61 protein-coding genes (2 of these 61 running past the window's edge) are annotated in these 54,209 nt (G+C 72.6%); 27 read left to right on the forward strand and 34 right to left on the reverse strand.

What is annotated here, in order from left to right:
* From IOD16_RS39500 to IOD16_RS39525, 6 genes are all read right to left on the reverse strand, one after another.
* Window positions 1-23, reverse strand: partial view of a hypothetical protein gene (locus IOD16_RS39500; RefSeq protein ID WP_201438352.1) — the beginning only. The gene continues 352 nt to the left of window position 1, outside the view; only the first 23 of its 375 coding nucleotides appear in the window; it begins with the start codon at window positions 21-23; its stop codon lies off the left edge, out of view.
* 342 nt (window positions 24-365) lie between these two features.
* Complete coding sequence (gene sepH, locus IOD16_RS39505; protein WP_201438353.1) at window positions 366-1,277, reverse strand: septation protein SepH; 912 nt, start codon at window positions 1,275-1,277, stop codon at window positions 366-368.
* A gap of 237 nt (window positions 1,278-1,514) precedes the next feature.
* Window positions 1,515-2,648 (reverse strand): phosphoserine transaminase, encoded by a 1,134-nt coding sequence (serC, locus tag IOD16_RS39510; protein ID WP_123744335.1) that lies wholly within the window; start codon window positions 2,646-2,648, stop codon window positions 1,515-1,517.
* Between the two features lie 121 nt (window positions 2,649-2,769).
* Window positions 2,770-3,942, reverse strand: coding sequence for a hypothetical protein (locus tag IOD16_RS39515; RefSeq protein WP_201438354.1), 1,173 nt, complete (start codon window positions 3,940-3,942; stop codon window positions 2,770-2,772).
* Window position 3,943: 1 nt separating this feature from the next.
* Window positions 3,944-4,342 (reverse strand): polysaccharide biosynthesis C-terminal domain-containing protein, encoded by a 399-nt coding sequence (locus IOD16_RS39520; protein ID WP_201438355.1) that lies wholly within the window; start codon window positions 4,340-4,342, stop codon window positions 3,944-3,946.
* Window positions 4,339-5,451 (reverse strand): citrate synthase 2, encoded by a 1,113-nt coding sequence (locus IOD16_RS39525; RefSeq protein ID WP_201438356.1) that lies wholly within the window; start codon window positions 5,449-5,451, stop codon window positions 4,339-4,341. The genes IOD16_RS39520 and IOD16_RS39525 overlap by 4 nt, the downstream gene beginning before the upstream one ends.
* A 186-nt stretch (window positions 5,452-5,637) precedes the next feature.
* On the opposite strand from IOD16_RS39525, the gene IOD16_RS39530 reads away from it, so the two are divergent.
* Genes IOD16_RS39530 through ureG form a run of 5 tightly spaced genes read left to right on the forward strand, consistent with a single transcriptional unit; the run spans window position 5,638 to window position 9,294 of the window.
* A complete protein-coding gene (locus IOD16_RS39530) occupies window positions 5,638-5,940 on the forward strand; it encodes an urease subunit gamma (RefSeq protein WP_201438357.1) in 303 nt (100 codons plus the stop codon).
* A gap of 10 nt (window positions 5,941-5,950) precedes the next feature.
* On the forward strand, window positions 5,951-6,262 hold the full coding sequence (locus tag IOD16_RS39535; RefSeq protein ID WP_123744331.1) for an urease subunit beta: 312 nt from the start codon (window positions 5,951-5,953) through the stop codon (window positions 6,260-6,262).
* Window positions 6,259-7,959, forward strand: coding sequence for an urease subunit alpha (locus IOD16_RS39540; RefSeq protein ID WP_201438358.1), 1,701 nt, complete (start codon window positions 6,259-6,261; stop codon window positions 7,957-7,959). Before IOD16_RS39535 ends, IOD16_RS39540 begins: the two co-directional genes overlap by 4 nt.
* Window positions 7,959-8,609 carry an urease accessory protein UreF gene (locus IOD16_RS39545; protein WP_201438359.1) on the forward strand — a complete coding sequence of 217 codons (651 nt, stop codon included), beginning with the start codon at window positions 7,959-7,961 and terminating at the stop codon, window positions 8,607-8,609. Before IOD16_RS39540 ends, IOD16_RS39545 begins: the two co-directional genes overlap by 1 nt.
* A gap of 4 nt (window positions 8,610-8,613) precedes the next feature.
* Entirely contained in the window at window positions 8,614-9,294 is a 681-nt protein-coding gene (gene ureG / locus IOD16_RS39550) for an urease accessory protein UreG (protein ID WP_201441774.1), read from the forward strand.
* Here the strand turns inward: ureG and IOD16_RS39555 are convergent.
* Window positions 9,264-9,782 (reverse strand): DUF4232 domain-containing protein, encoded by a 519-nt coding sequence (locus tag IOD16_RS39555; protein ID WP_201438360.1) that lies wholly within the window; start codon window positions 9,780-9,782, stop codon window positions 9,264-9,266. The genes ureG and IOD16_RS39555 overlap by 31 nt on opposite strands.
* 77 nt (window positions 9,783-9,859) lie before the next feature.
* Here IOD16_RS39555 and IOD16_RS39560 point away from each other — a divergent pair, with 77 nt between their 5' ends.
* The 3 genes from IOD16_RS39560 (at window position 9,860) to IOD16_RS39570 (ending at window position 12,883) form a co-directional block, all read left to right on the forward strand.
* On the forward strand, window positions 9,860-10,600 hold the full coding sequence (locus tag IOD16_RS39560; RefSeq protein ID WP_236594649.1) for an urease accessory protein UreD: 741 nt from the start codon (window positions 9,860-9,862) through the stop codon (window positions 10,598-10,600).
* 170 nt (window positions 10,601-10,770) lie between these two features.
* On the forward strand, window positions 10,771-11,427 hold the full coding sequence (gene pdxH / locus IOD16_RS39565) for a pyridoxamine 5'-phosphate oxidase (protein WP_123744326.1): 657 nt from the start codon (window positions 10,771-10,773) through the stop codon (window positions 11,425-11,427).
* Between the two features lie 181 nt (window positions 11,428-11,608).
* A complete protein-coding gene (locus IOD16_RS39570) occupies window positions 11,609-12,883 on the forward strand; it encodes an MFS transporter (protein ID WP_201438361.1) in 1,275 nt (424 codons plus the stop codon).
* Between the two features lie 46 nt (window positions 12,884-12,929).
* Here IOD16_RS39570 and IOD16_RS39575 read toward each other — a convergent pair whose 3' ends face one another.
* On the reverse strand, window positions 12,930-14,231 hold the full coding sequence (locus IOD16_RS39575; protein ID WP_201438362.1) for a cation:proton antiporter: 1,302 nt from the start codon (window positions 14,229-14,231) through the stop codon (window positions 12,930-12,932).
* Between the two features lie 133 nt (window positions 14,232-14,364).
* Here IOD16_RS39575 and IOD16_RS39580 point away from each other — a divergent pair, with 133 nt between their 5' ends.
* Window positions 14,365-14,913: a hypothetical protein gene (locus IOD16_RS39580; protein ID WP_201438363.1), complete on the forward strand. Its 549-nt coding sequence runs from the start codon at window positions 14,365-14,367 to the stop codon at window positions 14,911-14,913.
* On the opposite strand, the gene IOD16_RS39585 is transcribed toward IOD16_RS39580, so the two are convergent.
* Genes IOD16_RS39585 through IOD16_RS39595 form a run of 3 tightly spaced genes read right to left on the reverse strand, consistent with a single transcriptional unit; the run spans window position 14,907 to window position 16,084 of the window.
* A complete protein-coding gene (locus IOD16_RS39585) occupies window positions 14,907-15,065 on the reverse strand; it encodes a DUF397 domain-containing protein (RefSeq protein WP_201438364.1) in 159 nt (52 codons plus the stop codon). The two genes, IOD16_RS39580 and IOD16_RS39585, sit on opposite strands and share 7 nt — an antisense overlap.
* A gap of 6 nt (window positions 15,066-15,071) precedes the next feature.
* Window positions 15,072-15,230, reverse strand: a complete 159-nt coding sequence (locus tag IOD16_RS39590; RefSeq protein ID WP_201438365.1) for a DUF397 domain-containing protein — start codon at window positions 15,228-15,230, stop codon at window positions 15,072-15,074.
* Between the two features lie 11 nt (window positions 15,231-15,241).
* Window positions 15,242-16,084: a helix-turn-helix domain-containing protein gene (locus IOD16_RS39595; RefSeq protein ID WP_201438366.1), complete on the reverse strand. Its 843-nt coding sequence runs from the start codon at window positions 16,082-16,084 to the stop codon at window positions 15,242-15,244.
* 95 nt (window positions 16,085-16,179) lie between these two features.
* Between IOD16_RS39595 and IOD16_RS39600 the strand changes: the two genes are divergently transcribed.
* Together IOD16_RS39600 and IOD16_RS39605 are read left to right on the forward strand one after the other, a co-directional pair.
* The gene (locus IOD16_RS39600) at window positions 16,180-16,413 is read left to right on the forward strand and encodes a hypothetical protein (RefSeq protein ID WP_123744320.1); all 234 of its coding nucleotides are present in this window, start codon (window positions 16,180-16,182) and stop codon (window positions 16,411-16,413) included.
* Between the two features lie 70 nt (window positions 16,414-16,483).
* Window positions 16,484-17,866, forward strand: coding sequence for an APC family permease (locus IOD16_RS39605; RefSeq protein WP_201438367.1), 1,383 nt, complete (start codon window positions 16,484-16,486; stop codon window positions 17,864-17,866).
* On the opposite strand, the gene IOD16_RS39610 is transcribed toward IOD16_RS39605, so the two are convergent.
* The 4 genes from IOD16_RS39610 to IOD16_RS39625 are packed head-to-tail and all read right to left on the reverse strand — an operon-like array spanning window position 17,835 to window position 21,753.
* Window positions 17,835-20,000 carry a hypothetical protein gene (locus IOD16_RS39610; RefSeq protein ID WP_201438368.1) on the reverse strand — a complete coding sequence of 722 codons (2,166 nt, stop codon included), beginning with the start codon at window positions 19,998-20,000 and terminating at the stop codon, window positions 17,835-17,837. The two genes, IOD16_RS39605 and IOD16_RS39610, sit on opposite strands and share 32 nt — an antisense overlap.
* A 34-nt stretch (window positions 20,001-20,034) precedes the next feature.
* The gene (locus IOD16_RS39615) at window positions 20,035-20,325 is read right to left on the reverse strand and encodes a YiaA/YiaB family inner membrane protein (RefSeq protein ID WP_123744317.1); all 291 of its coding nucleotides are present in this window, start codon (window positions 20,323-20,325) and stop codon (window positions 20,035-20,037) included.
* A gap of 52 nt (window positions 20,326-20,377) precedes the next feature.
* The gene (locus IOD16_RS39620; protein ID WP_201438369.1) at window positions 20,378-21,202 is read right to left on the reverse strand and encodes an MBL fold metallo-hydrolase; all 825 of its coding nucleotides are present in this window, start codon (window positions 21,200-21,202) and stop codon (window positions 20,378-20,380) included.
* On the reverse strand, window positions 21,199-21,753 hold the full coding sequence (locus IOD16_RS39625; RefSeq protein WP_201438370.1) for a TetR/AcrR family transcriptional regulator: 555 nt from the start codon (window positions 21,751-21,753) through the stop codon (window positions 21,199-21,201). Before IOD16_RS39625 ends, IOD16_RS39620 begins: the two co-directional genes overlap by 4 nt.
* Before the next feature lie 68 nt (window positions 21,754-21,821).
* Here IOD16_RS39625 and IOD16_RS39630 point away from each other — a divergent pair, with 68 nt between their 5' ends.
* Both IOD16_RS39630 and IOD16_RS39635 read left to right on the forward strand, forming a co-directional pair.
* Window positions 21,822-22,694 carry an aldose 1-epimerase family protein gene (locus IOD16_RS39630; protein WP_201438371.1) on the forward strand — a complete coding sequence of 291 codons (873 nt, stop codon included), beginning with the start codon at window positions 21,822-21,824 and terminating at the stop codon, window positions 22,692-22,694.
* Between the two features lie 19 nt (window positions 22,695-22,713).
* On the forward strand, window positions 22,714-23,907 hold the full coding sequence (locus IOD16_RS39635) for an amidohydrolase (protein WP_201438372.1): 1,194 nt from the start codon (window positions 22,714-22,716) through the stop codon (window positions 23,905-23,907).
* Window positions 23,908-24,076: 169 nt separating this feature from the next.
* Here the strand turns inward: IOD16_RS39635 and IOD16_RS39640 are convergent, their stop codons facing one another.
* Window positions 24,077-25,219, reverse strand: coding sequence for an acyl-CoA dehydrogenase family protein (locus IOD16_RS39640; protein WP_201438373.1), 1,143 nt, complete (start codon window positions 25,217-25,219; stop codon window positions 24,077-24,079).
* A gap of 88 nt (window positions 25,220-25,307) precedes the next feature.
* Between IOD16_RS39640 and IOD16_RS39645 the strand changes: the two genes are divergently transcribed.
* The 3 genes from IOD16_RS39645 (at window position 25,308) to IOD16_RS39655 (ending at window position 28,421) form a co-directional block, all read left to right on the forward strand.
* Window positions 25,308-25,904 (forward strand): TetR/AcrR family transcriptional regulator, encoded by a 597-nt coding sequence (locus IOD16_RS39645; protein WP_123748158.1) that lies wholly within the window; start codon window positions 25,308-25,310, stop codon window positions 25,902-25,904.
* Window positions 25,901-26,839, forward strand: a complete 939-nt coding sequence (locus IOD16_RS39650) for a carbohydrate kinase family protein (protein ID WP_201438374.1) — start codon at window positions 25,901-25,903, stop codon at window positions 26,837-26,839. Before IOD16_RS39645 ends, IOD16_RS39650 begins: the two co-directional genes overlap by 4 nt.
* A 268-nt stretch (window positions 26,840-27,107) precedes the next feature.
* A complete protein-coding gene (locus tag IOD16_RS39655; RefSeq protein ID WP_201438375.1) occupies window positions 27,108-28,421 on the forward strand; it encodes a citrate synthase in 1,314 nt (437 codons plus the stop codon).
* A 76-nt stretch (window positions 28,422-28,497) separates the two neighbouring features.
* Here the strand turns inward: IOD16_RS39655 and IOD16_RS39660 are convergent, their stop codons facing one another.
* Together IOD16_RS39660 and IOD16_RS39665 are read right to left on the reverse strand one after the other, a co-directional pair.
* A complete protein-coding gene (locus IOD16_RS39660) occupies window positions 28,498-29,448 on the reverse strand; it encodes a hypothetical protein (RefSeq protein WP_201438376.1) in 951 nt (316 codons plus the stop codon).
* Between the two features lie 4 nt (window positions 29,449-29,452).
* Window positions 29,453-30,031, reverse strand: a complete 579-nt coding sequence (locus IOD16_RS39665; RefSeq protein ID WP_201438377.1) for a PadR family transcriptional regulator — start codon at window positions 30,029-30,031, stop codon at window positions 29,453-29,455.
* Between the two features lie 81 nt (window positions 30,032-30,112).
* On the opposite strand from IOD16_RS39665, the gene IOD16_RS39670 reads away from it, so the two are divergent.
* Complete coding sequence (locus IOD16_RS39670) at window positions 30,113-31,384, forward strand: cryptochrome/photolyase family protein (protein WP_201438378.1); 1,272 nt, start codon at window positions 30,113-30,115, stop codon at window positions 31,382-31,384.
* 40 nt (window positions 31,385-31,424) lie between these two features.
* Here IOD16_RS39670 and IOD16_RS39675 read toward each other — a convergent pair whose 3' ends face one another.
* From IOD16_RS39675 to IOD16_RS39685, 3 genes are read right to left on the reverse strand one after another with little or no spacing between them, the layout of a single operon-like run.
* Window positions 31,425-32,612, reverse strand: a complete 1,188-nt coding sequence (locus IOD16_RS39675; protein ID WP_201438379.1) for an ABC transporter permease — start codon at window positions 32,610-32,612, stop codon at window positions 31,425-31,427.
* Window positions 32,609-33,520, reverse strand: a complete 912-nt coding sequence (locus IOD16_RS39680; RefSeq protein WP_201438380.1) for an ABC transporter ATP-binding protein — start codon at window positions 33,518-33,520, stop codon at window positions 32,609-32,611. Before IOD16_RS39680 ends, IOD16_RS39675 begins: the two co-directional genes overlap by 4 nt.
* Window positions 33,521-33,550: 30 nt before the next feature.
* Entirely contained in the window at window positions 33,551-33,808 is a 258-nt protein-coding gene (locus IOD16_RS39685; protein WP_201438381.1) for a helix-turn-helix transcriptional regulator, read from the reverse strand.
* 196 nt (window positions 33,809-34,004) lie between these two features.
* On the opposite strand from IOD16_RS39685, the gene IOD16_RS39690 reads away from it, so the two are divergent.
* Genes IOD16_RS39690 through IOD16_RS39700 form a run of 3 tightly spaced genes read left to right on the forward strand, consistent with a single transcriptional unit; the run spans window position 34,005 to window position 36,444 of the window.
* Window positions 34,005-34,448, forward strand: coding sequence for a YbaB/EbfC family nucleoid-associated protein (locus IOD16_RS39690; protein ID WP_123748157.1), 444 nt, complete (start codon window positions 34,005-34,007; stop codon window positions 34,446-34,448).
* 11 nt (window positions 34,449-34,459) lie between these two features.
* Window positions 34,460-34,774, forward strand: a complete 315-nt coding sequence (locus tag IOD16_RS39695) for a type VII secretion target (protein ID WP_123744303.1) — start codon at window positions 34,460-34,462, stop codon at window positions 34,772-34,774.
* On the forward strand, window positions 34,771-36,444 hold the full coding sequence (locus IOD16_RS39700) for a WXG100 family type VII secretion target (protein ID WP_201438382.1): 1,674 nt from the start codon (window positions 34,771-34,773) through the stop codon (window positions 36,442-36,444). The genes IOD16_RS39695 and IOD16_RS39700 overlap by 4 nt, the downstream gene beginning before the upstream one ends.
* Before the next feature lie 122 nt (window positions 36,445-36,566).
* On the opposite strand, the gene IOD16_RS39705 is transcribed toward IOD16_RS39700, so the two are convergent.
* Window positions 36,567-38,009, reverse strand: coding sequence for a glycerol-3-phosphate dehydrogenase/oxidase (locus tag IOD16_RS39705; protein WP_236594650.1), 1,443 nt, complete (start codon window positions 38,007-38,009; stop codon window positions 36,567-36,569).
* Complete coding sequence (locus tag IOD16_RS39710) at window positions 38,006-38,572, reverse strand: TetR/AcrR family transcriptional regulator (RefSeq protein ID WP_123744302.1); 567 nt, start codon at window positions 38,570-38,572, stop codon at window positions 38,006-38,008. Before IOD16_RS39710 ends, IOD16_RS39705 begins: the two co-directional genes overlap by 4 nt.
* 16 nt (window positions 38,573-38,588) lie before the next feature.
* Here IOD16_RS39710 and IOD16_RS39715 point away from each other — a divergent pair, with 16 nt between their 5' ends.
* The 3 genes from IOD16_RS39715 to IOD16_RS39725 are packed head-to-tail and all read left to right on the forward strand — an operon-like array spanning window position 38,589 to window position 42,059.
* Window positions 38,589-40,226, forward strand: coding sequence for an FAD-binding oxidoreductase (locus IOD16_RS39715; protein ID WP_201438383.1), 1,638 nt, complete (start codon window positions 38,589-38,591; stop codon window positions 40,224-40,226).
* Window positions 40,216-41,412: an amidohydrolase gene (locus IOD16_RS39720; protein ID WP_201438384.1), complete on the forward strand. Its 1,197-nt coding sequence runs from the start codon at window positions 40,216-40,218 to the stop codon at window positions 41,410-41,412. Before IOD16_RS39715 ends, IOD16_RS39720 begins: the two co-directional genes overlap by 11 nt.
* A 35-nt stretch (window positions 41,413-41,447) precedes the next feature.
* The gene (locus IOD16_RS39725; protein ID WP_201438385.1) at window positions 41,448-42,059 is read left to right on the forward strand and encodes a hypothetical protein; all 612 of its coding nucleotides are present in this window, start codon (window positions 41,448-41,450) and stop codon (window positions 42,057-42,059) included.
* A gap of 74 nt (window positions 42,060-42,133) precedes the next feature.
* Here the strand turns inward: IOD16_RS39725 and IOD16_RS39730 are convergent, their stop codons facing one another.
* Complete coding sequence (locus tag IOD16_RS39730; RefSeq protein WP_201438386.1) at window positions 42,134-43,141, reverse strand: NADP-dependent oxidoreductase; 1,008 nt, start codon at window positions 43,139-43,141, stop codon at window positions 42,134-42,136.
* Window positions 43,142-43,182: 41 nt separating this feature from the next.
* Window positions 43,183-43,893: a GNAT family N-acetyltransferase gene (locus tag IOD16_RS39735; RefSeq protein ID WP_201438387.1), complete on the reverse strand. Its 711-nt coding sequence runs from the start codon at window positions 43,891-43,893 to the stop codon at window positions 43,183-43,185.
* 35 nt (window positions 43,894-43,928) lie between these two features.
* Between IOD16_RS39735 and IOD16_RS39740 the strand changes: the two genes are divergently transcribed.
* Window positions 43,929-44,336, forward strand: coding sequence for a GNAT family N-acetyltransferase (locus tag IOD16_RS39740; protein WP_201438388.1), 408 nt, complete (start codon window positions 43,929-43,931; stop codon window positions 44,334-44,336).
* On the opposite strand, the gene IOD16_RS39745 is transcribed toward IOD16_RS39740, so the two are convergent.
* From IOD16_RS39745 to IOD16_RS39765, 5 genes are all read right to left on the reverse strand, one after another.
* A complete protein-coding gene (locus IOD16_RS39745) occupies window positions 44,333-44,752 on the reverse strand; it encodes a hypothetical protein (RefSeq protein ID WP_201438389.1) in 420 nt (139 codons plus the stop codon). The genes IOD16_RS39740 and IOD16_RS39745 overlap by 4 nt on opposite strands.
* Window positions 44,749-47,517: an FtsK/SpoIIIE domain-containing protein gene (locus tag IOD16_RS39750; RefSeq protein ID WP_201438390.1), complete on the reverse strand. Its 2,769-nt coding sequence runs from the start codon at window positions 47,515-47,517 to the stop codon at window positions 44,749-44,751. Before IOD16_RS39750 ends, IOD16_RS39745 begins: the two co-directional genes overlap by 4 nt.
* 1 nt (window position 47,518) lies before the next feature.
* Window positions 47,519-47,770 (reverse strand): hypothetical protein, encoded by a 252-nt coding sequence (locus IOD16_RS39755; RefSeq protein ID WP_123744293.1) that lies wholly within the window; start codon window positions 47,768-47,770, stop codon window positions 47,519-47,521.
* A gap of 1 nt (window position 47,771) precedes the next feature.
* Window positions 47,772-48,032, reverse strand: a complete 261-nt coding sequence (locus IOD16_RS39760) for a hypothetical protein (RefSeq protein WP_123744292.1) — start codon at window positions 48,030-48,032, stop codon at window positions 47,772-47,774.
* A 138-nt stretch (window positions 48,033-48,170) separates the two neighbouring features.
* Entirely contained in the window at window positions 48,171-48,992 is an 822-nt protein-coding gene (locus tag IOD16_RS39765) for a hypothetical protein (protein WP_236594651.1), read from the reverse strand.
* Window positions 48,993-49,210: 218 nt separating this feature from the next.
* On the opposite strand from IOD16_RS39765, the gene IOD16_RS39770 reads away from it, so the two are divergent.
* The gene (locus tag IOD16_RS39770; protein ID WP_201438392.1) at window positions 49,211-49,600 is read left to right on the forward strand and encodes a hypothetical protein; all 390 of its coding nucleotides are present in this window, start codon (window positions 49,211-49,213) and stop codon (window positions 49,598-49,600) included.
* A gap of 92 nt (window positions 49,601-49,692) precedes the next feature.
* Window positions 49,693-50,439: an SDR family NAD(P)-dependent oxidoreductase gene (locus IOD16_RS39775; RefSeq protein WP_201438393.1), complete on the forward strand. Its 747-nt coding sequence runs from the start codon at window positions 49,693-49,695 to the stop codon at window positions 50,437-50,439.
* Window positions 50,440-50,452: 13 nt separating this feature from the next.
* Here IOD16_RS39775 and IOD16_RS39780 read toward each other — a convergent pair whose 3' ends face one another.
* The 4 genes from IOD16_RS39780 to IOD16_RS39795 all read right to left on the reverse strand — a co-directional run bounded on the left by IOD16_RS39780 (window position 50,453) and on the right by IOD16_RS39795 (window position 53,591).
* On the reverse strand, window positions 50,453-51,235 hold the full coding sequence (locus IOD16_RS39780; protein WP_123744289.1) for an alpha/beta fold hydrolase: 783 nt from the start codon (window positions 51,233-51,235) through the stop codon (window positions 50,453-50,455).
* A complete protein-coding gene (locus IOD16_RS39785; RefSeq protein WP_201438394.1) occupies window positions 51,236-51,844 on the reverse strand; it encodes a DUF4232 domain-containing protein in 609 nt (202 codons plus the stop codon). It abuts the gene before it with no gap.
* Window positions 51,845-51,955: 111 nt separating this feature from the next.
* The gene (locus IOD16_RS41360) at window positions 51,956-52,978 is read right to left on the reverse strand and encodes a gamma-glutamylcyclotransferase (RefSeq protein ID WP_328809398.1); all 1,023 of its coding nucleotides are present in this window, start codon (window positions 52,976-52,978) and stop codon (window positions 51,956-51,958) included.
* A gap of 223 nt (window positions 52,979-53,201) precedes the next feature.
* A complete protein-coding gene (locus IOD16_RS39795) occupies window positions 53,202-53,591 on the reverse strand; it encodes a winged helix-turn-helix transcriptional regulator (RefSeq protein WP_201438396.1) in 390 nt (129 codons plus the stop codon).
* 95 nt (window positions 53,592-53,686) lie between these two features.
* Between IOD16_RS39795 and IOD16_RS39800 the strand changes: the two genes are divergently transcribed.
* Window positions 53,687-54,209: the 5' portion of an SDR family oxidoreductase gene (locus IOD16_RS39800; RefSeq protein WP_201438397.1), read on the forward strand. It continues 278 nt past the right edge of the window; only the first 523 of its 801 coding nucleotides appear in the window; the start codon lies at window positions 53,687-53,689; the stop codon falls past the right edge of the window.

Genomic DNA, 54,209 nt, shown 5'->3' on the forward strand with positions numbered 1-54,209 from the left:
CCGACGACCAGTCGTCCCAGCATGGCGGGTGGTTACCCGGGTGGGGTGGTGGTCAAGCCCGGTTGACGACGGTTCAGTTCGGGGGTGGGTGGGGTGGTGCGGGGGTGGGGTGGTCGAGTTCGGCTCGATGTGACATGGGGCCCTTACGGGCGCTCCAGGCAGGCCAAAGCCGGGCAGGCCTGGCGGGAAGAGCGTCCGCCAAGCCTGTCCGGCTTCGACCAGCCTAAAGCACCCGAACCCATGTCAAATCGGGCCTGGGTGGGGATGTGCCGGGTGGGTGTGAGGGCAGGTATGGGGGGTGGGGAAAGCGAAAGCCCCCGGCAGTCGGTGGCTGCGGGGGGCCTTCGTGGGGTTGTGCGTGTGGGTCAGCCTCGGGTGGAGCGGACGCCCAGGAGGACGTCTTCCCAAGACGGCACGATCGGGTGGTTCTTCTTGCCGCGCTTGGGTGGTGGGTCCTTGCGGGGCGGTTGCTGCTTGGAGCCCGCTGCCGGTTGTTGCGGGGCCGGGGCCGGGGCTGGGGTCGGCTCCTCGGCGGTCGGGGCGGGGTCCGGGGTCGGTTGGGGTTCCTGGACCGGTGGCGGAGGGGGCGGTGGGGCCGGGTCCTCGCGGGCGAGGATTTCCGGTTCCTGCTGCTTCTCCAGCTCCAAGGCCTGGCGGGCCAGTTGGGTCACCGGGCGGACCGTGCGCAGGGTCCGGTTCGGGTTCGGGTCCATGAGTTCCATGGCGCCGTCGTCCAGCGCGGTCACCGTGCCGCCCTGGGCACCAGGGTGGAACGCCCAGTGCGCCAGGTTGTCCGACCGGCCCGCGGTCCAGTGGAGCTGCACGACCCAGCGGCCGTCCTCGCCCCGCCACGAGTCCCAGCTGACGTCGGCGTACTCCTGGCCCCGGAGGCCGAAGGAGTGCGCGACGACCTCGCCGAGGGTCTGCACGTCCGGGCCGTCCTCGCGGACGGGGTGGGCGCGCTGGGCCAGGTCGGCGGTGCGGGAGCGCTCCAGCAGGACGGGGTAGGCGTAGCGCTCGACGCGGTGGGCGGGCAGGCCCGCCGCCGCCGCCACCTGGGCGACGGACTCACCCGCGCGGATGCGGGCCTGGATCTCGCGGGGCCGCATCTGGCTCTCGACCTCGATCTCGATCTGGCCGAGTCGGGTGAGGTCGCCGCGTGCCGCCGCGCGCAGCCGTTCGTCGGCGGGGAGCACGAAGCGCTCGCCGCGATCCGGGTCCTCGAGGATGACGGACTTGCCGTCGTCTTCGAGCCCGATGACTCGCAACGCACGCATCATGGCCTCCCGGATGGCTCACCTCGCCGAGTACAACGTAATCCGGCGCGCCGCCTTGACGGGGGAGACTCGCCGTGTTCGCCGATATCTTCGTGTGATCTTGCCGTATGTCGGCGGCTCGCGCACCTCCGTTAGCACAAGGTTCACCTCGGTGGCGGTGTCTGCGGGTTCCCGAAGTGCCTGGTCATGACTGTGGGGGCCGTCCCCGGAAGGACGACCCCCACGGTGAGGTCCGGGTCAGAGCTTGGACACGACCCAGTCGACGGCCTTCGTCAGCGTGCTCACGTCGGTCGGCTCGACGGCCGGGAACATGGCGACGCGGAGCTGGTTGCGGCCCAGCTTGCGGTACGGCTCGACGTCCACGATGCCGTTCGCGCGCAGGACCTTGGCCACCACGGAGGCGTCCACCGAGTCGTCGAAGTCGACGGTGCCGACGACCTGCGAGCGGTGAGCCGGGTCGGCCACGTACGGGGTCGTGTAGGAGGTCGCCTCGGCCCACGTGTACAGCCGCGAGGACGAGTCGGCGGTGCGGTCCACGGCCCACGTCAGGCCGCCGTTGCCCAGGAGCCACTCGATCTGGTCGTTGAGCAGGAACAACGTGGCCAGGGACGGCGTGTTGTAGGTCTGGTCCTTGGTGGAGTTGTCCAGGGCCGTGGTGAGGGAGAGGAACTCCGGCACCCAGCGGCCCGACTTGCCGATCTCGGCGACGCGGTCGAGGGCGGCCGGCGACATCAGGGAGATCCACAGGCCGCCGTCGGAGGCGAAGCACTTCTGCGGCGCGAAGTAGTAGACGTCGAAGTCCGACGGGTCGACCGGCAGGCCGCCCGCGCCGGAGGTGGCGTCGATGGCGACCAGGGCGCCGTCCGAGCCCGCGGGGCGGGAGACGGGCACCGCGACGCCGGTCGAGGTCTCGTTGTGGGCCCAGCCGACGAGGTCGGCGCCCTCGGCGTAGGCGATCTCGGGCGCGCTGCCCGGGTCGGCCTTGACCACGATCGAGTCGCCCAGGAACGGCGCGTCGCTGGTGACCTTGGCGAACTTCGAGGAGAACTCGCCGTAGGTGAAGTGCTGGGCGCGCTCGCGCACCAGGCCGAACGCGGCGGCGTCCCAGAAGGCGGTGGTGCCGCCGTTGCCGAGGACGACCTCGTAGCCCTCGGGCAGCGAGAACAGCTCCCGCAGGCCGGCGCGCACCGAGCCGACCAGGGACTTCACCGGCTTCTGCCGGTGGGAGGTGCCCATGAGCGCGGCGCCCTCGGCCGCGAGTGCCGCGAGGGCCTCGGGACGGACCTTGGAGGGCCCGCAACCGAACCGGCCGTCGGACGGCAGCAGGTCGGAGGGCAGGACCAACGAGGTCGGGTCGGCGGTCTGGGTCATCGCGAAGCCTCCGGTTACGGGGAGGGGGTCGGCACGACCGGCGCCGTTGCCGGGAGCCCTCAGTGTTGCAGCCGCGTGGCCGGGCGGTGACAGGCGGGTGTCCCTGGTCACGTGGAATGGGTCAGGCGAGGAGGTCGAGGACCTGTGCCAGGGCCGCCCGGCGCCTGCCCGAGGCCCGCTTGCCGAACGCGTACAGGAAGGGCCACTGGGAGGCGTTCTCGTACGGCGCGGCGACGTGGCCGAGGTGCTGGAGGAGGCCGCGCGCGACGGAGATCGCGCCGGTGGCCATGCCCAGGCCGACGAACACGTCCACCTGCTGGGCCATCGCCTCGGCGGCGACCAGGCCCAGCCCGCCGCCGGTCAGGACGCCGTCGGGGCCGCGGACCAGGTCGCGCCAGTCGTTGCGCAGGCGGCCCGCGTCGAAGTCGGCCTGCAACGTCCGCAGGAGCACGCCCTCGGTGGCCGCGCCGGACCGCACGGTGGCGCACACGCCGCTCAGCCACCGGGCGAGCAGGTCGCGGCCCTCGCCCTCGGCGAAACCGGTCAGCGGGGCGCGGCCCGCCGCCTCCAGGCGCCCGAGCAGGTCGAGGACCTGTTCGGTCAGGTCGGTGAGCAGGGCCTGGTCGGGGAGGTCCGGTGTGGGGCGGGGCGCGTCGCCGTGCAGGGTCGACAGCAGGTCGTGGAAGCGGCTCTCGCGCGGGGACAGGTAGAACGGGGCCTCGCCGCCGGAGAGGGTCAGCGCGTCCAGGTGGTTGTAGGCGTGCCGCAGGACGTCGGTCGCCAGGTCGCGCGGCGAGTCCCGGAACCGGCCGGCGTGCTCGACGACGCCCACCGGGAACGAGCCGGAGGTCGGGCCGGTGAGGGCGGCGTGGAGGGTGTCGACCACCTCGGGGTGGAGCTCGACGTGCTCGGTGGCGCGCACGGAGCCCTGCTCGTCCGGGGCGACCACCACGCGGCGCTCCGCCAGGGGGCGGGAGGCGTCGTCCCGCGCGATGGACCGGATCGCGTCGTCGACCTCGGTGCGCCACCCGGCGCCCGACCACTGGTGGCCGTCGCGGAACGAGCGGTCCAGGAGCCAGGGCTCGCGGCCGACGATCCGGATCCGCCCCTGCTCGACGTGGCGCACGAAGTCCGCGTCGGTGACCCGGCAGCGCGGGCTCTCCAGCAGCCGGCTCGACGGCGACCACAGGACGAGGGGCGCGCTGGTGGCGATCATCCGGTGCAGGTGCTCGTAGCCGGTCTCGCCGTACTCGCTGATGTGGCAGAACGTCCGGAAGACGTCGGTGTCGGCCATGTCAGTCGGTGACCTCGCGGGGGAACGCGTCGGGGTCGGCCGGGTCGTAGGGCCGGTCCGAGGCGACGAAGAGCCACAGGTCGGCCCGGCCGTCGTTGCGGACGGCGTGGGCCCAGTGCGGCGGCGGGGCGACCACGATGCCACCCGAACCGGTGAACGTGCGGTGGTGGCTGGGGGTGTCCGGGCCGGTGTCCCAGTGCAGCGACCAGGCGTCCTCGTACACGACGGCGATCAGCTCGCCCTTGCGCGCGTGGTAGTGCCCGCCGCGGACGTGGCCCGGGCGGACGGACGCCACGTGGACGTCCGCGACCGGGCCGATCGCCGACAGGTCGGCCAGGGCGAAGCTGACCCCGCGGTGGTCGCCGGAGGGCGGCAGGTGCGTGATCGGCAGTTCCGTCACGCGATCTCGTCCCAGCCCTCCACCTCGGACGGCTTGCGGGGTCCGGGGCCCACGTACTTGGCGGACGGGCGGACGAGGCGGCCCGTGCGCTTCTGCTCCAGGATGTGCGCGGACCAGCCGGCGGTGCGGGCGCAGGTGAACATCGCGGGCATCATGTGCGGCGGCACCTGGGCGAAGTCGAGGATCACGGCGGCCCAGAACTCGACGTTGGTCTCGATGGCGCGGTCCGGGCGGCGCTCGCGCAGCTCGGCCAGGGCGGCCTGCTCCAGGGCGTTCGCGGCCTCGTAGCGGGTGGCGCCCAGCTCGCGGCACGTGCGGCGCAGCACGCGGGCGCGCGGGTCCTCCGCCCGGTACACCCGGTGGCCGAAGCCCATCAGGCGCTCGCCCCGGTCGAGGACGCCCTTGACGAAGGCCTGCGCGTCGCCGGTGCGCTCGACCTCCTCGATCATGGGCAGCACGCGGGCGGGCGCGCCGCCGTGCAGGGGGCCGGACATGGCGCCGATCGCGCCGGACATGGACGCCGCGACGTCCGCGCCGGTGGAGGCGATGACGCGGGCGGTGAAGGTGGAGGCGTTCAGGCCGTGCTCGGCGGCCGACACCCAGTAGGCGTCCAGCGCCTTGACGTGCGCCGGGTCGGGCTCGCCGCGCCAGCGGGTGAGGAAGCGCTCGGTGATGGTCCGGCACTCGTCGATGCGGTGCTGCGGCACGGCGGGCCGGCCGATGCCCCGCGCGGACTGCGCCGCGTACGACAGAGCCATCACGGAGGCGCGGGCCAGCTGCTCGCGCGCCTGCTCGTCGGTGATGTCCAGCAGCGGCTGGTAGCCCCAGATGGGCGCGACCATGGCGAGCGCGGCCTGCACGTCCACCCGCACGTCACCGGTGTGCACGGGGATGGGGAACGGCTCCGCCGGCGGCAGTCCCGGCCCGAAGCGGCCGTCGACCAGCAGCGCCCACACGTTGCCGAAGGTCACGTGACCGGCCAGGTCCTCGATGTCCACGCCGCGGTAGCGCAGCGCGCCGCCGTCGCGGTCCGGTTCGGCGATCTCGGTGCGGAAGGCGACCACGCCCTCTAGACCTGGCCGGAATCCGTCGTCCTCGGTCTGCACCACGCTGTGCGCTCCTTCTCGGCGAAAGTAAAGAGTTGGAGAAACCTTGCTCCCCTTCAGACGCGCAGGCAATCGCGGGTGCGCGTGTCGTCGGTCACGATCAAGGAACCGATTCAGAAGTCCCGTAGATCGTTAAGGCCTTGTTTCGGTTCGGGGCCCGGACGTGTTTCCCGTGGTAGACCACCGGTCATGCACCTGACACCGCACGAGCGGGACAAGCTGCTGGTCCACGTGGCGGCCGACGTGGCGCGCCGGCGGCTCGAGCGCGGCGTGGTCCTGAACCACCCGGAAGCGGTCGCGCTCATCACCGACCACGTGCTCGAAGGCGCCCGGGACGGCCGGACGGTCAGCGAGCTGATGGACAGCGGCAGGCACGTGCTGAGCCGCGACCAGGTCCTCGGCGGCGTCCCGGAGATGATCGAGTCCGTGCAGGTCGAGGCGACCTTCCCGGACGGCACCAAGCTCGTGACCGTGCATGACCCGATCGTGTGAGGAGCAGCCCGTGGTCCCTGGCGAGATCGTCACCGGCGACGAGCCGGTCGAGCTGAACCCCGGTCGGCCGCGCACCACGCTCGTCGTGGTCAACGCGGCGGACCGGCCGGTGCAGGTCGGGTCGCACTACCACTTCGCGGCGGTCAACCCCGGCCTGGAGTTCGACCGGGAGGCCGCGTGGGGCAAGCGGCTGGACGTGCCGGCGGGCACGGCGGTGCGGTTCGAGCCGGGCGTCGAGCGCGAGGTGACGCTGGTGCCGCTGGCCGGCGCGCGGCGCGTGCCGGGGCTGCGGCCGGAGTGGGCGGGGGAGCTGGACCGGTGAACGAGATCAGCCGCCGCCGCTACGCGGAACTGCTGGGGCCGACGGTCGGCGACCGGATCCGGCTCGCCGACACCGACATCCTGATCGAGGTGACCGAGGACCGGTCCATCGGACCGGCTGGCTCGGGCGACGAGGTGATCTTCGGCGGCGGGAAGGTGATCCGCGAGTCGATGGGCCAGGGCGTGGCCACCCGCGCGGAGGGCGCGCCGGACCTCGTGATCACCGGCGCGGTCGTGCTCGACCACTGGGGCGTGGTGAAGGCGGACGTCGGCGTGCGCGACGGCCGGATCGTCGGCATCGGCAAGGCGGGCAACCCCGACACCATGGACGGCGTGGACCCGGCGCTGGTCATCGGGCCGTCCACCGAGGTGCTCTCGGGCAACGGGAAGGTGCTCACGGCCGGCGGCATCGACTGCCACGTCCACTTCATCACGCCGGGCATCGTGGACGTGGCGGTGGCGTCGGGGCTGACCACGCTGATCGGCGGCGGCACGGGGCCCGCGGAGGGCACGAAGGCCACGACGGTGACGCCCGGCGCGTGGAACCTGGGGCGGATGCTCGCGTCGATGGACCACATGCCGGTGAACGTGCTGCTGCTCGGCAAGGGCAACACGACGCGGGAGGACGCGCTGCGCGAGCAGCTGGTCGGCGGCGCGGGCGGGTTCAAGCTGCACGAGGACTGGGGCACGACGCCGGCGGCGATCGACGCGTGCCTGCGGGTGGCGGACGAGTCCGGCGTGCAGGTCGCCATCCACACGGACACGTTGAACGAGGCCGGGTTCGTGGAGTCGACGCTGGCCGCCATCGCGGGCCGGTCGATCAACGCCTACCACTCCGAGGGCGCGGGCGGCGGGCACGCGCCGGACATCATCCAGGTGGTGTCCGAGCCGAACGTGCTGCCGTCCTCGACCAACCCCACGCGCCCGCACACGGTGAACACGCTGGAAGAGCACCTGGACATGCTGATGGTGTGCCACCACCTCAACCCGTCCGTGCCCGAGGACCTGGCGTTCGCGGAGAGCCGCATCCGGCCCACCACGATCGCGGCCGAGGACGTGCTGCACGACCTGGGCGCCATCTCCATGATCAGCTCGGACTCGCAGGCGATGGGCCGGGTCGGCGAGGTCATCATCCGGACGTGGCAGACCGCGCACGTGATGCAGCGGCGGCGCGGCGAGCTGCCGGACAACCTGCGCGCCCGCCGGTACGTGGCCAAGTACACGATCAACCCGGCCATCGCGCACGGCATCGACCACGAGGTCGGGTCGGTGGAGGTCGGCAAGCTGGCCGACCTGGTGCTGTGGGAGCCGAAGTTCTTCGGCGTGCGGCCGGCGGTGGTGCTGAAGGGCGGGTTCATCGCGCACGCGGCGATGGGCGACGCGAACGCGTCCATCCCGACGCCGCAACCGGTCTTCGCGCGGCCGATGTTCGGCGCCCACTCGGCGGCGCGCAGCAGCGTGCACTTCGTGTCGCAGCAGGCCGTCGACGCCGACCTGGCGGACATGCTGCGGTTGGCGCGGCCGTTGGTGGCGGTGGGGAACACGCGTGGCGTCACCAAGTCCGGCATGGTGCTCAACGACGCGATGCCGCACGTGAAGGTCGACCCGGACAGCTTCGCGGTGCGCATCGACGGCGAGCTGGTCGAGCCCGCGCCGGTGGCGGAGCTGCCGATGGCCCAGCGCTACTTCCTGTTCTGATGAACCTCGCGGCGCTGATGATCGCGGACTCCCGGTTCCCGGGCGGCGGCCACGTGCACTCGGGCGGGTTGGAGGAGGCCGTCGCGCGGCGGCTGGTGACCGACGAGGCGTCGTTGGCGTCGTTCCTGATCGGGCGGCTGCGCACGGCGGGCGCGCTGGGCGCGGTGTTCGCGGCCGCTGCGTGCCGCGGGCGTCACGAGGAGCTGGACGCCGAGCTCGACGCCCGCACGCCGTCGCCCGCCCAGCGCAACGCGTCACGCGTGCAGGGGCGCGGCATCGCGCGGGCGGCCCTGCGGGCGTGGCCGTCGGCCGCGTTGGCGGAGCTGCTGCGGGTGACGCCGAGACCGCACCACCCGATCATCGTGGGCGTGCTGGTCGGCGAGCCGTTCGAGGCCGCGCAGACGGTGGCCTACCACGCGGTGACGGGCCCGGCGACGGGCGCGATCCGGCTGCTCGGCCTGGACCCGTTCGGCGTGAACGCGGTGCTGGCCCGGTTGGCGCCGGAGATCGACGCGATCGCGGCGACGGCCGCCGGCCACGCCGACACCCCGCCCGAGGACCTGCCCGCGCCGAGCGCGCCCGGCCTGGACCTGCTGGCCGAATCACACGACCGCCACCACACGGAAGAGGTGCGTCTCTTTGTCAGCTGACCACGTGCACCCGGTGAACTTCGACCCCGCCGACGCGGGCCACGACCCGCACCACCCGCACGACCACGCGCACCGGGCGGTGCGCCTGGGCATCGGCGGGCCGGTCGGCAGCGGCAAGACCGCGTTGACCGCGGCGCTGTGCCGGGCGCTGGGCGGGAGCGTGAACCTCGCCGTGGTGACCAACGACATCTACACGACCGAGGACGCCGACTTCCTGCGCGCCGCCGGGGTCCTGGACGTCGAGCGGATCGAGGCCGTGCAGACGGGCGCGTGCCCGCACACGGCGATCCGCGACGACATCACGGCCAACCTGGACGCCGTGGAGCTGCTGGAGCAGCGGGTCCACGGCCTGGAGCTGGTGATCATCGAGAGCGGCGGCGACAACCTGACCGCCGTGTTCAGCCGCGGCCTGGTGGACCGGCAGATCTTCGTGGTGGACGTGGCGGGTGGCGACAAGGTGCCGCGCAAGGGCGGTCCCGGCGTGACCACCGCGGACCTGCTGGTGATCAACAAGACCGACCTCGCGCCGATGGTGGGCGCCGACCTCGGTGTCATGACGGCCGACGCCCACCGGATGCGCGGTGAGCTACCGGTGATCGCACAGTCCCTCGTGGACACACCGGACGCGCCCGCGGTGGCCGACTGGGTGCGCGCTCAGCTCCGCACGCTCGCGGCGGTCAGTTGACTGCCGTACGGGCTGACGTCGCCCGCGCAGCCGAACTGGTCGGTCATCGGCTGGTCCAGGAAGGACAGGTACAGCGGCACGGTCTCGTCCGGCGGGAACACCCGGATGCCCCACACGGGCGTCTTGCGGCACACGTCCGGGTCGAAGTTGTCGACCTGGGCGAAACCGACGTCCGAGCGGGCCGCCGCGCCGTGCGGCAGGGTGAGCAGCGGGCCGCGGTCGCCGACGCGCACGGCGGCGGCGCCGACCTGGTCGCCGTTCGCGTCCACGTAGGACACGCCCGGGAAGCCGCGCAGCACGCACGTGCGCAGGCCCCGGTTGGTGAACACGACCTCCCGGTACACCGTGCCGGCCGCGCCCCCCTCCCGGCCGAAGCCGATGGTCAGGTCCGCCGACCGGCACGGGCCGGCCTCCGGCTGCGCGACCGCTGTTCCCCCGGTGACGAACACCGCCGCGATGACGGCGGCTGTTGCGACGAATCTCCTCATCACGATCTCCCCCGAGATGTGTGGGTGGGAGTTCCACCCGATCAGAGGACGTGTCAGGGGTCACAGGGGTTGCTCCGGTGAGGGCGCGGGCTCACCTGGTCGTGGCCTGCGACCCGAACGGGCGAACCGTCGTGCGCGAGGTGCGGTCGATGGCGCCGCTGCGCCTGGTGCCCCGGCGCGGCCCGCGGGACGTGGCGCTCGTGCACGTGGTCAGCGCGGTCACGGCCCCGTTGGGCGGCGACGACCTGGAATTGCGGGTGACGGTCGAAGCGGGCGCGTCGGTGGAGCTGCGCGGGGTGGCGGCGACGCTGGCGCTGCCCGGCCAGCACGCGGGCGGCAGCCGTGCGCTGGTCGACGTGGAGCTGGCGGACGGCGCTTCCCTGGCGTACCTGCCGGAACCGACCGTCGTCACGGCGCGTGCGTGCCACGAGTCCGTTTTCCGCGCACGGATGGGGGATGGGGCCCGGCTGCGTGCGCGGGAGGTCATCGTGCTGGGTCGGTCGAACGAGCGGCCGGGTTCGCTCGCGACGACGCTCGACGTCCGGCGCGGCGGGCCGGTGATCAAGCAGACGTCTCGATTGGGAACGCACGAAGTGGACGCGAGTCCGGCGGGGCTGGCCGGCCGCCGGGTGTTCGGCGCGGAGCTGCTGTGCTGGGGCGAGGACCCGCCGGGAGCGGTCTCAGCCGACTGGTGGTCACTCGTCCCGCTGGCGCGCGGCGGAAGCCTGAGCACCGCCTTGGCCGACGACGCGGTCACCGTCGACCGCGCGCTCGACGCGGCGCGGTCCCGGCACCCCGGATCGGCCGGTCGTCTCTGACTCGATCCCTTGCTCGATTCCGAGGCGCGGGTCACACCGAAAGTCACGGATCGGGTGGCGGTCATCACCGTGCGGGCGGTTCCGCCCCGGCCGCGAAACCCGTACGGTCGCGGGATCGCTAGGTGCCACAAGTGCCTTGGCCAGGACGAATTACGCTCCGGGAGGTCGGGATGTCGGAGACGACGAACATCGCGTTGCCGTCGATGCGCGTGTCCTACGAACACGGCTCGCTCACAGAGAGCGACCTCGCGGCCAGTTGGCACGAGCAGTTGCAGCTGTGGCTGGACCAGGCGGCGGGCGCGGGCCTGCCGGAGCCGAACGCGATGGTCCTCGCGACCGCCGACACCGAGGGCCGCCCGTCCTCGCGGACCGTGCTGGCGAAGGGCCTCGACGAGCGAGGCCTGGTGTTCTTCACCAACTACACGTCGGCGAAGAGCCACGACCTGATGGCCACCCGCTACGCCTCGGCCACGTTCCCGTGGTTCGCGATGCAGCGGCAGGCGCACGTGCGCGGCATCGTCGAGAAGGTCGGCCCCGCCGAGACCGCGAGCTACTGGGAGAGCCGCCCGCGCGGCTCGCAGCTGGGCGCCTGGGCCTCGCCGCAGTCCCGCGTCGTCAGCGGACGATCCACTTTGGAGAGCGCGCTGAACAAGGTCGAGCGGCAGTTCGCCGACGCCGACCGCGTGCCGGTGCCGCCGCACTGGGGCGGCTGGCGCATCCGCCCCGAAGAGGTCGAGTTCTGGCAGGGCCGCCGCGACCGCATGCACGACCGCCTCCGCTTCCGCCTCGGCCGCGACGGCTGGCAGTTGCAGCGCATCGCGCCGTAGCCCGGCAGCACGACGTGACCGGCCTCCGCCACCACCCACCGCGTGGCGGAGGCCGTTGCGCGTCCGGCTCCCCCGTCGACAGCCGCGCGCTTCGCGAACGCCGGTCGTGCCTCCCGCGACCACGCCGGCCGTGTCCCACGTCTCGGTGATGATGTCGTTAGTTGCCGTACGCTAAACGACCGTGCGGAGAGTCCTGGGGAAGATTGCCATCGACACCCGGCCGTTGAAGGTCGTGGCGTACCGGCGGCTGTGGCTCTCCACCATCGTGACGGCCATCGGCAGCCAGCTCACCGCGGTGGCGGTGCCGAAGCAGGTGTACGACCTCACCGGCTCGTCGGGCTGGGTCGGGGTGGCGGCCGGGGTGGCGTTGGTGCCGTTGCTGGTGTTCGGGCTGTACGGCGGCGCCATCGCGGACGTGGTGGACCGGCGCAAGCTGCTGATCGTCACCAACACCGGCATCGCGGTGACGTCCGTGTTGCTGTGGGGGCAGGCCGCGCTGCACGTGGACTCGGTGTGGCTGGTGATCGCGCTCCTCGGACTGCAACAGGTGTTCTTCGCCGCGAACGCGCCCGCCCGCACCGCCTCCGTCGCCCGGCTGGTGCCCGCCGCCCAGATCCCGGCGGCCACGGCGCTGAGCTCCACGGTGATGATGTTCGGCGGCGTGTTCGGGCCCATGCTGGCGGGCGCGCTGATGCCCGTCGTCGGCCTGTCGACGTTGTACCTGGTGGACGCCGTCGCGCTGACGCTGACGATCTGGGCGGTCTGGAAGCTGCCGCCGCTGCCGCCGTTGAGCGGGACGTCGCGCCGCGCCGGGCTGCGGGACGTGCTCGACGGGTTCAAGTACCTGGCCGTGCAGAAGATCCTGCTGGCGAGCTTCCTGCTGGACATCATCGCGATGGTGTTCGGCATGCCCCGGGCGCTGTTCCCGGAGATGGCCGAGAACACGTTCGGCGACCCGCCCGGCGGCGGGTTGGCGCTGGGCCTGCTGTTCGCCGCCATCCCGTTGGGCGCGATGCTGTGCGGCCTCACGTCCGGCTGGACGTCACGCGTGACCCGGCACGGCGTGGGCGTCGTGCTCGCGGTCGTGGCGTGGGGCGTGGCGATGATCGGGTTCGGCCTGTCGCACGCCCTGTGGCTCGCGGTGGTGTTCCTGGCGATCGGCGGCGCCGCGGACATGATCAGCATGGTGTTCCGCAGCGCGATCCTCCAGGCGGCGGCGACGGACGAGATGCGCGGCCGGATGCAGGGCGTGTTCATCGTGGTGGTGGCGGGCGGTCCCCGCCTGGCGGACCTGCTGCACGGCACCACGGGCGCGCTGATCGGCCCCGGCAGCGCCACCGCCCTGGGCGGCGTCCTCGTCGTGGTCGCGACCGGGCTGGCGGTGCTCGCCATCCCGGCGATCAAGCGCTACCGGTTCTCGCCCGCGGCCGTCGACACGGGGGACGTCCGCGCCTGAGACGCCTGAGGCAACCGAGGCGACTGGGCCGTGGTGGCGTCGGTGCTCAGACCGCGGTCCGGGGCGCCTGCTCCGGGTCGCCGTGCCGGTCCTGCGCCGCGCGCAGCCGCAAGCGGTCCAGCAGCCTGATCGACGGGGTCGCGGTGATGCCGTGCAGGACGATCGAGCCGATCACCACCAGGCCCACCACCCGCCAGATCGCGTCCTGGTCGGCGAAGTCCCCGGACTGCATCGCGTAGGCGACGTAGAAGAGCGAGCCGACGCCGCGCACCCCGAAGAACGCGATGACGGCCCGCTCCCGAGGACCCGTCTTGCCGCGGGCCAGCCCCACCAGGCCGGTCACCGGCCGCACCACGAGCAGGACGACCAGCGCCACCAGCACGTCCCGCCACCCGACGCCCGCCAGCAGACCGGTGACCGCCGCGCCGCCGAGCAGGAAGATGATCAGCACCGTGAGCATGCGCTCCGCCTGCTCGACGTACTGGTGCAGGACCCGGTGGTAGCCGTGGGAGCGCTCGCCCGCCCTGATCGTGCAGGCGCACACGAAGACCGCGACGAAGCCGTAGCCCTCGGCCAGCTCGGTGGCGCCGTAGGCCAGGAACGTGGCGGCGAGCGCGACGAAGCCCTCCGCGTGCTCCGCCAACCGCAGGTCGCGCGACGGCGCGGCGAAGAACAGCTTGCGCAGAGCCCACCCGGTGAGCAGGCCGACGAGCACGCCGCACGCCAACCGCCACAGCACGTCCACGGCGAGCCAGTGCGGCAACCAGGCGTCCGGCGCGGCCCCGACGACGCTGATCGCGACGGCGGCGTAGGTGAACGGGAACGCCAACCCGTCGTTGAGGCCGGCCTCGGAGGTCAGCGCGAACCGCGCCTCGTCCTCGCCCTCACCGGGGTCGTCCGGGTTCTCCGCGGGCTCGGCCACCTGCACCTCGTTGGCGAGCACCGGGTCGGTGGGCGCGAGCACCGCCGCGAGCAGCAGCGAGGAGGCCAAGCCCCAGCCGAGCGCGCCCCAGCCCAGCAGGCCGACGGCGAGCATCGACAGCGGCATCGTGATGCCGAGCAGCCGCCACGTCGTCGACCAGCGGCGCAGGCCCGCCGGCCGGTTGAGCGCCAGGCCCGCGCCCATCAGCGAGATGATCACGCACAGCTCGGTGAGGTGCACGGTGATCCCGCCGTGGCGGGTCGGATCGGGGTCGGGCAGCGCGTCCACGACGGTGAACGCGACCGCGCCCAGTCCCAGGAAGATCATCGGCATCGAGATCGGGGCCCGACCGACGACCCGGGGCAGCACGGCGGCCAGCAGGGTCGCGACACCGATGCAGGTGTAGGCCACGGCGGTCGAGCCCACCGGCAGGTCTCCTCTCGGGCGGCCCGCGGTCGCGGGTGAACCGACCGGAGGTAACCGACCAGGTACCCCGATCGGGTGGGGCCAATCCCTCGGCGGGCGCGCGGCCCACCAGGGCCGGTTCACGGTGGCCGCCGTGCCGGCGACGTCCCGGTCGGCGTGGTGGACTGCACGGGTGATCACCTACGACCGCCGGGCCCTCGTGCAGGCGTTCCTCGACGCCCACCCGGACGCCAAGCGCGGTTACTACTACAGCGAGCCGTACAACACGGCGCTGCGCGAGCACCGGCGACGGGTGCTGGACGGCTTGCAGCGGCTGTTCGGCCTCACCCTCGACTTCGAGGGCGTGGCCGAGTACCGGGCGCTGGTCACGCTGTTCCGCACCACGGCCAAGTCGTACGTGAGGATCACCGCGCCGGGCGAGGGGTTCGGGGAGGCCGGGTCGATCCTCAAGCAGCTCACGCAGGCCGGGGTGGAGCAGCCCGTCCACGACGCGCTGAACCGCATCACCGCGTGCAACGACCAGTCGGCGGAGGCCCACCTCGACGTGCTGGTGACGTTGATCGGCGTGTTCCTGGGCGACCGGGCCGCCGCGACCTTCACGTCGGCGGACCTGGCAGCCCTCGGCGTGGACGACACGGCCGGCCCGAACTCCGCGGAGTACAACCTGTGGGAGGACTACTGAGCCCGCAGGAACCGCGCCCACGAAGTCGCGGGGAAGGTGATGGTGGGGACCGGGTTCTTGGAGTCCCGCGCCGCCACTCGCGTCGGGAGGTGAGCCACCTCGACGCAGTTCGCCGTGCTGTTGCTGCGGGAACTCTTACGCCACAGGGTCATGGAGGCCTACCTGGCCCGCAGGAACCGTGCCCACGAAGCCGTGGGGAAGGTGATGGTGGGGGTGGGGTTCTTGGAGTCCCGCGCCGCCACCCGAGTCGAGAGGTGCGCGACTTCGACGCAGTTGGCACTGCTGTTGCTGCGGGAACTCTTACGCCACAGAGTCATGCGTGACAGTCTTATGCCAGACCCTTCAGGTAATCCAGCGTCTCCTCCGCGGTGTAGGCCGAACGCCGGAGTGCGGCCCAGGTCGCCTCGAACACCTCGATCTGGTCGTCCTCGTCGATGAACAGGCTCGCCACCTTGTTCTCCAGCAACACCAGGCTCGGGTCGTCGTCGTACTCCAGGATCACGAACGGCCCGTTGAGACCGCCGTGCAGCTCCGCGTCGGTCGGGACGACTCGCACCGTGATGTTGGAACGTTCCCCGGCGTCGATGAGGTGTCGGATCTGACGGCGTTGTGCCCCTTGATCGTGGAAGGGGCGCTCCAGGACGCCCTGCTCGATGATCACGCTCAGTCGGAGCGGAGTGCTGCGGTTGAGCAGGCCTTGACGTGCCATACGACTGGCGACCAGCGCATCGACCTGCGCATCGGTGAGAGCGTGCCCGGTGGCCTTGATGATCGACCGGGCGTACTCCGGGGTTTGCAACAGGCCGGGGATCATCAACGGCTCGTAGTTCAGCAGTGAACTGGCCTCGGCCTCGAAATCGGCCCAGGTCTGCCAGTCTTCGTGCACCTTCTGATTGTTGTTCATGCGCAACATGCCACGCTGTTCGGCGTGGCGGGCGAGGTCGAGCAGTTCGACGCGTTGCTTGCGCGCGACTTTGTAGAAGTCGAGCAGCTTCTCGAGATCGTCGAGGTAGATGCCGGCCCCGGAGGTCTCGATGCGGCTGATCTTGCTCCCGGACATGTCCACCGCCTCGCCCACGGCATCCGTGCTGATGCCGCTGGTGGTGCGGAGCTTCTTGAGGACGTGTGCGAGTCGGCGGGAGCGGACCGACGTGCCAGCGCGGCGTGCCATGCGATCAAATTAGGGGCGTCGCGGATTTTGCTGCAAGGACAGTCACTCGATCGAGTTATTGCGGACTTGAAGGCAGCGCTGCGAATCTTAGGGTCATGGAACCGATCATCAAGGTGACGTCGCCGAAGCGCGAGTGGTTGTTGCGGTGCTACTCGGAGCAGGAGGACGTGCTCAGCCTCGAAGTCCAGGACGGCGGGATCGACGTGTTCCTGCCCTCGGGCGTGGACGGCGTCCGGCTGGAGGCCGACCAGATCGCGGCGTTCCGGGAGGCGCTGGACGAAGCCATCGCGCAAGCCGAGGCGGATCTGCGGGCGGCGGTCCGGAGCTGAAGGTCAAGACTTGCCCAAGTGGGCCGATTCGACTATCCGGGCCCTGTGTGATCCGGCACACTCACACGGCATGGCGGAAGCGACGAGCGCACCGGAGCAACCGGAACTGAAGCGGGCCATCGGCCCGAAGCTGCTGCTCTTCTTCGTGGTCGGTGACATCCTCGGCACCGGCATCTACGCCCTCACGGGCAACGTCGCGGGCAAGATCGGCGGCGCGCTGTGGCTGCCCTTCCTGATCGCGTTCGTGGTGGCGTTCCTGACCGCGTTCAGCTACCTCGAACTCGTCGGCAAGTACCCCAGGGCGGCCGGCGCGGCGCTGTACACCAACCGCGCGTTCAAGATCCAGTTCCTCACCTTCATGGTGGCGTTCGCGGTGATGAGCTCGGGCATCACGTCGGCGTCGTCCGCCGCGCTCGCGTTCGGCCGCACCTACCTCCAGTCCGTCATCAAGGAGTTCTTCTCCGACACGTTCACCGTGTCGGCGACGCTGGTGGCCATCCTGTTCATCATCGGCCTCGCCGTGATCAACTTCCGGGGCGTCTCGGAGTCGGTCAAGGCGAACGTCGTGCTGACCTGCATCGAGCTGTCCGGCCTGGTGATCATCATCGCGATCGGCCTCTACGCGGTGCTGGCGGGCGACGGCGACCCGAGCCGGTTGACGCAGGTCGACCCCGCGCCGGGGCAGAGCGCGCTGGTCGCGATCACCTCCGCCACCGCGTTGGCGTTCTTCGCGATGGTCGGGTTCGAGGACTCGGTGAACATGGCCGAGGAGGTGCGCGACCCGGTCCGCATCTTCCCGCGCGCGATGCTGTGGGGCATGGTGATCGCGGCGGTCATCTACGTGCTGGTCGCGATCACGTCGTCGCTGCTCATCCCCGCCGACCAGCTGTCGAAGGCGGGCTCCTCGGCGCTGCTGCTGGTGGTGCAGGTCGGCGCGCCCGGCTTCCCGCTGTGGGTCTTCTCGCTGATCGGCCTGTTCGCGGTCATCAACTCGGCGCTGATCAACATGCTGATGGCCAGCCGGCTGATCTACGGCATGTCGAACGAGAAGATCATCCCGAAGGTGTTCGGCACCGTCCACCCGTTCCGCCGCACGCCGTGGATCTCGATCGTGTTCACGTCGGGCGTCGCGATCATCCTGGTGTCGACCACGGACATCGCCAAGCTCGGCGGCACGACGGCGTTGCTGCTGCTGGTCGTCTTCACCATCGTCAACGTCGCGGTGCTGGTGCTGCGCAAGGAGAAGGTCGACCACGAGCACTTCCGCGCGCCGACCTGGGTGCCGGTCCTGGGCGCGATCACGTGCGCGTACCTGGCGAGCCCCCTGTCGGGGCGCGCGTCGGCGGACTACGAGATCGCGCTCTACCTGCTCGCGGCCGGCGTGGTGCTGTGGCTCATCAACCGGCTCGTGCACGGCAAGGTCACGTTCGACCCGGAGAAGCTGTCGAAGTGACCGCCTGACCGGGTCCGGCCAGGACGGCGAGGAGCCGCAGGCGGTCCTCGTCGTCCTGGCGGACCTGGCGGCCGTGGATGCCGCCGCCCGGCATCGCGGCGTCGCGGTGCGCCAGGACGTGCAGCTCGGGCAGCAGCGGGGCGGCGTCGGGACCCAGCTCCCGCAGCGACTCCGCCAGCCAGGCGCCCGCGCCCACCCAGGTCAGCCGTTGGCGCACGGCGTCGAGGAGCGGCTCGGCCTCGCCCGTGACGCGGCGGATGGCGAGCGCGGCGGCGTGCGTGTCGTGGCGGTCCGCGAGCAGTTCGCGCAGACGTGGCACGAGAGCGGCGGCCGGCGGGCCGATCAGCCCCGCCAGCCCGGCCGCGTCCGCCACGTGCCGGGCCCGGTCGAGGGCGTCGGCGGCGGCTCGGAGCGGGGCTGCCACGTCGTCACCCGCCTGCCGCAGGAGCTCGGCCGCGTCGAGGCGGAGCCGGACGGCGGCCGGGGCGTCGCCCGTGTCGGTGGTGGCGATCTCGCGCAGTGCCGGCAGCAGGTCGTCCAGGGGAAGCCCGAGGCGCAGGAGGGTCCGCGCGGCGAGGACCGAGGCGTCGGCGGCTCCGGTAGCTGCGGCGGCGCGGGCCGTGACGTGGTCGAGGTCGCCGGTGATCGCGGCGAGGGCCTCGGCGCAGTCGAGGCGTTGCCGCCAGGACACCGCCGGGTCGTCGCGGACAGCCGTCAACGCGGGCACGGCGGCCGAGGCGGCGCGGCCCATCGCGGCCAGCGCGCGGACCGCCCACCACTGGTCGTGCGGGACGAACGCGACGAGTTCGGGCACGGCGTCGGCCGCGTCCGCCCCCCACCGGCGCACCAGCCTGGTCAGGTGGTTCAGCTCGTTGTGCCACCGCATCCGGCCCAGGAGGGCGTCGTGGCTCGACGACGGCTCCCACCGCGCGGGCAGCGCCGCCAGCCGCCGGCGCACCGCGCTCAGCAGCACGGCGTCGCACGGCACGTCGGCGTCGACGAGCACCCCCAGCACGTCCGGCGCGACCCCGCCCGCGGCGAGCGCGGCGGTGAACGGCTGACGCCAGCGCGGGTCGCCGAGCGTGACGAGGACTTCCAGGCCGAGGCCGAACAGCCGGGCTTCAGGGGTGTTCGGGCCGCTCGGCAGCGGGCCGGCGAGGTGCGCGGCCAGGGAGTCCGCGGCCAGGGGAGCGGCCGGCGGCACGTCGCGGACCGCGGTGGCGGCGGCGACGCGCACCCACGGCTCCGGGTGGTCGACCGCGGCGGCCAGCAGCGGAGCCAGCTCCTCGCGGACCGAACGCGACCGCGTGCACCGCTCGTAGACGGCGTCGACGGCCCGTTGCGCCGAGTCGGCCGGCCCCTGCGCGGTCAACGACCGGCAGAGCGCGGCGAGCGACGCGGTGTCGACCCCCGCCACGATGTCGGCGAACGGATCAGCCGACCAGACCCAGTTCCGGAGCGGTTCGCCGGCCACCCAGCAGTCGATCACGGCCGACGTGGCGGCGTCCGACCACGGCAGCCCGGCGTCGGCGACCGCCCACAGCGCGCCGGCGTGGACGGCGACCGGCCGCGGCGACCCCAGCTCCTCGGCCAGCCACTCGGCGCTCTCCGCGGGCGCGAGCCGGCCGGCTGCGGCCAGCAGACCCGCGACCACCCGCGGCGACCGTTCACGCGCGCGCCGCGCCCGCACCGCCGCCACCGCCTCCGCGGTCGGCGGCAGGTTGCCCAGCAGGTAGGTGGCGACGTGCCGGAGCTCGACGTCCGGGTCGTCCAGCAACGGCAGCAGGCGCGGGGTTTCGCGGGCGAGAGCCGCCCGCACGTCCGCCAGCACCTCCGGCGAGGCGTCACGGGTCTCCGCGATGGCGCCGAGCAGGTGCACCAGACCCGTGCGCCGCACCGTGCCGGGGTCGGCGGCGAGCCGGGCGACGAACGGCACCGCCCACGGCGTCGCCGAGTACAGCGTGCCCTGGTGGTAGATGGTGCCGAACAGGTGCTCGACGGCCTCGTCGGCCAGGTCCTCGTCCTCGCCGACGGCGTGGCGCAACGTCCGCGGCACGTCCGCCGCCGAGCCGTACGCGTGGTTGAGGGACGCCCACTCGACGTCGTCGACGCCGTCGAGAGCGGCGGCGGTCATCGGTCTGCTCCCATGAGCGGTGCAGCCTAGGGGGTCAGGCCGCCTCGACCCGGTACGGGTCGTGCTCGGCGAGCAGCTTCTCCAACCGCGCCTGGTCGACCCGGCTCACCACGTAGGTCTCCTCCTGCCGGTCCCGGACGCACTTCGCCAGGGTGAACGCCGACGTGACGGTGAACAGCAGGCCGAGCGCCAGGAACGCGCGCACCCAACCGTCCACGGGCAGGTAGGCGACGCCGAGCCCGACGGCGGCCAACGAGATGGCGAAGGAGACCACCGCCTGCGCGTAGAAGGCGTTGGTGGTCGGCGAATGCGGTTTCGCGGTCATGGTCGAAGCGTCCCCGCCGACCCTCGCCGCTGTCATGAGTACCGCTACTCAATCAGGCGTGCACGTTCTGGTGGCGGCGCAGCTCGGTGGCGTCGTGGGCGCTGAAGACGTCCACCTCGTCGTGGTGGTCGCGCACCAGCTCCCGCAACCGCTCCTGGTTGGCCACCCGCGGCCCGGGCAGCACCTGCATCCGCTCCTGCACGTAGGCCAACCCGGGCGGGCAGTGCCTCTCCGCCTCCACCTCGCGGTGGAAGAAGTACGAGTCACCCGCGTGCAGCAGCCACCGGTCGCCGACGCGCACCGCCACACCCGTGTGCCCGTGCGTGTGCCCGAACAACGGCACCAGCAGCACGTCCGGCCGAACCTCGCGCACGCCGTCGAAGCCGAACCACGCCTCACCGGTCGTCGCGTGCGGCACCCACCGCGGGCCGTGCGACCACTGCCCGTCCGGGTAGCGCACCTTGTCGTTGCCCGTCTTGCCCGGACGCGTCGCCGCGGCCAGCTCCTCCGCCGACACGTGCACCCGCGCCCGCGGGAAGTCGCGCAGACCGCCGCCGTGGTCGAGGTCGAGGTGGGTCAGCACGACGTCCCGCACGTCCGACGCGGCGAACCCGAGCGCCTCCACCTGCCGCAGCGCGGTCTCCGCCTCGTCCAGGACGGGCCGGCTCATCAGCCGCCACCCGCGGGTCAACGTCTCGCCCGGCCGGCGCACGTCGTCCAGGCCGAGGCCGCTGTCGACCAGGACCAGGCCGTCGTCGGTCTCCAGCAGCAGCACGTGGCAGACCAGCTCGGCGGCCCGGAAGTAGGAGCCCTCGCCGGTCACCAGCTTCCCGCCGAACGGGCGCATGGTGCCGCAGTTCAGGTGGTGCGCTTTCACGGTCTCGGCCTTCCCAGGAGTGCGCCCAGCCGGGCGGCGACGGCGTGCAGGGGGTCCGGCGACCGGCGGGTGCGGGCGAGCAGCAGCGCGCCCTCGACGGCGGCCAGCACGACCGTCGCCAGGTCGTCGTCACCGACGTGCGCGGCGATGAGCCGCTGCCAGGAGGCGTAGACGTCCTCGCAGGCGACGCGGATCGGCTCGCTGTCCGAAGCGGCGTCCAACGCCACCGTGGCGACGGGGCACCCGCTGCGGAAGTCCGAAGCGACCAGCTCCCGGCCCAGCACCTCCAAGGCGCGGGAAAGCGCTTTCGCCGGGTCGGGTTCGGCGGCCAGCACGGCGGCGAGCGCTTCGCACAGCTCGTTGCCCGCCAACGTCACCGCCTCGACCGCCAACTGCTCCTTGCCGCCCGGGAAGTGGAAGTAGAGCGAGCCCTTGGGCGCGCCGCCCTCGGCGAGCACCTGGTTGATCCCCGTCGCGTGGTAGCCCTGCGCCCGGAAGAGGCCGGCCGCGGTGCGCACCACCCGTTGGCGGGTGTCGGTCCGTCTTGGCATGGTTTTACTATAGAGACCGGTCTAGTAACTAAGTCAAGGGGAGAGCGGCTCGGATACGCTCCTGACCCATGCTGGAGATCGCCCACGGCGCGGCACGCGCCGTCATCGCACCCGAGGGTGCGGGACTGAAGTCCTACGAGGTCGGCGGCGTGCCGTACGTGGAGACGTACGACGACGAACCGCCCATGGGCAGCGGCGCGGTGCTGGTGCCGTGGCCCAACCGCACGGCCGGCGGCAGATGGGTGCTCGACGGCGAGGAGCAGCAGCTGGAGATCGGCGAGCCCGCCCGGGGCAACGCCATCCACGGACTGGTGCGCCGCGCGATCTGGGGCACCGTGGAGCACACGGGGTCGCTGATCTCGATGGAGACGCCGGTGGCGGGCCTCGGCTGGCCGGTCGAGCTGCGCACCACCATCACCTACGCGCTCGACGACAACGGCCTCACCGTCTCGCACGGCGTCACCAACGTGGGTGACAAGCGGACCCCGTTCGGGGTGGGCACGCACCCCTACCCGCGCGCCGGCGCGTCGCTGACCGACGAGACCTCGCTGTCGCTGGCGGCCACGACCGTGCTGCCGGTGGACGCGCACACCATGATCCCGAACGGCCCGGCGGAGCCCGTGTCGGGCGACTACGACTTCCGTGTGGCGCGGCTGCTCGGAGGAGTGAAGCTGGACACCGCGTTCGGCGGCTGCGAGCCCGTGGACGGGCTCGTGCGGCACGTGCTGAAGGGCCCGGCCGGCGGCGTCGAGGTGTGGGCGGACCCGGACTTCAAGTGGGTGCAGGTCTACACCCCCGACGACTACCCCGGCCGCGGCCGCGCGGTGGCGATCGAGCCGATGACGTGCCCGCCGGACGCGTTGAACAGCGGCGTCGACCTGCTGTGGCTGGAGCCGGGCGAGTCGTGGGCCGGCCGCTGGGGTTTGCGCCCGTTGTCGTAGACCGTTAGCGTCGCTAACTATGAACGTCGCCATCACGGGTGGGTACGTCGTCCCGGTCGCCGGAGAGCCGATCGAGGGCGGCACGGTCCTGATCCAGGACGGGAAGATCGTCGCGGTCGGCCCGGACGTCGAGGTGCCGGACGGCGTCCCGGTCGTGGACGCGGCGGGGAACTGGGTGCTGCCCGGCTTCGTGGAGGCCCACGGCCACCTCGGCGTGCACGAGGAGGGCGAGGGCTGGGCCGGGCAGGACACCAACGAGATGACCGACCCCAACGGCGCCCGGCTGCGCGCGCTGGACGCGATCAACGCCGCCGACCAGGGCTTCGCCGACGCCCTGTCCGGCGGCGTCACCACCGCGGTGGTCAAACCGGGGTCCGGCAACGTGATCGGCGGCCAGACCGTGGCCGTCAAGTGCTGGGGCCGCACGGCCGACGAGATGCTCGTGCGCAACCCCGTCAGCGTGAAGAGCGCGCTGGGCGAGAACCCGAAGCGGGTGTACGGGGAGCAGAAGAAGCTGCCGTCCACGCGCCAGGGCGTGGCGGCGGTGATCCGCGACGCGTTCACCAAGGCGCAGGACTACGTGGCCAAGCGGGACGAGGCCGACGGGGCGTTCGAGCGGAACACCACGTCCGAGGTGCTGGCGCGGGTGCTGTCGGGCGAGCTGCCGTGGTGCCAGCACTGCCACCGCGCCGACGACATCGCGACGGCGTTGCGACTGGCGGACGAGTTCGGCTACCGGCTCATCGTCAACCACGGCACCGAAGGTCACCTGATCGCGGACGTGCTGGCGGAGCGTGGGATCCCGGTGATCATCGGGCCGCTGTTCACGTCGCGCTCGAAGGTCGAGGTCCGCAACCGGTCGTTGCGCAACCCGGGCATCCTGGCGCGTGCGGGCGTGCAGATCGCGATCACCACGGACCACCCGGTCGTGCCGATCCACTTCCTCGTGCACCAGGTCACGTTGGCCGTCAAGGAAGGCCTCGACCCGAAGGTCGGGCTGGAGTCGATCACCGTCAACCCGGCCCGCATCATGGGCCTGGACGACCGCGTGGGCTCCCTGCGGCCGGGCCTCGACGGCGACGTCGTGATCTGGTCGGGCGACCCGCTGGACGTGATGAGCCGGGCCCTGCAGGTCTACGTGGAAGGCCGCGAGGTCTACCGCTACTCCGACGGCGAGGAAATCGTCACCAACCCCTTCTACACAGAACCCTGACCCCCGAGAGTCCAACCTCCAGGCCGCGTGAGTCGTACGTTCAGGCACCCCGAATTCAACGCTCATGCCTAACGGTGTGTGGGCTCAGCGTTGAATTCAGGTGCTCTGAACGTACGACTCACGCGCCGTGAAGGTAGGACTCTCGGGGCGTGAAGGTACGACTCTCGGGTCAGGAGCGGAGGGAGCGGCCGATGACGAGGCGTTGGATCTGGTTGGTGCCCTCGAAGATCTGGAGCACCTTGGCCTCGCGCATGTAGCGCTCCACCGGGAAGTCGCGGGTGTAGCCGGCGCCGCCCAGCACCTGCACGGCGTCCGTGGTCACCTTCATCGCCGTGTCGGTGCACACCAGCTTCGCGATGGCGGCCTGGCGGCGGAACGGGAGGCCGCGGTCGCGGCGGCGGGCCGCCTCCAGGTAGGTGGCACGGGCGGACTCCACGGCGGCGGCCATGTCGGCGAGCATGAACTCCAAGCCCTGGAAGTCGATGATCGCCCGGCCGAACTGGGTGCGCTGCTTCGCGTACGCGACGGCCTCGTCCAGCGCCGCCTGCGCCAGACCCACGCCGCACGCGGCGATGCCGAGGCGGCCGGAGTCCAAAGCGGACAGTGCGATCTTCAGGCCGTCGCCCTCGGCCCCGATCAGGCGGTCCGCGTCGAGCCGCACCCCGGAGAACGACAGCTGCGCGGTGATCGAACCCGTCAGGCCCATCTTGCGCTCCGGCTTCGCGGCGACCAGCCCCTCGGCCCGGCCGGGCGCGAAGAAGCAGCTGACGCCCTTGCCGCCGTCGTCGGACGTGCGCGCCATCAACGTGTAGAAGTCGGCCACGCCGGCGTGCGTGATCCACGCCTTGGCGCCGTTCACGGTGTAGTGGTCGCCGTCCCGCACGGCACGCGTCGACAACGCGCCCGCGTCGGAACCGGCGTGCGCCTCCGACAACGCGTAACCGCCGAGCAGGTCACCCGCCAGCACGTCGGGCAGCCAGCGCGCCCGCTGCTCCTCGCTGCCGAACGTCGCCAGCGCGTAGCTGGACATGATGTGCACCGACAGCCCGACGCCGACCGACATCCACGCCGACGCGACCTCCTCCAGCGCCTGCAGGTACACCTCGTACGGCTGCTCGCCCCCGCCGAACCGCTCCGGGTACGGCAGCCCGAGCAGCCCGGTCTTGCCGAGCAGCAGGAACGCCTCGCGCGGGAACCGCGAGTGCTCCTCCGCCTCGGCGGCGTGCGGCGCGAGCTCGTCGCGCGCGATCTCGCGGACCAGGGCGAGCAGGTCCTCGGCCTCGGTGGTGGGCAGCAGGCGCTCGGCGGGCATCGTCGACCTCCGGATCGCGGGTACTGTCGGCAGTACTGTGGGACGTACTCCAGTACTGTAACCCGGCACTGTGACAGAGTTGCCGCTCATGACCTCGATCGTGCGCCGACCGCTGACGCCCAGACAGGTGGAACTGCTGGGCAGGCTGGAAGCGCTCGTGCTCGCCGAGGGTTTCGCGCACTTCACGCTGGACGACCTCGCGGCCCGCCTGCACTGCTCCAAGTCCACGCTCTACGCGCTGGCCGCGAGCAAGGAGCAGCTGGCGGTCAAGGTGGTCGGCCGCTACTTCAAGGGCGCGGCCGAGCGGATCGAGCAGCGCATCGCCGACGTGGAGGACGTGCGCGCCCGCGTGGGCACCTACCTGGCGGGCGCGGCCGAGGAGCTGCGGCGGGCGTCGGCCCAGTTCATCACGGACGTGTCCGCGTTCGCGCCCACGCGCAGCACCTACGAGCGCAACGCCCGCGCCGCCGCCGAGCGCATCCGGGAGTTCATCCAGGAGGGTGTCCGCGACGGGGTGTTCCGGGACGTGCATGCGACCCTGATCGCGGAGATGGCCGGTCTGCTCATCGAGGGCATCCAGACCGGTGTGCTGCCCCGGCGCGCGGGGGTATCGGACGCCGAGGCGTTCACCGCGCTGGGTGAACTGCTGCTGGACGGGTTGCGGAGAGAACGGAGCCAGTCGTGATCGTCGTTGCAGGTGAGGCGCTGGTCGACCTGGTGCCCACGCCCGGGGGCGACCTCGCGCCGCGGTTGGGCGGCGGGCCGTACAACGTGGCCGTGGCCGCCGGTCGCCTCGAAGCGCCGGTGAGCTTCCTGTCGCGGGTGTCGACCGACCTGTTCGGCGACCGGCTGGTCGAGCGGCTGCACGCCTCGACCGTGCGCACCGACCTGGTCCAGCGCGGCGGCCAGCCGACGACGCTGGCCGTGGTCGGGCTGGCCGACGACGGCTCGGCGCGCTACTCGTTCTACGTCGAGGGCACGGCGGACCGCCAGGTGACCGATCCGGGGCCGCTGCCCGCCGGCACGAAGGCGGTGTCCTTCGGCACGCTGTCGATGGTGCTGGAGCCGGGCGCGAGCACCTACGAGCGGGTGCTGTGGCGCGAGGCCGAGCGCGGCGCGCTCACCGTGCTCGACCCGAACATCCGCGCGGGCCTCATCCACGACCCGGTGGCCTACCGCGACCGCTACGACTCGTGGCTGCCGCACGTCGGCCTGCTGAAGGTGTCCGTCGAGGACGCGCGGTGGCTGGCCGACCTTCCAGAGGACGCGCCCGAGGACGACGTGCTGGAGGTCGTGCGCGACTGGCAGGGCGCGGGCCCGGCCGCCGTCGTGCTCACGCGGGGCGGCGACGGGCTGGCCGTGCTGACCGCCGCCGGCGACGTGATCCGCGTCCCACCCACGCCCGTGGACGTGGTCGACACCATCGGCGCGGGCGACACCGTGCAGGGCGCGCTGCTCGCCTGGCTGCACGAGCACGACGCGCTGTCCGTCGAGGCTGTCCGGGGTCTGGACGCCGCCGGGTGGGGTCGGGCGCTGGCCTACGCGGGCGCCGCGGCGGCCATCACGTGCTCCAGGGCGGGCGCCGAGCCGCCCTTCAAACGAGAGCTGGAGATGACCTAGCTCTCACCCCTCGTGAGATGGAGAAACAGCCCTGAAGGGCTACCGTGGTGGATGCACGCTAGCCACCCATGCATCCGGATGTGATGCCGGTCCCATCTCACAGAATCGGTTCACACCGCGGCTGTGTGGAGGGTCGTCCTCTGACTAGCGTGGGAGAACTGACAGGACCCCAACGGGGTGGTGCTGCGGTGCGGGGCGATCCCACGCCCGCGCGCATGCGTGCGAGACCCGCATGAGCCACCCCGCCCTAGCGTGAGAGGGACTCTGCATGCCCGACGCGACGACTGCGCCGAACGACACCCGTACCGTCGCGCTGCGCCATCCGGGCGGAGAGCACGAGATGAAGGTAGTGCCGGCCACCGAGGGTGCGCCCGGTATCGACCTCGGGAAGCTCCTGGCCACAACAGGTCTGGTCACACTGGACAGCGGGTTCGTCAACACCGCGTCCTGCTCCTCCGAGATCACCTACATCGACGGTGACGCCGGCATCCTGCGCTACCGCGGCTACCCGATCGAGCAGCTCGCCGCGAAGTCGAACTTCATCGAGGTCAGCTACCTGCTGATCTACGGGGAGCTGCCGACCCAGGCCCAGCTGGAGGAGTTCTCCTCCAAGATCAACCGGCACACGCTGCTGCACGAGGACCTGAAGCGGTTCTTCGACGGCTTCCCGCGTGACGCCCACCCCATGCCCGTGCTGTCCTCGGCGGTGTCCGCGCTGTCGACGTTCTACCAGGACAGCCTCAGCCCCTTCGACGCCAACCAGGTCGAGATCTCCACGATCCGCCTGCTGGCCAAGGTGCCCACCATCGCGGCGTACGCCTACAAGAAGTCCGTGGGCCAGCCGTTCCTGTACCCGGACAACTCCCTGGGTCTGGTGGACAACTTCCTGCGCATGACGTTCGGCTTCCCGGCCGAGCCGTACGACGTCGACCCCGACCTGGTGCGCGCGCTGGACCTGCTGTTCGTGCTGCACGCCGACCACGAGCAGAACTGCTCCACGTCGACCGTGCGCCTGGTCGGCTCGTCCGAGGCGAACCTGTTCGCGTCGATCTCGGCCGGCATCAACGCGCTGTTCGGCCCGCTGCACGGCGGCGCGAACTCCGCGGTGCTGGAGATGCTGGAGAAGATCCGGCGCGAGGGCGGTGACGTCGCCTCGTTCGTGAAGAAGGTCAAGAACAAGGAGGACGGCGTCCGCCTGATGGGCTTCGGCCACCGGGTCTACAAGAACTACGACCCGCGCGCCGCGATCATCAAGAAGACGGCCGACGAGATCCTCGGCAAGCTCGGCGCGTCCGACGAGCTGCTGGACATCGCGAAGGCGCTCGAGGAGACCGCGCTCGCCGACGACTACTTCGTCGAGCGGAAGCTGTACCCGAACGTCGACTTCTACACCGGCCTGATCTACCGCGCGATGGGCTTCCCGACGAAGTTCTTCACCGTGCTGTTCGCCCTCGGCCGGCTGCCCGGCTGGATCGCGCACTGGCGCGAGATGATCAACGACCCGGCCACCAAGATCGGCCGCCCGCGGCAGGTCTACACCGGTGCGCCGGAGCGCGCCTTCGTGCCGCTCGACCAGCGCTGACCGCGGTTCCCACCACGCGCACGGCGAAGGCCCGCACCGATGTCCGGTGCGGGCCTTTCCCGTTGCGGCGCAACGGTCAGCCGCCCAGCTCGGCGATCAACGCGCGGTAGGCCCCGAACGCGGGCTTCGGGGTGTAGTCGTCGGTCGTGAGGCCGAAGTTGTGGAACAGCCCGGGATTCGCGCTGTCGGCGTCGCGCAGCGCGAAGTGCGTGTAGCCGGTGATGCCCAGGCGGTCGGCGTTCTCGGCGACGACGCGGACCACCGCCTGCACCACCTCCGCCTGCCGGCGGGGCGACCGGTCCGGTCCGGTGGGCCACCCGTGCTCGGTGATGTGCAGCGGCACGTGCCCGAGACCGGCGGCGCGCAGGAGTTCGCGGTGGTGGGACAGGAGTCCCGCCACGCCCTCCGCCAGGTCTCCCGCCACCGGGCGGAACACGTCGGGGAAGAAGTCGAGGCCCACGTAGTCGAGCGCGTCCGCGAACGCCGGGGCGCCGGCGGTCAGGTCGGTGAGGAACGACGCCGCCGGGCCGAACAGCGGTGTGGTGTTGAAGCCGACCGCCAGGTCGTGGCCCAGTTCGCGGGCGCGGGACTTGGCCGCGACCACCCCGGCGGTGATCGCGTCGCGGACGCGCGGGTAGTGGCCGTCCAGCACCGGGTTGTCGGTCACGTTCGGCTCCTCGGTCACCTGGAGCATCGCGGTGACCGCGCCGTGCCGCTCGACCAGCGCGCGCACGAAGTCGCAGTAGCCGGCCACGTCGCCGGTCGCCGACTGGTACTGCGCCACCAGGTCCAGCCGCCGGCCGCGCACCGCGTACCGGGCGGCGTCGGCGGGCGTGGTCGGGGTTGCCCCGTTGTCCTCGAACGCGTTGTCCTTGAACGCGGTGTACGCGCGCACGACGAACGGGCCGCCCGGGCCCTGCAACTCGTCCAGCAGGGCGGAGATGCGCTCGGGCGAGTCGGGCGCGCCGGTGGCCAGGCCGCCCGCGTCGTCACCGGTCGCGCCGCCGGGGTAGATGCCGAAGAGCATCGGGTCAGTCCTCTCGGAGGGGCCAGATCAGGGAGCCGGCGCGGATGTCGTCCACCACCGCGTCGATCCAGGCGAGCTCGGCGCGGGCCTGGCCCAGCGCGTACTCGGCCTCGATGACGTGCAGCCGGGGCACGCCGCCCGCCAGCACCTCGGCCAGGCCGCGCTCGTCGGCGGCGATGCGGGCGGACAGCCGCTGCCCGCGTTCGGTCAGGGCCTCGACGGCGCCGATCGGGCCGAGCGCGCCGAGGTAGGCGACCGCGCCGAGGAACTGGGTGAACTCGCGCTGAGGCGTGCGGATCTGGCTGTCCAGGCGCCGCACCAGCTCGTCGTGCCCGGCGTCGGTGAGGGCGTACACGGTCCGTTCCGGGCGGTTGCCGGTGCGCTCGGTGCCCTGCGGCGCGACCCACCCGGCCGTCACCAGGGCCTCGACGACGTCGTACAGCGTGCCCCGGTTGATCGCGGCGGCCCGGTCGCCGCCGCGCGCCCGCAGGGCGGTGAGCATCTGGTACGGGTGCGCGGGGTGCTCCAGCAGGAGGCCCAGCACCGCCAGCACCACCGGGTTGTCGAGCGCGCGTCGTGGCATGGTCGAAATCTATCAGTCGAAATCGACTATCGCGAATGGACTGGTCATGCGGGGTGACCGGCGCGCTCTTAGGGTCGATCCGTGGACTCCTCGACCGTGGTGTGGTTCCGGCGCGACCTGCGGACCGCCGACCACCCCGCGCTCCTCGCGGCGGCCGGCCGGGCGTCACGCGCGCTCGCGCTGTTCGTGCTCGACCCCGTGCTGCTGAAGGCCTCCGGCGGGCCCAGGGTCGAGTTCCTGCACCGGTGCCTGCGGTCCCTGGACGCCGAGCTCGACGGGCGGCTCGTCGTGGTCGAGGGCGACCCGGTGGAGGTCGTGCCGAGGGTGGCCGCCGAGGTCGGCGCGTCGTCCGTGCACGTCTCCGCCGACTCCGGCCCGTACGGGCGCGCGCGGGACGCGGCGGTCGGGGAACGGGTCGAGCTGGTGCGCGCGGGATCGCCGTACGCGGTCACGCCGGGGCGGGTCACCAAGGCCGACGGCACGCCGTACCGGGTGTTCACGCCGTTCCTGAAGGCCTGGCTGGACCACGGGGTGCGCCCGCCCGCCGAGACCGACGCGTCGTCGGTGGACTGGATCCGGTCGGACCTCGGGCGCGCGCTGCCGCCGGGGGAGGCGCTGCCGGACGTCCGGGCGCTGTGGGAGGCGTTCCGCGACGAGAAGCTGCCCGACTACGCCACCCGCCGCGACCGGCCCGACCTGGACGGCACCAGCAGGTTCTCCGCGTTCCTCAAGTGGGGCGTGGTGCACCCCCGGACGCTGCTCGCCGACCTCGGGCCCGGCGCGGGCGCGAAGGCGTACCGCACCGAGCTGGTCTGGCGCGACTTCTACGCCGACGTGCTGTGGCACCGGCCGGACTCCGCGCGCCGCAACTACAACCGCGCGTTCGACCGGATGCCGCTGGACGACGACCGCGCCCGGTTCGAGGCGTGGTGCGAGGGCCGCACCGGCTACCCGTTCGTGGACGCCGGGATGCGCCAGCTGCGGCAGGAGGGCTGGATGCACAACCGCGTCCGCATGGTCGTGGCGAGCTTCCTCGTCAAGGACCTGCACCTGCCGTGGTGGTGGGGCGCGCGGCACTTCATGCGCCACCTGGTGGACGGCGACCTCGCGTCCAACCAGCACGGCTGGCAGTGGGCGGCCGGCACCGGCACGGACGCGGCGCCGTACTTCCGCGTGTTCAACCCCGTCACGCAGGGCGAGAAGTTCGACCCGGACGGGAACTACGTGCGCCGGTACGTGCCCGAGCTCCGCGACGTGCCGGGCAAGGAGGTGCACCGGCCGCGCGACCCGATCGTGGACCACGCGCACGAGCGCCAGGAAGCGCTCGCGCGCTACGCAGCCGTCAAGGGTTGAGCTGTCGGGCGGACGCCGTCGAGGGGTCGGCGTTCGCCGGTCAGCGCAGCACGTCCCGCAGCCGCACGCGCGCGCCCGTGCGCAGGACGGCGTTGGAGTACACCTTGCCGCCCAGCCACGTGATCGCCGCGATCGCGGCCAGCGCGAGCACGATCGCCAGCAGCACCTGCCACGTCGGCGCGACGCCCATCGCCATCCGGCCCGGCATCAGGATCGGCGCGAACGGCGGCAGCAGCGACAGCACCGTCACCGTCGTCCCGCCCGGGTCGGTGAGCATGAAGTTGATGCCGAGCAGGAACGCCACCACGATCGACATGCTGATCGGCATCAGCACCGCCTGGAGCTCCTCCTGGCGCGACACCAGCGACGCCGCGGCGGCGAAGACGGTGGCGTACAGGAAGAAGCCGAGCACGTACCACAGCAGACCGGTGGCCAGCGCGCCGCCGGCCACGCCCGCCACGTCGATCACCCCCGTCAGCGACGCCAGCGCCAGCCCCAGGCCGCCGATCACGAGCAGCTGGAGCAGCCCCACCGCGCCGAGCCCGATCACCTTGCCCAGCAGCAGCTGCCACGGCCGCAGCGTCGCCAGCAGCAGCTCCACCACCCGGCTGGACTTCTCCTCCACCACGCCCTGCGCGACCATCGCCCCGTAGACCAGCAGCGAGTAGTACAGCAGCCCGGCGATCACCAGGCCGATGGCCAGCCGCTGGCCGCTCTGCGGGTCCTCCGGCTCCAGCGCCACCACCTCGACGCCCGCGCGTTCGACGTCGCGCGCCACCTCGGCCGGGTCGACGCCCGCCTCGGCCAGGTTCGCGTCCAGGACCTGCTGCTTGACCAGCAGGTCGAGCGAGTTGCGCAGCGAGTTGCCCAGCGAGTCCTTCACCACCACGCGCAGGTCGTCCGACGCGCCGGTGATCAGCGCGTCCACGTCGCCCGAGCGCACCTGCTCCTCGGCCGCCGCCACGTCGGTCACGTCGACGGTCTCCACCTCGCGGCCGAACGACCGGGCGGTCTGCTCCAACGGCTCCGCGAGCGCGGTGGCCTGGCCGCTCAGCGCGACCCGGTCGCGGCCGGCGTCGTCGAACAGCAGGACCTGGAGCAGCACGTACCCCGCCATCAGGGCGATGATCACCAGGGTGCCCCACACGAACGACTTCGTGCGCACCTTGCCCAGGAACTCCCGGCGCGAGACCAGGAACACCGCCCGTCCGGGGGTGAGGCTGCTCATGCGGCGGACTCCTCGGTCACCACGCTGCGGAACAACTCGGTCAGCGACGGCCGCTGCCGGGCGAACTCGTGCACCGGACCCGTGTCCAGGGCGGCGCGCAGCACGGCCTGGTCGTCCACGTCGGACGTGACCTCCAGGACCGTGCGGCCGGTCGACGTGTGCGCCGACCGCACGCCCGGCAGGTGGTCGGCCCACCCCGGCGGGGCCAGCGGGGCGTCCACCACCAGTTTCGACTCGCCGCCGGCGCGCAGCTCGGCCACCGGGCCGGACGCCACGAGCGTGCCGCTGCGCACGATGCCGACCCGGTCGCACAACCGCTCCACCAGGTCCAGCTGGTGGCTGGAGAACACCACCGGCACGCCGCTCGCCGCCTTCTCGCGCAGCACGTGGCTCATCACGTCCACCGCGACCGGGTCGAGGCCGGAGAACGGCTCGTCCAGCACCAGCACGTCCGGCTCGTGCACCAGCGCCGCGGCCAGCTGCACGCGTTGCTGGTTGCCGAGGCTGAGCTTCTGCACCTCGTCGTCACGGCGGTCGCGAAGGCCGAGGCGGGCGATCCACTCGTCGGCGGAGCGGTGCGCGGCGTTGGTCGACAGGCCGTGCAGCTCGGCCAGGTAGACGAGCTGGTCGAGCACCTTCATCTTCGGGTAGAGGCCGCGCTCCTCGGGCATGTAGCCGATCCGGCGGCGGGTCTCGAAGGTGATCGGCTCGCCGTTCCACCGCACCTCGCCCGAGTCGGCGGCCAGCACGCCGAGCGCGATGCGCATCGCGGTCGTCTTGCCCGCGCCGTTGCTGCCGACGAAGCCGTACAGCTCGCCCGCCCGCACGTCGAAGGTCATCCCGTCGAGCGCGACGACCTCCCCGTAGCGCTTGGAGACCCGGTCGACCTCCAGCACTCCCTTTGCCACGTGCCCTCCTCCTGTCGTGACGGGTCGTGCCTAGCCGTAGACCTGCGTGGACAGCGGTTCGAACGGCGTGCGGCTGAACACCGCCTCGACCGGCAGGCCGAACACGTCGCAGATCCGCAGCGCCAGGTCGAGGCTCGGGTAGTGGTCGCCCCGCTCCAGCGCCCCGATCGTCTGGGGGTTGACCCCGACCGCCGCGGCCAACCCCGCCCTGGTCATACCGCGTTCGACCCGAAGCACCCCGATCCGGTTGTGGATGGGTTGCCCAGGGCCTCGGCGCACCGGACTCATGCTACGAAGTGTTGCGAAAACCCAACAGAACGGCAAGTAAACAATTCACAGAATAGGCCGAACGGCGGTATCCGCCGGGGTACGTGCCCGAGAAATCACGTTTCGGTGAAACGATACGTCGCCGGGAACCGAATCGAGGGTCGACGGGTCGAATTGCGCAGTAGGGCCGCAAGCCCCGTGGCCGTGAGGGGTGAACATGGAGCCGGACCAGTGGCTCGCGCAGTACGGAGAGAAGATCGAGCAGGCCAAGCGGAACGCCGCGCAGGCCGAGACGCAGCTCGGTGGCGTCGGCGGCAGCGCGACGTCCCCGGACGGCCTGGTCACGGTCACCGTCAACGCCTCGGGCGCGTTGACCGACCTGATCCTGCGCCCGCAGCTGCGCGGCGAGGACCCCGAGCGGATCTCCGGCGCGATCATGACCGCGGTCGCGCAGGCGCAGCGCGCGGCGGCGGGCAAGGTCGTCGAGATCATGACGGAGTTCGTCGGCGACAGCCCCGCGCTGGAGTTCGTGAAGGCGAAGATGCCCAACGGCTATTCGGGTGACGGCACGGACGCCGTGGAACCGGAGCCCGAGTTGCAGCGTCGAGACACCAGGCCCGACGACGACTACTTCACCAACCCACCCGATGTCATGGCCTGAGCAGGGGGTAGATGACCATGTTCGACTCGTTCAACGTGAACCCGGAGGAGATCCGGGCCCACGCTGGCACGGTCGACCAGTTGACGCAGCGGATGCTCTCGGCCACCAACACCGCTGACCCGTCGCTGTCGACCGACGCCTTCGGCGTGTTCGGTTCGTTCCTGGCGCAGTTCCTGCTCAAGACGGCCGGCTCGTCGCAGGACATCCTCGGTCAGGCCGCGGAGACCGTCGCCGACATGTGCCAGGGCCTCAAGGAGGTCGCGGACCTCTACGAGAACGTCGACCTCGACAACGCGTTCGGCTTCACCGGAAAGGCACGGGGATGAGCGGGCAAGCCACCACCTCCCAGGGTCGTGACCCGTCGCACCTGATCAGCGACGTGCAGGGCACCGTCGCGGCGGTCGAGCGCGGCGACTGGGTCCAGGCCGGTCTCGGCATGGCGAACACCGCCATGGGCATCGTCGGCATGGCCAGCAACCCGTTGTCGGGCTTCTTGTCCGCCGGGTTCAGCTGGGCCATCCAGCACGTCGACTTCCTGCGCGAGCCGTTCGACGCGCTGCTCGGCAACCCGCAGGCCATCCAGAAGATGTCCGACAGCTGGGCGTCCGCGGCCAAGCAGATCGAGGGCATCGTCGCCGACTACCGCCGCACGTCGGTGGAGGAGACCCGGACCTGGCGCGGCCGTTCCGCCGACGGGTACCGGGCGGCGAGCAAGAGGCACGCGGCCGGGCTGGAGACGCTGTCCAAGGCCACCCAGGGCATCTCGCGCGCGGCCAAGGGCGCGGGCGAGCTGGTGGCGACCGTGCGCAAGACCATCATGGACCTGATCAGCCAGGCCGTGTCCGACATGGTCATGAAGATCATCCAGTGGCTGGCGGCGTCGTTCCTGACCTTCGGCGCGGCCATCGGCGCGGCGATCGCGGACATCGTGCAGATGGCGTGCAACTACGCCAAGAAGCTCGCCGACTTCCTGCAGAAGCTCGGCAACTCGCTCAAGAAGCTGATCGACCTGATCAAGTCGGTCGCGCAGATCGCCCAGACCGCCAAGCAGATCCTGCAGGCGATCACCGCGATGACGTCGTCCAACAAGGGCGGCGGCGGTGGCGGCTCGGGGCCGCGGCTGTCGCAGGGCGGGCTCGGCCTCGACGAGCGCCGGCTCGCCGACATGGACCGGGGCGCGAACGAGCGGTACACGAACAACCCCGGCGGCGGCGGTGGCGGCGGCGGGTCGACCATCCCGTCCGGCGGCACCAACCCGATCGGTCCCGTGGTGAGCCGTCCGCCGACGGTCGGTGTGGGCTACGGGCCGGGCATCGACGGCGCGACCGACCCGAGCCGCGCCTACCCGGGTGGTCCGGGCGGTCCCGTGGTCAGCCGTCCGCCCTCGGTGGGCACCGGCGGCGGCTCGGGCGGTTCCGGCTCCGGCGGTTCCGGCGGGTCCGGCAGCGGTGGCCACTGGGAGCCGGGTCGGTGGGTGCCGGACGGTTCCGGCTCGACCGCGGGCCGGGTGCCCACGCCGCCTTCGCTGAGCGGCACGACGTACGCGACGGGCAACGCGCCCTCCGTGCCGACCGTGCCGCCGATCCGGCCGGTGTCGGCTGACCTGCCCACCGCCGGTGGCGGTGCCGGCGGAGGCGCCGGTGGCGGCTTCGGCGGTGGCGGCGGCGGTTTCGCCGGCGGTGGCGGTGGTGGCGGCTTCGCGGGTGGCGCCGGTGGCGGTGGCGCCGGCGGGTCCACGCTCCAGGCCGGCGGCTCGTCCGGCGTGCTCGGCCAGGCCGGTGGCCCGGCGGGCGGCGGCGCGGGTGGCGCCGGTGCGCCGGGCGCGGGCGGCGGACGTCCCGGTGGCGTCGGCGGCGCGGGCATGATGGGCGCGCCGATGATGGGCGCCCCGGGCCAGGGCGGCGACGGCAAGGACCACCAGCGCAAGGTGCGGCTGGAGGGCGAGCCCCTGATCGAGGAGCCGCCGAAGGCCGCGAAGCCGATCATCGGCGAGTGACCTGAACACCCGAAGGGGGACCTCCGCCAGGAGGTCCCCCTTCGCGTGTCCTACCTCCAGAACGCGTGAGTCCTACGTTCGGAACGCGTGAGTCCTACGTTCAGGCACCCCGAGTTGAACGCTCAGGTCGCCGTCAGGGCGGCCAGCTCCTCGGCCACCTCGGCGGTGACGGCCGGTTCGGCGGCGGCGCGCTCGGCGGGCACCAGGCCGACCCGGGTGCGGCGGTCCAGCACGTCGTCGGCGGTCAGGGCGCCTTCGTGGCGGACGGCCCAGGCGACCTCGCCGATCTCGGCGACCCGCGGCGCCTCCGCGCCGTAACGAGCCGCCAGGTGCGACGGGCCGGTGACCGGTCCCGCGCCCACCAGGGGGATCCGCGCGGTCCGGCAGCGGTTCGCGGTGAGGCCGGTGGCGTCCACGGCGTCGGCGGCCATGCGGCGGTAGGTGGTGAGCTTGCCGCCGACGACCGTGGTCACGCCGTCGCCCGTCAGCACGGCGTGCCGGCGGGAGAGGTCGGCGCTCGGGCCGTCGCCGGTGTCGAGCAGGGGGCGCAGCCCGGCGAACGCGCCCAGCACGTCGGCGGGGGTGAGCTCGCGCTCCAGCACCGACGACGCGACCCGCAGCAGGAAGTCCACGTCGGACCGCGGCACGGTGGGCACGTCCGGGATCGGGCCGTCCACCGGCTCGTCGGTCAGGCCCACGTACACCCGCCCGTCACGCTGGGGCAGCACGAGCGCGAAGCGGTTGCGGGCGCCCGGGACGGGCACGGTCAGCGCCGTGCTCGACAGGCCGACGGTGGCCGCGGACAGCACGAGGTGCGAGCCCCGGGACGGGCGGAGCTCGACGCCCGGCACGAGCTCGCCCGCCCACACCCCGGCGGCGTTGACCACCGCACGCGCCCGGACGTGCAGTGACGCGCCGGTGAGCGTGTCGACCACGTGCGCGCCGCGGCCGGTGAGCCCGGTGGCGCGGGCGCGGGTGACGATCCGGGCGCCGAACCCGGCGGCGGTCCGGGCCAGGGCCACGACCAGGCGGGCGTCGTCGACCACCTGGCCGTCGAAGCTGAGCAGCCCGCCGCGCAGCCCGGCCCGGCGCAGACCGGGGGCCAACGCCATCGCCTCGACGGCCGGCACGTGGCGGGGGCCCGGCAGCACGCGCGACGGCGTGCGGGCCATGCGGCGTAGCACGTCACCCGCGCGCAGGCCGGCCATCACGACCGGGTCGTGCGCCTTGCCGTGCAGCGGCACGAGCTGCGGCAGCGCCCGCACCAGGTGCGGGGCGGTCCGGGTCATCAGGATGCCCCGCTCCACCGCGCTCTCGTACGCCAGCCCGACTTCGCCCTGGGCCAGGTAGCGCAGTCCGCCGTGGACCAGCTTGCTCGACCAGCGCGACGTGCCGAACGCCAGGTCGTGCGCCTCCACCAGGCCCACCGACAGCCCGCGTGACGCCGCGTCCAGCGCGACGCCGGCGCCGGTCACGCCACCGCCGACCACGAGCAGGTCGACGGTCGCGGACGCCAGGTGGTCGAGGTCGGCGCGGCGGCGGGCGGCGTTCAGGGAGGTGGTCACGACAGCGCCGCGTCCAGGTAGGCGGCCAGCTCGGTCAGCAGTTCCTCGAAGTCGAGGTCGGTGGTGGCCGGCCGGATCGAGAGCACCAGCGACTGCGCGGTCAGCAGCACGAGCCGGGCTTGGGCGGCGGTGGAGCCCGGCCGGATGGAGCCGTCGGCGTGGCCTTCCTCGATGCGCCCGGTCAGGAACGCCTCGACGAGCCGCTGCGTGCTCCCCAGCCGCCGCACGAGGTAAGGCAGCATCAGCTCGGCGTCCAGGTCGAGCACCCGCCGCATCACCGGGTCGGCGGCCAGCAGCCGGATGCCCGCGATGGCCTGCGCCACGAGCCGCTGCCTGGCGTGCTCGCCGGTCACCTCGACGCGCTGGAGCAGCGCGGTGAACTCCCTGGTCATGAGAGCCCTGACGAGCGTGCCGACGTCCGGGAACCGGCGGTAGAGGGTCATCCGGCTCACGCCGGCGCGTTTGGCGATGTCCGTCAGCGTGGTGCGGCGGACCCCGACCTCGACCACGCAGTCGCGGGCCGCGTCGAGGAGCGCGTCATCACTGTGACGTTGAGACGTCATGTGTCACACTGTAGCGGTGACCGAGCACATCGACCACACCCTCCGGGGCAGGTGGACCACGACCGCGGGCCCGCTACCGCCGCACGCGCTGAAGTGGCTGCGGGAGCGGACCGGGCTGGGTGACGTCCGCACGCCGGCCCGCGCGCCGGTGGCGCCCGAGTCCGCGCTGGGCGACGCGGCGCGGACGGCGCTGGGCGAGGTGGTCGGCCCCGGCTACGTGCGGGTGGACCCCGACTCGCGCCTCGGCCGGGCCGGCGGGCTGTCCTACGTGGACCTGCTGCGGCAGCGCGGCGACGGCGAGCCGGCCGTGCCCGACGCCGTGGTGCTCCCCGCCTCGCCCGAGCAGGTCGTCGAGGTGCTGGAGGTCTGCGTCGAGCACGACGTGGCGGTGGTGCCGTTCGGCGGCGGCACGTCCGTGGTCGGCGGGGTGAACGCCCTGCGCGGGGACAAGGCGGCGGTGGTCGCGCTCGACCTGAGCCGGCTGGACAAGCTGGTCGAGGTCGACCCGGTGTCCCGGCTGGCCGTGCTCCAGGCGGGCCTGCCGGCGCCGAAGGCCGAACGGCTGCTGGCCGCGCACGGGCTGACCATCGGGCACGTGCCGCAGTCCTACGAGCGGGCCACCATCGGCGGGTTCGCCGCGACCAGGTCGGCCGGTCAGGCGTCCGCCGGCTACGGCCGGTTCGAGGACATGGTGGAGGGCGTGCGGCTGGCCACGCCGGTGGGCGAGTGGCGGTTGGGCGGCGCGCCCGCGTCGGCCGCCGGGCCGGACCTGAAGCAGTTGGTGGTGGGCAGCGAAGGCGCCTTCGGCGTGATCACGGAGGTCGCCCTGCGGGTGCGGCGCCGGCCGGAGGTCGAGCGGTACGAGGGTTTCGTGGTCGACGGCTGGGAGCGCGGCTCGGCCCTCGTGCGGGAGGTGGCGCAGCGGCGCGTGCCGGCGGACGTGACCCGGCTGTCCGATGTGGACGAAACCGAGGTGTCGCTGGCGCTGGGCGGCGGGTGGAAGGTCAACGCGCTCAAGGGTTACCTGAAGGCGCGGGGCGTGCGGGAACCGTGCCTGCTCGTCCTCGGCTGGCACGGCGCCTCGAAGCGCGAGGTGGCGAGGCGGCGGGCGGAGACCCTGCGCGGGGTCGAGGCGCTGTCCCTGGGCAAGGCGCTCGGCGAGGCGTGGCGGCACGGGCGGTTCAACGGACCCCGTCAGCGGGACGCGCTGATGGAGGTCGGCGTGTGCGTGGAGACGTTGGAGACGGCCACGCACTGGTCGAAGGTGTCGGACCTGCGCGCGGCGGTGCGGGAGGCGCTGGTCGACGCGCTGGGCCGGTGCGTGGTCATGTGCCACATCTCGCACGTCTACGAGACCGGCGCGTCGCTGTACTTCACCGTGCTGGCGGCCCGGGACGCCGCCGACCCGATCGGTCAGTGGCAGGTCGCCAAGGCCGCCGCGAGCGAGGCCATCACCGGCCTCGGCACGATCAGCCACCACCACGCGGTGGGCGCCGACCACGCGCCGTACCTGGAAGCCGAGATCGGCCGGCTGGGGCTGGACGTGCTGGCGTCGGTCAAGCGGACGCTCGACCCGACCGGCGTGCTCAACCCGGGCAAGCTCCTCGCTGGCGACATCGGTGCCGCGGGGCTAGCGTCGCCTGGTGACCGGTGACCTGCTGATCCGTTCCGTGCGGCCCTGGCCGAACGCCCCGGGCACGCCCCCGGTCGACGTGCTCTGCGAGGACGGGCGCGTCGCGGCGTTCGGCCCCGACGTCGACCCGCCGCCCGGCGTGGCGGTGGTCGACGGGCGGGGCGGCGTGCTGCTGCCCGCGTTCACCGACGCCCACGCGCACCTCGACTCCACCCGGCTGGGGCTGCCGTTCCGCCCGCACAGCGCGGACGAGGGGCTGGCCGGGTTGATCGACAACGACCGGCGCCACTGGCGGTCCGCCGAGGCGTCCGTGGCCGAGCGCGCCACCCACACGCTCGGGCGGACGATCGCGTCTGGCGCGACGCACGTGCGCAGCCACGCGCAGGTGGACGTCGACTCGGGCCTGGATAAGCTGGAAGGCGTGCTCGCGGCCCGGGAGGCGCACGCCGGGCGGGCGCACGTCGAGGTGGTGGCGTTCCCGCAGTGCGGCATCCTGCGCGAGAAGGGGACCGCCGAGCTGCTGGACGCGGCGCTGCGGGCCGGCGCGGACCTGGTCGGCGGGCTCGACCCGGCGGGCTACGACCGGGACCCGGTGCGGCACCTGGACGTCGTGTTCGGGTTGGCCGAGAAGCACCAGCGCGGGGTGGACGTGCACCTGCACGACGCCGGGGCGTTGGGCGCGTTCCAGGTGGAGCTGATCTGCGAGCGGGTGAGCGCGCTCGGCATGCGGGGGAAGGTGACGATCAGCCACGCGTTCGCGCTGTCCGGTGTGGACGACTCGCGGCGGACGGAGCTGGTGGAGCTGCTGGCCGAGCACGACGTCGCGGTGACGACCGTCGCGCCGGGTGTGCGGGAACCGCTGCCGCTGCGGCAGTTGCGGTGGGCGGGGGTGCGGCTCGGGCTGGGGCAGGACGGGATCCGGGACTACTGGTCGCCCTACGGCAACGGCGACATGCTGGACCGGACGTGGCAGTTGGCCTACCGCAACGGGTTCCGGCGCGACGAGCTGGTCGAGATGTGCGTGGACATCGCCACCCGGGGCGGCGCGGCGGTGATGGGGAAGGCCCTGGGGCTCACCGAGGGCTCGCCGGCGGAGCTGGTGGTCGTGCCCGGTGACACGGTGACGGCGGCCGTGATGGACCGCGCGCCGCGCACGGTGGTCGTGCACGAGGGGCGCGTGGTGGCCGCCGACGGCGAGGTCGTCTGACCGGGGCTGTCGGTGGTCGTCCGTAGCCTGCGCGGATGGACGTCGACATGTGGGACGGCTTGGCCGCCACCGAGCTGGTCGAGGTGAAGCGGCGCGCGGCGATCGTCGCCGAGATCGCCGAGGTGACGCCGGTGGTGGTGGACGGCGCGGAGCGGTTCGCCTGGCACGACTCCGGCGGGCAGTCGGCCGTCTGGTACTTCACGCCGGAGGGGCGCGCGCTGCTGCTGACGTTCGACCACGAGTCGGAGCTGAACCTGCACGGGAGGGGCGGTTACGCGGTCCAGGAGTCGCTCTACCGGGGCGTGCCCGAGGAGCTCGTGCGCCTGGTGCGCGACCGCCCGGAGAACTACGAGTCGCTGAACCTCGTCGACGAGGTGACCGGGGCCGCGATCCACCACGCCGGCGGGGTGTTCTGGTTCGACGGAGGGCAGTGGCGGGAGGCCGAGGGGCTCTTGGCGCACTGCGCGCGGGAGGGCTTGGAGCCGATGGTCGAGTCGGGCTTCGGGTACTGCACCGAGGCCTACCTGTTCGGGCTGGAGTTCACCCCGGAGACGGTGGTCGGGAGCCGGGCCGAGTGGTACGACGACGAGGCCGAGCGGGCCGCCGCGCTGCGCGAGATCGGGGAGGTCTTCGCCCGGCACGGCTGACGGTCCGGCAGGGCTGGGGTCGGGCACGCCGGCGACGGTCGCGCATCGCCGGCGGCGCCCGACCACCGACCGTCCTACAGGGTCACGAGGGCCTTGCCGACGTTCTCGCCGCGCAGCATGCCGATGAACGCCGCCGGCGCCCGGTCGATGCCCTCGGTCACGGTCTCCTGGTAGCGCAGCTCGCCCGAGGCGATCCAGCCGCCGACCTCGCGCACGAACTGCTCGCGCAGGTGCTCGTGGTCCTTGACCAGGAACCCGCGCAGGGTCAGGCGCTTGCCCACGGCCAGGCCGAGGTTGCGCGGCCCGGTGGGGGTGCTGGTGTTGTAGTTCGCGATCGAGCCGCACAGGGCGATGCGGCCGAACGTGGTGGCCGAGTCGATCGCCGCCTCCAGGTGCTCGCCGCCGACGTTGTCGAAGTACACGTCGATGCCGTCCGGCGCGGCCCGGTGCAGCAGCTCGCCGACGGGGCCGTCCTTGTAGTTGAACGCCGCGTCGAAGCCCAGCTCGTCCACCAGGTACTTCACCTTCGCGTCGCTGCCCGCGCTGCCGATCACGCGCGCGGCACCGCGCAGCCGGGCCACCTGGCCCGCGACCTGGCCGACCGCGCCCGCGGCGCCGGAGACGAACACCACGTCGCCCTCCTTGAACGAGGCGACGTCCAGCAGGCCCGCGTACGCGGTCATGCCGGGCATGCCGAGCACGCCCAGGTAGGCGCCGACGGGCGCGGTCCGCGGGTCGACCTTGGTCGCCTCCGCGGCGTCCACCGCGCTGTACTCGCGCCAGCCCAGGCCGTGCAGCACCGTGTCGCCCACCTCGAACCCGGGCGCCTCGGACGCCACGACCTCGCCCACCGCGCCGCCGGTCAGGGCCTCGCCGATCCCGTACGGCGCCACGTACGACTTGCCGAGGCCCATCCGGCCGCGCATGTACGGGTCCACGCTCATCACGAGGTTGCGGACCAGCAACCGCCCCTCGGCGATCTCCGGCAGCGGCACTTCGACCAGGTCGAAGTTCTCCGGGGTGGGGAAGCCTTCGGGGCGGGAGGCGAGGTGGACCTCGCGCGCGGTGCTCGGCAACGTCATAACGCGTGCAACAGCTCGGCGGCGCGGCGCTGTTCCGCCGTTCAGGTGTGAGCTGGGTCCCGCAGTGCGGTCACGCCCCGGTAGGTGAAACCGAGCCGCCGGTAGACCGCGATGGCCGCCGCGTTCGACCGGTCGACCATCAGCCCGCACGTGCCGTGCCCGGCGAGCAACGCGCTCGCGACGAACGAGCAGACCTTCGTGGACAACGACCTGCCGCGGTGGTCGGGGTGGGTGGCCACGCCCGCGATGAAACCGACGTCGGGCGAGGGCCAGGCGTCCGCGGCGACGGCGACCAGCGCGTCGTCCACGCGCAGGCCCGCCCAGCGGACCGGGCCCGGCTCGCGGGGCCGCACCCAGGAGTCGGGGTTGGCCTCGCGCAGCAGCGCCTCGACGTCGTCGTCCTCCCCTTCGGACAGCCAGCGGGCACCGGGGTCGGGGTCGAGGGCGCCGGAGCGCTCCATCCACCCGAACGTGCCGTGGACCGGCCAGTCGAGCTCGTCGGCGACGGCGGTCGCCACCACCGGTCTCACGTCGGGGCGCACGTGGGCGCGCAGCAGCGTCGAGACGTCGGCCGCGGGGCCGGTGAGCACCAGGCGGTCGAAGCGGAACAACGCGGGCGCGAGCACGGCCACCGCGCCGCCGTGCGCCCACGCCGCCCCGCCGCGGCCGGGGAGGAGGGCCTGCGCCGCCCAGCGGGCGAGGGGGTCGGGGGTGGCGGCGGAGACGTCGGCGGGGGAGGACAGCACGCGCATGACCGCATCATCACCCAAGAGCTACCCTCGCCCGCATGGACATCCGGCGGATCACGTCGTCGGCCGCGGTGATGGCGGCGGGACACCTGTTCGACGACGTGCCGCGCGAGGACGCGACCCGCGCGTTCCTGGCCGACGAGCGGCACCACCTGCTCATCGCCTACGTCGACGACGAGCCGGCCGGGTTCGTGTCCGGTGTGGAGACCATCCACCCCGACAAGGGGGTGGAGATGTTCCTCTACGAGCTGGGCGTGGACGAGGCGCACCAGCGGCGCGGGATCGCCTCCGCGCTGATCGACCGGCTGATCGCGGTGGCCAGGGAACGCGGCTGCACCGGCGTGTGGACCGGCACCGAGAAGGACAACGCCGCCGCCCTGGCCACCTACCGCCGCGCCGGCGCCGAGCTCGACTTCGACACCGTCGCGGTCTCCTGGGGTTTCTAGCGGAACAGGGCGCGCTTCTGCAGCGACTCCTCCAGCGCCCGGAACGCCAGGTCCAGGGCGGTGTCGTACTCGCGCTGGTCGCGCGGCGGCACCGACTCGTCCGGCCGCGGCACCGTGGTCATGGTGAACCACCGCTCGTCCCAGAGCAGCCCGACCACGGCCTCCCAGTGCTCCGCGACGACCTGCTTGACCAGCTTCTCCTGGTCGATGACCTCGGCCATCCGGTCCTGCGACTCGGCCAGCCGCTCCAGCAGCTGCCGCACCCGGGCCCGGTCGGCGGCGCGCAGCCGCTCCGCCGACTCGCCGGCCAGCGCGACGACCTCCCGGTACCGCTCGATCGCCGAGACCGCCTCGACCTCCGGCGCGCCGTGCCCGCCGGTGCGCTGCGCGGGAACGACTGAGGCGTGGCTGATCATGTTTCCTCCCCGGTGTCGAACGGGATGACGACCTGCGGCCGCGAGTGCTCGAACCGGTCGAAGAACAGGCCGCGCCGCGGTCGCGGTGACCACGCCATGACCTGCTCCGGTCCGAACGACAGCAGCTCCTTGCCCTGGATGTCGAACGCGATCCACGCGCCGATGTCGTCGTAGACGCCCGGCGACAGGCTGTTCTTCAGCCGTTGCGCGCCGCGCCACCAGCCGAGCACGTGGGTGCGGTTCTCCGGACCGTGCTTGAGCACGGTCCGCAGGCCGTCCACCCCGGACGCCCGGGTCGTCGGGTCCTTCGCCTCCAAGAGGGTGTGCGCCGCGTCCACCGCGTAAACCACCAGATAGTGCGGTGACAGCGGCGCGCCCGTCTCGCCGGTCATGCTCGCGGTGATCCGGGCCGCGGTGCTGTCCACCAGCTCCCGGACGCCGTCCAGGCCGACCGACTCCACGGTGTGGCCCGCGTCGCTCAACCGCTTGGCCAGCCGCTGCGCGTGCGGCCAGGCGTCCTCGGCCAGGCACGCGAGGGTGAACTGGGCCTCGCCCGGCTCGTGCTGGCGGGCCAGCGACAGCGCCGCGCCGCCCAGCACGCCCGCCGCGTCGTCGGCCAGTGAGCCGAGCACCGCGATGTTGCGGCCCGGCGTGCGGGCGAACCGCACCTTCGCCGCGCTGCCCGCCACGTCGATCACCTGGCCCAGCAGCACGGTGGGGCTGCCGCCGCGGACCGGCCGCAACGCCTGGAAGTCCGGCAGCGCCCGCAGCGCGGGCACCTTGCTGCCGTCGAACAGGATCGGCTCGGTCAGGTCCGCCGGGCGCAGCCGGTGCAGCTCGGCCTGCAGGGCGTCGAACGTGCCGCGGGCGGTGGCGTCGGGGATGCGCGCGACCTCGTTGCCCGGCCGCACGCCCGACTCGTGGTTGACCACGGCGTGCCAGCGCGGCAGCTCCACCGCGGCGTCGTTCTGCGGCTCGGCCAGCACCCGGCGCGCCTTGGGCAGCGCGATGCGCACGGTGAACTGCTCGAAGATCGCCGACTTGCCCCAGAACCCCTCGATGCCGGACACGTCCTGGCTGGACAGCACCAGGTGGATGCCCTGCGAGCGGCCCCGCCGGGCCACGTCCTCCAGCAGCTGGGTGGCCTGCGCGGTGACCTGGTCGCGTTCGCCGAACAGGTACTGGAACTCGTCGATCACCGCCACGATCCGCGGCCAGTGGCCGTGCGGGTCCTCCTCGCGCAGCTGCTCCAGCTTGGTGACCTCGTGCCGCTTGGCCGCGTCCGCGCGCCGGCGCATCTCGTCGGCCAGGAACGCCAGCAGCGCCACGCCGAACTCGCGGTCGGTGTTGACGTTCACCCCGACCAGGCGCGCGTGCGGCAGCCAGGTCGGGTCCTTGCGGCCCGGCGCGAACTGCGCGAACGACACGCCCTCCTTGAAGTCCAGCAGGTACAGCTCCAGCTCGTCCGGCGCGTACCGGGCGGCGAGGCTGCCGAGCATGGCGTAGAGGAAGTTCGTCTTGCCCGAGCCGCTCGGCCCGCCGATCAACGCGTGCGGCGACGTGTCGCCCAGGCCCACGTGCACCGGCTCGCCTTCGAGGAACCCGACCGGCGCGAGCACGCCCGCCGACGAGTCCTCCCGCCAGAAGCGCTCCGGCAGCAGGTCGGCGAACGTGCTGAGCCGGTTGCGGCGCTCCTCGCGCTGGTCCGCGATCGCCGCGCAGGCCCGGGGCACCTGCGCGCGGGGCAGCGGCGGGTCGAGCGCGACGGCCACGTGCTTGCCGGTCATCGTGCACGTGGCGGACTGGTCGGCGGCGATCGTGACGGTCTCGATCGGCGAGTTGACCGTGACCGGGATGTCGACGATGAACAGCTGGATCCCGGCCGCCAGGCCGTTGCGCGCGACCCGTTGCAGCTGCTGCTGGTGCTCCTCCCGCAGCGGCTGCCGGTTGCCGAACAGCACCGCCACCCGCCACGGCTCGGTGCGCCGCCCGCCCACCGCCCGCACCGACTGGTGGCCCTCGGTCAGCACACCGGTGTGCACGCGGCGGATGTGGTCGGACAGCTCGTCCAGCAGCTCGTGCAGCCGCGCCGGGTCGTGCACGGTCAGCAGGCCCGCCCTGGTCAACGGGTACAGGCCGGGCAGCGCACCGGTGAGCTGGCCGACGTCCCACACGTGGACGTGCACCAGGCCCGGCTGGAAGTGGCTCAGCACCCGCAGCAGCAGGCCCTCCACCAGCGCCTCGGCCGCGGCCCGGCTCTCGTGGGTGGAGGAGACGTGCAGGTGCGAGTGGTCCAGCAGCGGCACCGCCACCGGGAACCGCTGCGGCTCGGGCGCGCCGCGCACCACGCCGGTGCCGATGCGCCACAGCTCGGGCACGCCCTCGCCGCCGTCGGCCGCGCCCGGTGTGCCCAGCCACGCCTCGGGCGGCCAGGACGCCGGTCCCGCGCCCGCCGCGTCGACCAGCGCGGTCAGCTGGTCCGGGCCGCGCTCGGACCACTCGCGGAACGCCTCGACCCGGTCGATCAGCGCCCTCGCCAGCTGCTGCTCGAACAGCGGGTTGGCCAGCGCGTCGGCCAGCAGCGGGTCGGCCAGCGCCCGGTCGACGCCGTCACCGCGCAGGATCACCTCGAACATGTCGCGGGCGCGTTCGTCGGCGAGGAGGCGGTGCTCGCGCGAGGCGTTGCCCAGCGCGGCGGCGACCGCCTTGCGGAACTCCTCGAAGGAGCCCTCGATCCTCCTGCGGCGCTCGTCACGCCTGCTCACGTCACAGCTCCACGGCTAGGCGTTGGACCAGTTCCAGGCTGCCCACGATCAGCTCCAACTCGTCGGCGAACCGCTCGCCGGCGGCGACGAACCCGGCGGGCACCAGGGACTCGTGGTGGTCGGCGCTCGCGTCGAGCAGGATGTCGACCGCTTCGTCCAACGCGGTCTGGGCCTCCCGCACGCTGCGGTAGGCGTCCCTGAGGAACTCGCAGCTCTGCTCGAGAGCGAGCTTGATCTCGCCTACCGAGGTCACGTCACAACCTGGAGTTGATGCTCTCGGCCTGGGAGATCCCGGCGCCGAGGTGCTGCTGCAGGTCGGTGACGCCGCTGACCACCTCGGCGAAGCGCGCGTTCGCCTGCTCCACGTCGGCCTGGACGCTGCCCTGGGTGGCCGTGCTGAGCAGTGCCTGCGCGTCCTCGGCCAGGTCGGCGGCCTGTTGCAGGGCGTTCACGCTCTGCCCCGCCTTCTCGACGGCCTGTGCGATCGCGGCGCGGACCTCTTCGATGCTGGCCATGTCGGATCCCGACCCCTCCTGGCGAACTGCTTGAGTTCCTATAGTTGAAAGTAGTACCTAAAGTTTCACGATTCACAAGCAAGATCGGCTGACCGGGTGGCGTCCGAAATCCACTCGATCGGGTCAGCGACCGTGATCTCAGTCAGGCACCGTCCACACGAATGCCGAACCCGGTGTCGCTGTCAGTTCCAACGCGGCGATTCCCGCCCGCGGCACCGGTGCGGCCGACCAGCGGGTCGACCCGGACCCGTCGGACCACTCGACCTCGGACCACCCCGAACGGCCCAGTGACGCCACGGCGTCCTGTAGCGCGACCGTGGGCGAATTAACGCTCGAACCGAGGTCGATGTGCACGCTCAGTAGGTGCCCGTGGGGAGCCACTCGGGTGATCTTGCCACTGCGGGCGACCCGGCTCGCTACCGCCCGCGCCTGCCATTCGGCGCCCGCGGACCGGTCGGTGGCCACGTCGACGCGCAACGACAGCTGCGACCCCGCCGGCGGTTCGGCGGCGGTGGTCCGTTCGGGTGCGCTCGGCTCGTCCGAACGGGCCGCACCGGCCGTGGGCCGGTCCTGCTGGGGGTCGCCACCGGCCCACGCCTCCACCAGCAACCGCTCCGCGCCCGGCACCAGGCCGTCGAGCAGCGCCGGGTCGTCCAGCACCGTCCACGCCGTCGGCGGCTCGCAGGCCACCCTGGGCGTGGGGAACTCGTCGCCCAGCCGCCGGACGAACGTGCGCACCGCGCGGGCCAGCGCGCCGGCCACGTTCTGCGTCGCGCGCTCGTCGCTGACCCGGCTGATCGTCACCGACCAGCAGCCCGGTTCCTCGTCGGAGCAGTCGAAGGCCCGCACGACCCGCCCGCCGACCTGGCGCAGCAGTGCGGAGCAGGCGGCACGCGCCTGCTGCTCGTCGTCGGCCGCCACCACCGCGGTGATCAGCAGCTCAAGGTCTTCTTCAACCATCGCGGACAAATTGTCCATGACACACGTGGGGCGCGTGAGGGTGCCACTGATGTCACCCATAAGCAGGGACTTGCGCGCACCCCTCGTGATGTCCGCTGATCAGGCTGTTTTCGCAGATCTAACCTCCGTTCACACGATGCGGTCGGCGAGGACCGGCGAAGTGCCTTGCGAGGTAACGATGTGAGCGCATGGCCGTCTACTCCACAGGAGGTTCCACCATGCGCAGCATCATCCGACTGGTCGCCGCGAGCGCCCTTTCGCTCCCGATCGTCATCGGCGCCGCGGGCATCGCGTCCGCCGACGTCGAGTTCGACCAGAACAACGCGTCCGCGTCCGCGGACGGCGCCACCCTCCACGACCTGGCGTCCGGCGCCGACGGCGAAGGCAACTCGTACTTCTACGAGTCCTACGAGCTCGCCGGCCCCTACGGTGCGGGCAACTACACCCTGCTGACGTGGACCTACCAGGGCGGGGCGGGCTACTTCGACCAGTACGCGTGGTCCAGCCCCGACGGCGCGTGGGTGGGTTCGACATCGGCCACCGCCGACGACGGTCATTGGGTGACGGAGGATGCCGACGCCGACGTGTCGGACGACCTCGACGAGTGATCCCGTGACGGGGTGGGGCGGCGTCGCGTCCGCCGCCCCACCCGTTTCGGGTCGCTTGACCCGGAGCGCGCTCCGGGTTGTTGGATGTGCTCATGACGAATCGCTTGCAGGGCAAGGTCGCGCTGGTCACCGGGGCCTCCTCGGGCATCGGCGAGGCGACCGCCGTCGCGCTGGCCCGCGAGGGCGCCGCCGTGGTGATCGCCGCACGGCGGGTGGACCGGCTGAAGGCGTTGGAGGACCGGCTGGTCGACGGCGGGGCGCGGGTCCTGCCGATCGAGCTGGACGTCACCGACGAGGCCGCGTGCCGGGCGGCGGTGGCCCGGACCGCCGACGTGTTCGGCGGCTTGGACGTGCTGGTCAACAACGCGGGCGTGATGCTGCTCGGCCCGGTCGAGGGCGCGGACACCACGGACTGGACCCGGATGGTGTCGACGAACCTGCTCGGCGTCATGTTCCTCACCCACGCCGCCCTGCCGCACCTGCTGGCCGCCCGCGGGGCGGTGGTCCAGGTGTCGTCGACGGCCGGTCGGGTCGTCCGAGCCGGCACTGCCGTCTACAACGCCACCAAGTTCGGGCTCAACGCGTTCAGCGAGTCCCTCCGGCAGGAGGTGACCCAGCGCGGGGTGCGCGTGGTCGTGGTCGAACCCGGCGTCGTGGAGACGGAGCTGCGCGACCACATCACCGACCAGGCGGCCAAGGACGGCATCAACGAGGCTGCGCGCGCCATGCGCCAGCTCCAGCCGGACGACATCGCCGACGCCGTGCTGTACGCCGTGACCCAGCCCGAGCACGTGGCGGTCAACGAGATTCTGGTGCGCCCGACCGACCAGCCGTGGTGAGTCCCCGGTGCGGTCAGCCGAGCTCCAGCACCCGCCGCACGAACGCCACCACGTCCGCCAGCACCTCGTCCGAGTTGGTCTCGTTGAACACCTCGTGCCGCGCGCCGGGGTAGAGGCGCTCCTCGAACAGCAGGCCGCGCAACCGGTCGGTGCCGGTGCGCGTGTCCGCCGCCGGCACCAGCTCGTCGGCGTCGCCGTGCAGCCACAACGTCGGCAGGTGCTCCAGCGCGGGTCCGTAGTTCACCTCGTCCAGCGCGCGTTCCAGCGCCTGCAAGGACTCCCGCTTGTACGGCCCGTGCCACACCAGCGGATCGGCCGCGTACCGCTTGCCGACCTCCGGGTCGCGCGAGAGCAGGTCCGGGTCCAGCGGCGTGCCCTCGTCCTCGGACCCGAGCCGGTCCAGCCCCTCCCACGTGCCGAGCACCGGCGCGGACAGCACCAGCGCCGCCAACGGGTTCGACTGGGCGTACCGGGCCGCGACCAGCCCGCCCTCGCCGTGCCCGACGAGCACGGTGGGCAGGTCGGACGCGGCCGAGCTCACCGCGGCGGCCACGTCGGCCAGCACGCCGTCGTAGTCGTCGATCAACGCCCGCTCGCCCTCGGACCCGCCGTGCCCGACGAGGTCCGCCGCGACGACCAACGCCCCCGCCCCCACCAGCGCCTCGGCGACGTGCGCGTATCTGCCGCTGTGCTCGCCGTAGCCGTGCACGAGGACGGCGAGCCAGTCGGCGTCCAGGTTGGGCCAGGTGCGGACCGCGAGCTCGCCGGCGTGGCCGGGGACGTTGGACTCGATCACCTAGGCAGCGTAGAACGCGCTGATCTCGATCTTCCCCCCGGCGCACACCGGACCCAGTCCCCACTGCAGGCTCATCGGCTGGGTCTCGTCGGGCGGGATGGCCGCCGCCTTCGCCGCCTCGGCCTGGCACGGCCGGTCCACCGGCTCGTCACCGGTGGGCACCACGGTCCAGTGCAGGTTCGCCGCCGCCGCCGCGCCGGGCGCCAGGGTCACCGGCGCGGGACCGGGGTCGGGCTTGCGCTGGAGGTCGGTCGGCAGCGCGTTGCCCGCCGCGTCGAGCAGCTGCAACCCGCTGTACCCGTTGACCGTGCAGGGCGCGGCGCCGTTGTTGGTGACCACGAGCTTGCCGTACCGGTTGCCCGCGCCCGCCTCGGTCGACTCCACGGCGCCCGCGAGCACGGCCGCGGTGCACCGGCCGGACGCGGTCGCGGGGTCCTGTGCCGAGGTCGCCTGTGCCGAGGTCGCCGGCGCCGAGGACGGGGGAACCGGCGCCGCCGCCGCGGACGTCGTCGTGTCGACCACGATGGTCGACTGGTCGGCCGCCTGCCGGGGACTCCCGCAGGCCGCAAGCGCGAGCCCGAGGGCGCCGAGCGCCACGAGTCGCCTCATGTCCACCTCCTGGCTAGGGAACGGGTGCTTATCAGGAGGACGTACCCAACCGCCGGACGGTTGGGTGGATCGGCAAGGAATTCACTGGATCGGGCGCATCTTCGACGCCTCTCAACCCCCGACCGGTGTCGACGGGCCCGCGCCGGACCGGTCCCGCCCGGTCCACCCGCCGGCCAGGACCGGCATCCCGCCCACCGCGGCCGTCCACACGTACGTCCAGCAGACCTGCCCGTCGGGCAGCGTCACCCGCACCCGCCGGTACTCGTCGCCCTCGTACTCGTCCAGCACCGGCAGCGCGTCCTCGGGCCGTTCGAGCCGCAGCACGTGCCCCGGCACCCCGGGCCCGTCGCCGGGCCGCAACGCCGGGTAGCCCCGGCCGGTGTCGTGCAGCGTCCCCGGCAGCGACGCGGCCACCGGGTCGCCGTGCGTGAACGGCTCCACCAGGCGCCACGCCGCCATCCCCGGCTGGAGCGTCCCGTAGACGAACAGCCGGTCCGGCCAGTCCTCCGGCGCCGGGTCGCCGTGCACCTGCGTCACGTCCAGCCCGTCGCCGTCCGCCGGCCGGCCGCCGAGCCTGCGCGCGGTCCGCTGGTCCACGTCGGCGCACCGCACCGGCCGGCCGTTGACCAGCAGCGGCATCCGCCTCGTGCCCGCGCCGGTGTAGGCGAGCACCGAATCCACCACGCCGCCGTTGAACAACGTCACCCGGCCGGTGTGCACGCGGACCAGCCGGTACCGCAGCCCGCGGCCCTCGCAGCGGTCCAGCACGCGCAGCTGCTCCGCGGTGGCGAACCACACCGCGTGCTCCTCCTCGACGCCCGGCGCGGCGGCGAGGGTCGCCGGCCGCTGCCCGTCGGTCTTGCGCAGCCCCGCGGCCCACACGGCGGCGAGCCCGTCGCAACGGGCCCTCAGCACGACCGCCGGACCGGCCAGCCCCAGCTCTTCGCGCAGCCACGTCACCTTGGCCGGGTTGGCGTTGGAGCCGTACGCCAACACCGGCATCCGGCCCGCGAGCGGCGGTTCGCCGTGCGTCGCGAGCCAGTCGTCCAGGTCCTGCCCGTCGGGGGCGACCCGCCATCCGGAGTCGGCACCGGGATCGGGCGTGACCGGCCAGCCGGCGCCGTCGAGGTGCACGAAGCAGTGTCCCGGCCGAGCTCCCGGATAGGGCTCGGCCGGGTGACTATCGTCCGTGAAGGGCTGCGTCATGCCTCCCATTCTGGCAAACCACACCCGGAATTCACCGGTCGTTGGTTTTCGGCAGGCCTGAAAGATCGGAGCTTTCGCCGCACCGCCCAGAACGGTCGCGCCTGTGGTGGCGCGATGTCGGAGGAAAGGTCGGAGGTCTGAACGTGACCTGTCACACGTTCTCGGCCCGTCTCGCGTCGTACTCCTCTTGCGCCGCCATGAAGTTCGGCAGGTTCTCCTCGATCCAGCCGAACAGCCCGACGATCCGCCCGGCCGCGTGGGCGCCCAGCGGGGTGAGGGAGTAGTCCACCCGCGGCGGGATCACGGGGTGGACCTCGCGGTGCACCAACCCGTCGCGCTCCAACGCCTGCAACGTCTGGGCGAGCATCTTCTCGCTGATCCCGGTCACCGCCCGGCGCAGCTCGCCGAACCTCTTGGTGCCGCTCTCGCCGTCACCGCCCAGGAGCTTGCCGAGCACCAGGCTGCCCCACTGGCCCGTGGCGTGGTTCGCGATCACCCGGGTCGGGCAGTTGCGGTCGTACACGTCACCACGCGGCTCCATGGCAGTCACCCTACCTGCATGCTTTCTCACTCGTAAGTACCAAACTTTCGGGTAGGTACTTACCAATAGTTAGCGTGCTGCCTACGGTGTGCCGCATGACGACCTTGATCACCGGCGCGACCGGCCACCTCGGCTCCCTGATCCTCCGGCACACCCTCGCCCGCGTCCCGGCCGACCGGCTCGCGGTCTCCGTCCGCGACCCGGAGAAGGCCGAGGGCCTGGGCGTCGAGGTCCGGCCGGGCGACTTCGACGGCCCCCTCGCCGACACGTTCGCCGGCGTGGAGACGGTGCTGGTGGTGTCGGTCGACGGGCCGGACGAGATCCGGGTCCGCCGCCACCTCGACGCCGTGCGGGCCGCCGTCGACGCCGGGGTCCGGCACATCGTCTACACGTCCGTCACGGACGCGGACACCTCGCCGCTCGCGCTGGCCCGGGTGCACAAGGCGACCGAAGAGGCGATCCGCGCCACCGGCGTCGCGTTCACCTTCCTGCGCAACGGGATGTACCACGAGAACTACCTCCCGCACGGGCCCGGTCCGATCGTCAGCGCCACGGGTGACGGCCGCATCGCCAGCGCGTCCCGCGACGACCTGGCGCTGGCCGCCGCCGTCGTGCTCA

Source organism: Saccharothrix sp. 6-C, assembly GCF_016695385.1.
Lineage (GTDB): Bacteria > Actinomycetota > Actinomycetes > Mycobacteriales > Pseudonocardiaceae > Actinosynnema > Actinosynnema texasense.

Coding starts and splice junctions, on each gene's coding strand:
- IOD16_RS39765 (WP_236594651.1), bottom strand. CDS start 48,992: ATGGTTGAAGAAGACCTTGAGCTGCTGATCACCGCGGTGGTGGCGGCC.
- IOD16_RS39710 (WP_123744302.1), bottom strand. CDS start 38,572: ATGACGTCTCAACGTCACAGTGATGACGCGCTCCTCGACGCGGCCCGC.
- IOD16_RS39585 (WP_201438364.1), bottom strand. CDS start 15,065: ATGACCCTGTGGCGTAAGAGTTCCCGCAGCAACAGCACGGCGAACTGC.
- IOD16_RS39740 (WP_201438388.1), top strand. CDS start 43,929: ATGGACATCCGGCGGATCACGTCGTCGGCCGCGGTGATGGCGGCGGGA.
- IOD16_RS39630 (WP_201438371.1), top strand. CDS start 21,822: ATGCTGGAGATCGCCCACGGCGCGGCACGCGCCGTCATCGCACCCGAG.
- IOD16_RS39515 (WP_201438354.1), bottom strand. CDS start 3,942: ATGGCCGACACCGACGTCTTCCGGACGTTCTGCCACATCAGCGAGTAC.
- IOD16_RS39610 (WP_201438368.1), bottom strand. CDS start 20,000: ATGACCGCCGCCGCTCTCGACGGCGTCGACGACGTCGAGTGGGCGTCC.
- sepH (WP_201438353.1), bottom strand. CDS start 1,277: ATGCGTGCGTTGCGAGTCATCGGGCTCGAAGACGACGGCAAGTCCGTC.
- IOD16_RS39745 (WP_201438389.1), bottom strand. CDS start 44,752: ATGATCAGCCACGCCTCAGTCGTTCCCGCGCAGCGCACCGGCGGGCAC.
- IOD16_RS39725 (WP_201438385.1), top strand. CDS start 41,448: ATGGACGTCGACATGTGGGACGGCTTGGCCGCCACCGAGCTGGTCGAG.
- IOD16_RS39545 (WP_201438359.1), top strand. CDS start 7,959: ATGAACCTCGCGGCGCTGATGATCGCGGACTCCCGGTTCCCGGGCGGC.
- IOD16_RS39660 (WP_201438376.1), bottom strand. CDS start 29,448: ATGCTCTTCGGCATCTACCCCGGCGGCGCGACCGGTGACGACGCGGGC.
- IOD16_RS39595 (WP_201438366.1), bottom strand. CDS start 16,084: ATGGCACGCCGCGCTGGCACGTCGGTCCGCTCCCGCCGACTCGCACAC.
- IOD16_RS39690 (WP_123748157.1), top strand. CDS start 34,005: ATGGAGCCGGACCAGTGGCTCGCGCAGTACGGAGAGAAGATCGAGCAG.
- IOD16_RS39555 (WP_201438360.1), bottom strand. CDS start 9,782: ATGAGGAGATTCGTCGCAACAGCCGCCGTCATCGCGGCGGTGTTCGTC.
- IOD16_RS39655 (WP_201438375.1), top strand. CDS start 27,108: ATGCCCGACGCGACGACTGCGCCGAACGACACCCGTACCGTCGCGCTG.
- pdxH (WP_123744326.1), top strand. CDS start 10,771: ATGTCGGAGACGACGAACATCGCGTTGCCGTCGATGCGCGTGTCCTAC.
- IOD16_RS39785 (WP_201438394.1), bottom strand. CDS start 51,844: ATGAGGCGACTCGTGGCGCTCGGCGCCCTCGGGCTCGCGCTTGCGGCC.
- IOD16_RS39675 (WP_201438379.1), bottom strand. CDS start 32,612: ATGAGCAGCCTCACCCCCGGACGGGCGGTGTTCCTGGTCTCGCGCCGG.
- IOD16_RS39605 (WP_201438367.1), top strand. CDS start 16,484: ATGGCGGAAGCGACGAGCGCACCGGAGCAACCGGAACTGAAGCGGGCC.
- IOD16_RS39770 (WP_201438392.1), top strand. CDS start 49,211: ATGCGCAGCATCATCCGACTGGTCGCCGCGAGCGCCCTTTCGCTCCCG.
- IOD16_RS39775 (WP_201438393.1), top strand. CDS start 49,693: ATGACGAATCGCTTGCAGGGCAAGGTCGCGCTGGTCACCGGGGCCTCC.
- IOD16_RS39760 (WP_123744292.1), bottom strand. CDS start 48,032: ATGGCCAGCATCGAAGAGGTCCGCGCCGCGATCGCACAGGCCGTCGAG.
- IOD16_RS39700 (WP_201438382.1), top strand. CDS start 34,771: ATGAGCGGGCAAGCCACCACCTCCCAGGGTCGTGACCCGTCGCACCTG.
- IOD16_RS39695 (WP_123744303.1), top strand. CDS start 34,460: ATGACCATGTTCGACTCGTTCAACGTGAACCCGGAGGAGATCCGGGCC.
- IOD16_RS39615 (WP_123744317.1), bottom strand. CDS start 20,325: ATGACCGCGAAACCGCATTCGCCGACCACCAACGCCTTCTACGCGCAG.
- IOD16_RS39795 (WP_201438396.1), bottom strand. CDS start 53,591: ATGGAGCCGCGTGGTGACGTGTACGACCGCAACTGCCCGACCCGGGTG.
- IOD16_RS39645 (WP_123748158.1), top strand. CDS start 25,308: ATGACCTCGATCGTGCGCCGACCGCTGACGCCCAGACAGGTGGAACTG.
- IOD16_RS39730 (WP_201438386.1), bottom strand. CDS start 43,141: ATGACGTTGCCGAGCACCGCGCGCGAGGTCCACCTCGCCTCCCGCCCC.
- IOD16_RS39685 (WP_201438381.1), bottom strand. CDS start 33,808: ATGAGTCCGGTGCGCCGAGGCCCTGGGCAACCCATCCACAACCGGATC.
- IOD16_RS39635 (WP_201438372.1), top strand. CDS start 22,714: ATGAACGTCGCCATCACGGGTGGGTACGTCGTCCCGGTCGCCGGAGAG.
- IOD16_RS39530 (WP_201438357.1), top strand. CDS start 5,638: ATGCACCTGACACCGCACGAGCGGGACAAGCTGCTGGTCCACGTGGCG.
- IOD16_RS39625 (WP_201438370.1), bottom strand. CDS start 21,753: ATGCCAAGACGGACCGACACCCGCCAACGGGTGGTGCGCACCGCGGCC.
- IOD16_RS39600 (WP_123744320.1), top strand. CDS start 16,180: ATGGAACCGATCATCAAGGTGACGTCGCCGAAGCGCGAGTGGTTGTTG.
- IOD16_RS39590 (WP_201438365.1), bottom strand. CDS start 15,230: ATGACTCTGTGGCGTAAGAGTTCCCGCAGCAACAGCAGTGCCAACTGC.
- serC (WP_123744335.1), bottom strand. CDS start 2,648: ATGACCCAGACCGCCGACCCGACCTCGTTGGTCCTGCCCTCCGACCTG.
- IOD16_RS39640 (WP_201438373.1), bottom strand. CDS start 25,219: ATGCCCGCCGAGCGCCTGCTGCCCACCACCGAGGCCGAGGACCTGCTC.
- IOD16_RS39735 (WP_201438387.1), bottom strand. CDS start 43,893: ATGCGCGTGCTGTCCTCCCCCGCCGACGTCTCCGCCGCCACCCCCGAC.
- IOD16_RS39665 (WP_201438377.1), bottom strand. CDS start 30,031: ATGCCACGACGCGCGCTCGACAACCCGGTGGTGCTGGCGGTGCTGGGC.